We start from the raw sequence: 43,106 nt of genomic DNA on the forward strand, positions 1-43,106 counted from the left end.
CCAACTCCGCCGAACACCGCATCCCGAGCACCACAAGCGACTCCGGACCGACCCCCACCTCGATCAGCACCCGGGCAAGACGATTGACCTGCGACGACAGCTGCGCGTACGTGAAGGTGCGAGCACCGCGACGATCTCGGGCGTCCTGGGTACCTGGGCCTCGAACTCGACCAGCACCGTGTCCGCAACCAGCATGGCGTCCGCGTCCGATGCAGCGTCCGCGACCAACGCGGTGTCGGTGACCGCTACGGCGGCGTACGCAGCGCATGCCGTATCCGCGACGAGTACCGTGTCCGCGACGAACACGGGGGCCACAGCCGCGGCCCTCGCCACACGCGGGGCGTGGCCGAGCGCGATCGTCCGCCGCTGCCCAGCGGCGGCCGGTAATGGCAGGTCACCTACCGGCAGATCGGCGTCGGTCGTGATCGCTTGCCGCAGTCGCACCAGCCATCGCGCGTAGTCCGCGATGGTGGCTTCGTCGAAAAGATCGGTCGCGTACGTGAATTCCGCACGAACCCCCGTCGGTGCCGGACCTTCCTCGAGTCCGGCACCGACGAAGCTTTCGCGACCGCGAGCTGGAGATCGAACTTGGTCTCTCCGATGTCCAGAGTACTGGTGGCAACCGACAAGTCAGGCAGTTCCAGCTTGATTTCTCGCGCGTTGTCGAACGCGAGCATGACTTGGAACAGTGAATGGCGCGCACCACGAACGGCAAATTGCAACCCGCGCCGGAAGTCTCGAACCGGTTCAGGAACCAGATCCGCTGCTGCGCGGAAGAAAGTGGAACCAGCGGCGGCCGCTGCCGTGCCCGCAGCAGCACAACACCGGGCGCGCCGCCGGTCCCTTCCGCCCCGCTCGATCAGTTCGGCGAGCTCGGACACCGTGGTAGCGGTGAACAATTCGCGAACTCCGAGCAGGCAGCCCAAATCGGCGGCCAACCGGGTAGCCACCTGTGTGGCGACCCGAGGACCTCCAGCGCACCAGATCACCGGTGCGGTACATCCGGCCGCCCGGCGCGGACCGGCTCCGCGCCCCGCCGAACGGATCGGCGACGAACCGTCCCGCCGACAGCCCACGGCGATCGAGGTAACTCCGGGCGAGCTGTACCCCCGACGGATACAGCTCACCCGGTGCCCCGACCGGAACCGACCGTAGCCGCGAATCGAGCACATAGAGACGGGTATTGAATACCGGAGCGCCGATCGGCACCGAGAGGGGATCGGCGTCGGCCACCTCATGGAAGGTCACATCGACGGGCGTGCGTAACAAACCCCCAGCTGCGCGGGAGCGAGCGGAAACGGCACGGGCGGCACCGCCGCGGCATGGGCGGTCTCGTCCGGCCGTGCACCGAAATCACCCAACTCCGTACCGTGCACCAGAGCCTCCTCGTTTGTGAAACAGCAGCTGGCCGAATGCTTTTGGGCAGCACCAATAAGCCTGCGCACCGGGGCTTTCGACTCCGGCGCACGGCATAGACGCCAGCACTTGGGCGATTCGACGAAAGCGCGGGACGCGGCAGCGTCGCCAGCGCGGGGTCCGAACAGATTGCGTGAAACGGGATCGGTGATTCGGGGTCAACGCCGCGGCGAACGCAGATCGCCGCGATTGCGCCTAGCTCTTGATCGTTCCTCCAACTCCGTCGCCGCGACGCGGGCGAGCACCGCGGCAATGTCCGCTACAGCACATGGATGTGATCCATGTGCTGCGAACACTAGGCGCTTCATTAATAAAAAGAAACTTTTTCCCCTAAAAACTTCTGGACGATCGTTCAGCGGGGTTTGATGGTTGTCCGCCAGGGCACACCCGGTTCGGACCTCGCAATGACCTATCCATCTTTCACATCATCGAACGAGGTGGTCGGCGGCGCGTTCGGCGACCAGCACCGCGGTTGCCTGTGGACCGCGGCTCAACGGCACCGGGACAATCGACAGATCCACCACCGACAGTCCGGTTACTCCGTGCACGCTGCACAGCTCATCCACCACCGCGCGCTCGTCGGCCGCACGACCCATTCGACAGGTACCGGACAGGTGTTGCGAGGTAGCCAGATTCGCCCGCAGCCACATATCGGTGGCGGCGCCGGATGATTCCGGCATCGGGTTGGATACCCGCGCCGCCGATATCCCGCGCAATAATTCGGTCGCGATGACAACACCCTCCCGCAAGCGGTCGCGATCGTGCTCCGCGGACAGATAACGGTGCTCGATATGCGGCGTCGCGGCGAGATCGGTCGAGCGCAGCCGTAAGACGCCTTCGGCGTGTGGCCGCATCAACGCCACCCCGAGCCGTTGCACATGCGGCGTGAACGCGACGGTATAGGGACGGATTTCGATATCGTCGAGACTCAGCACATATTCCAGCGGAACCGTGTCCGGCGGCCGAAGCGTGTGATCGAGCCGGTATTCGACGCCGATCTCCGGATGATCACTGAATCCGATTCCGACCGGAGCGGGGTGCCGCACCGGAATATCCAGCGCTCGAAGCTGTTCGGCGGGGCCGATGCCCGAACGCAGTAACAATGCCGCCGATTCGATCGCCCCCGCGCACAGCACGATCCGATCGGCGGACACGGTATCGACGACACCGTCACGCAGGTACTCCACGCCGATGGCGCGCGTACCACCGAATCTGACGCGGGTCACCGATGTTCGACCGACCGCGGTCAGATTGGGCCGCGACAGCGCGGGTAGCAGATAGGCCGATCCGGTGCTGACACGTCGGCCGTCCTCGACACTGCACGGTACGAGGGCGACCCCTTCGGCGGGACCTGTTCCCTGCGGCGCGTTCAGATCGGCGATCGCGGGTATGCCCGCCGCCGCGCAGGCCGCGGCGAACTCGACACTGAGCGCAACCGGCGCGGCCGTCCTGCGCACCGGCATCGGCCCGGTCGCGCCGTGCCAGGGGCGGTCACCGAAATCGTGATCGTGCTCCAGTCGCCGATAGATCGGAAGTACCTCGTCGAAGGACCAGGCGCTCGACTTGCCGAGCCGTTCGCTCCATGCGGAGAAGTCAGCGGCGGTCGCGCGCGCGAAGTAGCTGCCGTTTATCGCTCCGGAACCACCGATCACCCTGCCGCGCACAATGGTTCCCGCGACCTCGCCACCTCGGCCATCCGAGGCGAGGGTGACAGGATAGGTCCACAGCCATGGCGATCCCGGCCCAACCGGCAGGTGAGTGGCATCCAGTAGGCCAACGGGGATTTCCGCCGCCGTGGCCCACACCGGGCCCGCCTCGAGCAGGAGCACGGTGTGATCCGGATTTTCGCTCAGCCTGGCCGCGAGTACGCAGCCTGCCGTGCCACCGCCGACGATCAGAGTGTCCACCATCTACATCAACATCACAGCATCAAGAGTCCGGATCAGCTGGATGGCGTAGTGGGTTTGAGGGCTTCCAGGCTGCGCGCGCGATAGGCGCCGAGCCACAGCCCGCTGCCGTAGGCGATGTCGTCCATCCGTTTATATGCCACGTAGCGAAACGGATCGAGCCCGCCCGAGTCGCGGTGGGTGAACCAGTCGGCGAGGCCATCGGCGACGGCCATGGTCACCGCGATGCGGCGAATGCGCCGCGACGCGATCATGGCCAGCATGGTGACCGGCCAATAGTGCCTGCACATCGCCGATGCCAAACGCCAAAGGCCCGCGAAGAATCCGCGCGCCAGGTAGATGGCGGAGATCCTGGTCGGGTTGTCCAGTTCCGCGAAGACCCTTCGTAGTCGCACCAGCGCGGTGACGAGGGTGATCAGTCCACCGAACAGGCCCCACCTCGACAGCGTGGCGAACAGCAGGGCGGCGACCACCGTCCAGGACGGCACCGACAGCGGCGACACCATGCCGGCATGCCGCGCGGCGAGCGGTGCGGCCCCGGTGCCGTAGAACATCTTTCGACCGAACCAGGCGCGGAAGGAAATCCGATGGTCGTGCGCCACGTGCGCGGCGGGCTCGTAACGCAGCCGCCAGCCTTCCTGCTCCAGCCGCCAACATAGGTCCACGTCCTCGGCCACCTGCATCGACTCGTCGAAACCGCCCTGGGCAAGCAGGGCCCTGCGGCGCACGAGCAGTGCCGCACTCGGAACGTAGGACACCAGCCCGTGCGACTGTACGGCCGACTCGCGGCGGCCGAGATCGAGCGAGGAACGGGTGTGTTCATAGCGGGCCAGTGTGTTGGACTCCGGATCGAGCGCGACTATCCGCGGCGCGACAAGCGCGACCTCCGGGTCACTGAAGTGCCCGAGCATGACCTCGAGCCAGCCGCTGCGCGGGACGACATCGGAGTCGAGGAAGGCGACGAAGTCGGTTGTCGCCGCCCGTAATCCGGCATTGCGTGCCGCGGCAGGCCCCTGCTTGTGGTCGTGACGTAGCACGGTCACCCGGCAGCGGGTGCCCCGGTTGCTCGGTATGCACACCGGTTGATCCGAGCCGTCGTCGACGACGATCACGTTGTGTCCGCGCAGCGCCGCGAGCAGCCGGAGGAGACCGTCGGCGTTGTTGTACAGCGGCACGATCACTGTCACGTCCTCCGGCGACGGCAACAGCCTCGGACGCGGGTTGCCGACACCGGAGTCGAGCAGCCGTCTGGCAACAATGGCGGACTTGGGGCCGGTGACCTCCAGGTACCCGTCGCCGATCATCTCGGCGGCCTCCGGGGCAAGCCGCAGCAACCGGGTGGGCGAACCCCCGATCAGTATGCGTCCCCCCGAGTATGCGCGTACCCGTGGATCGATCCGTACCCCGAACCCGTCGGGCAGGCGATCATTGCGCATTCTTGGCATGCTAGGCGGAGATTCGCGCGCAAGCATCATTCACTCGGAAAAAAGGAAAGAATTCCATGCGAATCCGCCCCAGCCGACCGTCAACCGCCATAGTCGAATGTTGCTGAAAGATCGCTGGCGACCGATCTCGACTCCCGGCAACGTGACGGCAATTCCGCCGGCGCCCGAGCGGCACCGACCTCCGAGTGACATGGCAGCGCACTTCTGGCTAACGACTCGGCGTCACCCCAGCGGACTCTCGTCGCAGGCGCGCGACGGGCGTCGTTCCGGCGTGACGACGGACCGAGATACCGACAGCGTGAGCGGAATCGGACCCGACTTGCGCGAACCCGGTTTGCGCGGCGCGCTGCGCCGCGAGTGGTCGACCGACGAGCGCGGGATCATCCGCCCCACGTCGGCGAGGGCCGCCTCGCCGTAGCCTTGCACACACTCCGGGTCGGGTCCGTCGGCGGGCAGGCCGGTGAAGAACTTCGCCGCCATGCAGCCGCCTCGGCAGGAGTCGTAGTGGGCGCAGCCGGAGCAGGCGCCACCGCCGCTCGGCTCGCGCAGCTCGGCGAAGAGCTCCGATTCCTGCCATACCGCGCGGAAACTGCCGTCCGCCACCACATTTCCCGCCATGAAGCGCTCGTGGATGGCGAAGGGGCAGGCGTACACATCGCCAAGCGGATCGACGAGGCAGACAACCCGGCCCGCGCCGCACATGTTCAGCCCCGGCAGGGCGTCGCCGAACGCGGAAAGGTGGAAGAACGAGTCGCCGGTGAGCACACCGTCGCCGTTGCGCACCAGCCAGTCATACAGCACCCGTTGCTGTTCCGGCAGTGGATGCAGTTCGTCCCAGACGTCGGCACCGCGACCCGATGGCCGCAGCCTGGTCAAACGCAGTGTGGCACCGTACTTGTCGGCGATCGCCTTGAACTCGTCGAGCTGAGCGATGTTGTGACGGGTCGCGACAACCGACAGTTTGGCGTCGGTGAATCCGGCCGCCGCCAGATTGTCCAGCGCCCTGATCGCCATGTCGTAGGATCCCGGTCCGCGCACGGCATCGTTGACCTCGGCGTCCGCGCCGTCCAACGAAATCTGAACGTCCACATAGTCACTGGCGGCAAGCCGCGCGGCGACCTCCGGCGTGATGCGAACTCCGTTGGTGGAGAACTTCACTCCGACATGGTGCGCGGTCGCGTAATCGACCAGCTCCCAGAAGTCCGGGCGCACAGTGGGTTCACCGCCGCCGATATTCACGTAGAAGATCTGCATGCGTTCGAACTCGTCGATCAGCGCCTTGCACTGCTCAGTGCTCAGCTCACGCGGATCGCGCCTGCCCGAGGAGGACAGGCAATGCACGCACGACAGGTTGCAGGCGTAGGTGAGTTCCCAGGTAAGGCAAATCGGCGCGGCGAGACCGGTTTCGAACCGATCGATCAAGCGCACCGCACCGGTCGAGGCCGGGGCCACCGCCGCATCCGAATCTACGACCTGCGCCACGGGTGCGGCGAGTGCGCTGTGCCGCAACACTTCCGGCGAGCTGCCGGGCGCTGACGGGGTGATCATGTCCGAGTCGGCCAGCTGCGCGAGCGCGCGCACATACGGGCCTGCCGGGTTGTCGGAGAGGCCCGCCGCCAGAAGCGCGGTGCGCGCCGAGGCGTGCGCGGGCAGCGAACGCACGATCTCGAGGATCTGTGGGTTCTTCAGGAAGGAAAGCTTGCGCGTGCCGAAGTGGTAGAGCAGCGCGCCGAACGACTCCGGACGCAGCGCTACCCTCGGGTGCAGTTCCCAACGAGTATCGAGATCGAGCATGGTCGCTCCGCCGTTCAGTAGACGCCGCACATACCGTCGATGGAAACCTCTTCGATGAGGGTCTCCTCCACCAACGGCGCTTCCTCGTTCGACCGCGCGTCGACCGTTGCGATCGGCCCAGTGGCATCGGTGTCGGCGCCGTTTCGAGCGACCCGCAAGCGATCGTCAGCGGTATGTCCGAGCGATCCGTATTCCGGCATAGCTACCTCCGAGATGACGATTCGGTGTTCGCGGCTACCCGATGTAGCCACGCTCACACGATAACGTCATGCACTGACAAAAAGAAACAAGTTCTAATGATCAATCAAGTCAGGCATACCTCCGCCTTCGCTGCGGCCCTGCGTGGGCTGGGGACAGACTTCGCCCGACAGCGCTCATCAGGCGCGCAACGTCCCACTCAGTGGACACTCCATCCCGGGCGGTGCGAAGTACGAGCCCAGTCACACGCAGGCGAACCCACCCGGAGTCCGGCGCTCTAGACTTTCGGTGGCAAGCAGCTGAACGGGACGTGACGGGTGATCGATGCCCGCGGTGGTAGAGGTGGCATGGGAGTCGGACGAATGCAGGCGAGCGGGGGCGGCAACACTCTGTCGGAGTCCGAGATCGTCGAGGCCGCGCTGCGGGTGGTGCGCGCGGACGGCGTAGAGAAGCTGTCGATGCGGCGACTCTCGCGCGAACTGGGTGTTTCACCGATGGCGCCGTACTATTACGTCGCCGACAAGCGGGAACTGCTCGATCTCGTCGCCACCGCGGCGCTGACCGGAGTGCGCAAGTCGCCGCCCGAATCCGGGCCGTGGCAGCAGCGGCTGCGCGATCTCATCGACCAGATCGATGAGAAGCTGCGCAAACATCCCGGGCTCGGCGATGTGCTGATCGAGCAGATGCTCGGCAAACAACTCGACCTGATCGCCGCGGTGATGGAGATCCTGTTCGAAGCGGGTTTCACCGACCGCAATGTGCTCGCCGCCTATGCGACGATCCACACCTACCTGTTCGGTCGCAGCCGGGTGAACCCGAGGGATCGCTCCCCGCTTTCGGATATGGCATTGCCCGATGTGGTCGAGCGCGCCACAAAATACATGGCGGACCTGCGTGGACGATATGCGTATGACTTCGGCATGGAGGTCTTGGTAGCCGGTCTGGAGGCCCAGCTTGTCCGGCAGCCGAACACCGACGTACGATGAAACTGCAACACGTTCTAGTTTTGTTCGAGAGGACGCCATGACCACCGTTGAGGTTCCGCACGGCTCGCGCTCGGTCGTGCTGCGGGTATCCGCGGTCATCACCGAGACCATCGACACCTGCTCGCTGGTCTTCGACGTGCCCGAAGAATTTCGCGAACGTTTCAGCTACCACCCCGGCCAGTTCCTCACACTGCGCATACCGAGTGACCTGACCGGCTCGGTGGCGCGCTGCTATTCACTGGCCAGCTCGCCCTACACCGACGACCGGCCGAAGGTCACCATCAAGAGGACCGTCGGCGGCTACGGGTCGAACTGGGTGTGCGACAACGTCAAAGCGGGCGACGAGCTCGAAGTACTGCCGCCCTCAGGTGTTTTCACACCCAAGAACCTCGACGATGACCTGCTGCTCTTCGGCGCGGGCAGTGGCATCACCCCGGTGATGTCCATCCTGAAATCGGCGCTGGCACGTGGCAACGGCAAGGTCGTTCTGATATACGCCAATCGCGACCACGAATCGGTCATCTTCGCCGCCGAACTACGCGAGCTGGCGGACAAACATCCACAGCGGCTCACCGTGATCCATTGGCTGGAATACCTACAGGGCCTGCCGACTCCGGACGCACTCGCCACACTGGTGTCCCCGTACGCCGGCTACAACGCCTTCATGTGCGGTCCGAAGCCGTTCATGGACCGCGTGCACGACGCGCTCGCACGGCTCGATGTGCCGCGCACGCGCACGCACGCCGAGACGTTCAATTCCCTTGCGGGAGATCCGTTCGCCGATCAGGTCCCGGCCGAGGTCAGCGATGAGGAAGCCGCGGACGCCGCCACCGTCGAGGTCGAACTCGACGGCGAGGTGCACGAGATGTCCTGGCCGCGTAAGCAGACCCTTGTCGACATCATGCTGGCCAAAGGGCTCGATGTGCCCTACTCCTGCCAGGAAGGCGAATGCGGTTCCTGCGCTTGCACGGTGCTGGAGGGCAAGGTCGAGATGGCGAACTCCGAAATCCTCGACCCCGAGGACATCGCCAACGGCTACATCCTCGGCTGCCAGGCTCGGCCGGTCACCGACCACCTGAAAATCCAGTTCTGAGCGGACACCGCTACTGCGCGCGGTAGTGGGCACGCACCGCGGGGTCGAGCCGTTCGATGGCGTAACCCAGCGCGGTGCGGCCCATTTCGGCCGCATGCTGGTCGAGGAATTCGGTCAGCAGCTGCTCATCGATCCGCTTGCCGATCTCGCGCAGCATCCAGCCGAGCGCCTTTTGAATGAGGTCGCGGCGGTCGGTGAGCAGTCGCCGGCTCAGCTCGAATGTGGTTGTGGCATCGCCCGCTTTGATGAAGGCGAAGCTCGACAGCAGGGCTACTCGACGCTCCCACAGCGATTGCGCGGCGGCTAGATCGAAGAGCAGGTCGCGTGGCTTGTCCAGCAGCCATGGGCCGATGATGTTCTCCGCCGACACATCGACGAGGTCCCAGTTGTTCACGCGGCCGCGGTGAACGGCGGCCAGGTACAGCTCCACCATGGCGGCGCGGGCCTCGTCGTCGAAGGCACGGGGCTTGGATGCCGCGGCGAACCTGGCGTTGAGAATGACAAGCGCCGCGAGGCGCTCCTCGTGCACCGGACTGTCGAGCAGCACGTCGATCTCGGTGAGCGGCAGTGTGGCAGTGTGGCAAAGCGTTTCGCGATCGAGCGGGTCGCGGGCACCCGAACGCCGATGAAGACGTCGCCCGCGCCGTACTCCCCCGGCGCGGTTTTGAAGAACCGTCGCAGATGGATCGCGTCGGCGGGGTCGGCGACCTCCGCCAGCGCCGCACGTACTCGAGCAGCGGTCTCGGCAACTGGCGTCATCAGCGAGCCTCTCGGGTAGGGCTTTTCGACTAGTCGAGTCGAATGGCGCTGTGTCGCAGATGTGCGCCGAGCACTCGGCCGGAATCGAAAGCAGCCGCGCTGGCGGGCAGATCACCGGGACGGCCACTGTTCAGCACGTGCACCGCACCATTTCCCGTACTCGGTCGCCCGAGCGCGTCCATCCGCCGGATCGTCTGGGCGGCAACGGCCTGCGCGCTGTCGAACAGGCGGACACCGTCGGGAAGCGCGGCCAGAATCGCATCGATCACCAGCGGGTAGTGCGTGCAGCCGAGGACTACGCCCTCGACGTCGGCGGGTGTCAGCTCGGCGGCCCGCGCGATCGATTCCTTGGCCGCGACGAGGTCGCCCGCGTCGATGGAGTCCGCCAATCCGTGACAGGCGACGCCGACGACATCGGCCTCCCCACCGAATTTCGCGATCAGGTCCGCCTGATAGCGGCTTGCCGTCGTCGCCGCGGTGGCCCATACCGCCACCGATGAGCAGACCGCGGCCGCCGGTTTGATCGCGGGCACGGTGCCGATCACCGGCACATCGGGGCCGACCTCGGCGCGCACCTGCTCCAGCGCGGTGACGCTGGCGGTATTGCACGGCAGTACGATCACCGACGCGCCGAACTCGATCGAGGTGCGGGCCGCACCGACCACCCGGTCGATCGTCCACTGCTCGGGCTTGGGACCCCACGGCGCGCCATCCGGATCCAGTTGCAGCAACAGGTCCACATCCGGCCGGAGCTTGCGCACCCAGGCAGCCGTGGTCAACAGCCCGAGGCCGGAATCGATGAGCGCGACGATCACAGGCGCCGATTTTATTAGCCGGTGCCGAGTAGCTCCGCCACCGGGGCACCCGCCGCGATTTTCGCGCGGACCTTCATCACCTGTGCGGTCATGCCCGCACCGACCACGCCGGTGAGGGTGCCGTCCTGGGTGTAGTAGGCCAGGAACTTGCGGCCGTCGTCGGAGACGATATGGACCTCGTCGTTGGCGCTCGGGGTACCGAGCGCCTGAATCTTCACCTCGTACTGGTCGCTCCAGAAGTACGGCACCCGCGCCGCGGTCGGCGGTTCGGCGCCGAGTAGTGCGCACGCCAGCAGTTTCGCCTGCTCGCCCGCATTGGTCCAATGCTCGACGCGTTTGCGATGTCCGGTCTCGTGCAGCCAGGCGGCGACATCGCCGACCGCCCACACATTCTCGACGGAGGTGCGGCCGACCTCATCGGCGAGGACGCCGCCGCCTGCCGCCGGCTCGGCCAAGGCGATGCCGGAATCGGCGAGCCATTCGGTGACCGGACGCGAGCCGACACCGATGACCACGAGGTCGGCGTGCACCTCACTGCCGTCCGACAGCTTCGCGCCACGCACCCGATCGGCGTCGTCGGCGAGAAAGGAGTCGAGACCGGTGCCGCAGCGCAGGTCGACGCCCTCGGCGCGATGCATCCTGGCGATCAGCGCGCCGACCTGCTCACCGAGCACCGAAGCCAGCGGCGTCGGCTGCGGCTCGATCAGCACCACCTCGACCCCGCCCGCCCGGAAACTGGCCGCGAGCTCGCAGCCGATGAACCCGGCACCGACCACGAGCGCTGTACCGGCACCGGACAATTCGGCCCGCAGCGCGGCGGCGTCTGCGAATCCACGCAGTACGTGCACGCCCTTCAGGACGGGAAGCCCCGGCAGGCGGCGCGGCTGTAAGCCGGTCGCGATGATCAACTCGGCGTAATCGAGCCTGCCGCCGTCGGCGAGCCGCACCTGCCGCGCCGCGGGATCTACCCCGATGGCCGCGGTGTTCAGTCGCAGATCGATCCGCTTCTCGACGAAGAATTCTTCGGGCCGCAGCGTGGTGTCGTCGGTCTCGCCGCGCACGAACTGCTTGGACAACGGCGGGCGGTCATAGGGCAGCCGCGACTCCTCGCCGACGAGGATCAGTTCACCCTCGTATCCCGCGCGGCGCAGTTCCTCGGCGGTGCGCAGGCCCGCGAGCCCCGCGCCGACAATCACGATCGGCCCGTTCATGCGGCCTCTCCTTCGGTGCTGCCTGGCATTCGCCCGGTCGGTTTGGCATCCGTAACTGAAGGTGACACGCAGCTCACCCTAACTGGTGCTACAGCAAGAACAAGAGACGATCGGTGCTCAATCGTATCCGTATCGATATTGATCGGGCGGTCAATCAGAGTTGAATCGGAGGTGGAGAACATTCCATACCTGAGGAGGCTCACCATGTTCACCGGAAGTCGCACACAGGACTACCTGGCCGTCATATTGGGAGTTTTTGCCGCGCTGTCACCGCTCTGGGTGGAGACGAACAACAACGGCCAGTGGTCGCTGATCATCTTGGGCGTGCTCATCGCTCTCACCGGACTCGTACAGATCTACCGACCCGCCATCGATGCCACGGACTACGCGATGGGGCTGTTCGGCGCGTTGCTGTTCATTTCCCCATGGGCAATGGATTTCACCGGGTTCCGCGGCGCGTCCTGGACCGCATGGGTAGTCGGGATCGTGACGGTAGTGGTCGCGGTCGCGGCGCTGCCGGCAATGTCGGCGCGTCTGCACGACATGGTTCCGCACCACTGATGCAGATGCCGAAACCGCATCGAGCTGGGCGTCGCCGTAGCGCCAAGGTGGACGGCGATGCCCGGAAACTCATCCTGGACGCGGCCGAAAAGCTCTTCGCGGCACAGGGATTCGATGCGACGGCGACCGCAGCTATCGCCGGAGCCGCGAGCGTCCCCAAGGGGCTCGTCTTCTATTACTTCCCGACAAAGAATTCGATCCTGTCCGCACTGATGGCCGAACGGGTGCCCCATCATCCGATCGACGACATCGGCGCGGTGGTCACACCGGGCGATCCGGCCGCGAGCCTGGTCAATCTCGACGCCGCGCTCAATTTGCGCGACAATCATTCCTCGGTACTGCGCGTCATCATGTGGCGCGAGGCCGATACCCATCCTGACGTCCGTCGCCAATTGCGCCACTTGCGTGACCAATTGCTCGATGTCACCGCCCGAGTTCTACAGGCGAGCGCACCGACGCCGGTTCAACAGGGCACCCTGCGGGCCTGCGCTGCCGCCTGGGTCTCGGCCATGTTCGCGATCGCGAGCACCGACCGTCTGCACGCACTGGACGGCCTGCCGCTGCCGACCGCCGACGAACTCTTCAATGTGGCACAGGTCGTCGCCGCGGGTATGACACAGCTCGGCTGACCCACGCTGAAGTCTGGTAGCGGCATGCCACCGCGTGGGCGGCCGCACTCGCCCGGCTCGGCCACGCTTCCTATATCAGGCGGCATCCAGGAAGGCGGCGATGTCGGAGGCGAAGCGCGGGTGCTTGATCGCGCCCATATGGCCAGTTCCTGGGTAGATGATCAGGCGAGAATTCGGGATTCCGTCGGCGGTGTGACGGAAAGTCGCTGTGCCATAAGCACTATCGCGGTCACCGCCGATAACCAGGGTCGGCGCCGAAATTTCCGCGAGGCGGCCGGTGAGATCGAAAGCGTCCTCAGCGAGGATGAAGGCGAGGGCATCCGCGGGATTCTTCGGGCGCGCCAACGGGTCGATCAGCCACATGGCCGCCACGGTAAGGCGTCCGAGGATCGGCGAGGACGCGGCGACCGGAGCCATGTGGTGCAGTGCGCGCTGCCCGTCGGCGGCCGCGATCGCATAGCGCAGCTGGGCTTCACGCGCATGGTCCTCCAGTCGGTAACCCGAGGAGGCGATCACCAGCCTGCGCACCGCTTCGGGATGGTCCACCGCCAGTTGTAGCGCAAGCGAACCACCCGATGACACACCGAGAACGTCTACCGGCCCACCGAATTCGGCCCGCAGCGCCTTCGCGTGCTGCGCGGCGATGTCGGCCATCGTGGTGCCCTCGGCCATGCCGGGCGCCCTGTTCACCGCGTAGACCCGGCGGCGCGCGGCCAGCGGCGTGAGCGTCCTGATCTCCGAGTCGCGCAGCCAGCCGCGTGGATTGGCGTGGTCCGGTGTGAACCAGCGCAGAAATACCAGCGGCCGCCCCGAGCCGAGCGCCAGGTAGGGCAGCCCGTGCTCGAGCGTGCCCTCGGTGACGTCCAGCTCGACCCGCTGTGCTTTCTTGGCCATGAATCCTCCGAATCGTCGCGGTCCAACGAAAACACAAGCGGCGCCGCCCCTTTCGGGACGGCGCCGCCTGTTTCAGCGATTCAGCGAATCACTTGATGATCTTCGTGACGCGACCGGCGCCGACGGTGCGGCCACCCTCACGAATCGCGAAGCGCAGGCCCTCGTCCATGGCGACCGGCTGGATCAGCTTGACGGTCATCTCGGTGTTGTCACCGGGCATAACCATCTCGGTGCCCTCGGGCAGGGTCACAACGCCCGTCACGTCAGTCGTACGGAAGTAGAACTGGGGACGGTAGTTGTTGAAGAACGGCGTGTGGCGGCCGCCTTCGTCCTTGGACAGGATGTACGCCTGGCCCTCGAACTCGGTGTGCGGGGTGGTGGTGCCCGGCTTCACGACAACCTGGCCACGCTCGACATCTTCACGCTTGATGCCACGAACCAGCAGACCGACGTTGTCGCCCGCCTGGCCGTTGTCGAGCAGCTTGCGGAACATCTCGATACCGGTGATGGTCGTCTTGGTGACCTTCTCGCGGATGCCGACGATCTCGACTTCCTCGTTCACGTTGACGATGCCACGCTCGATACGACCGGTGACGACGGTGCCACGACCGGTGATCGTGAACACATCCTCGACGGGCATAAGGAACGGCTTGTCGGTCTCACGAACCGGAGTCGGGATGGACTCGTCGACCGCGTTCATCAGCTCGATGATCGACTCGGTCCACTTCGGGTCGCCCTCGAGCGCCTTCAGACCGGAAACACGCACGACCGGCGCGTCCTCGTCGAATTCCTGGGCGGCCAGCAGTTCGCGGACCTCCATCTCGACGAGCTCGAGGATTTCCTCGTCGTCGACCATGTCGGACTTGTTCAGCGCGACCAGGATGTAAGGAACACCGACCTGACGGGCGAGCAGGACGTGCTCGCGAGTCTGCGGCATCGGGCCGTCGGTCGCCGCGACCACCAGGATGGCGCCGTCCATCTGGGCCGCGCCGGTGATCATGTTCTTGATGTAGTCAGCGTGACCCGGAGCGTCGACGTGCGCGTAGTGGCGCTTTTCCGTCTGGTACTCGACGTGGGAGATGTTGATCGTGATACCACGAGCCTTCTCCTCCGGAGCCTTGTCGATCTGATCGAACGCGAACGCCGCGTTCAGATCCGGGAACTTCTCCGCCAGCACCTTCGTGATCGCTGCAGTCAGCGTGGTCTTGCCGTGGTCGACGTGACCGATGGTGCCGATGTTGACGTGCGGCTTCGTCCGCTCGAACTTCGCCTTCGCCACTGTGGTGTCCTCCTGGACTTGTTGGTGCGTGCAGTTGCAGCAGTGCGGTTAAAAGGGGGTCGTACTGACTCCCGGCGGGGGCAATCGCTTGCCCCGTAGGACCTGATGGGGCAAGTCTTGCACTTGCCCCGATCGAGGTCTTACTCGCCGGTTGCCTTGGCGATGATCTCCTTCGACACGTTGGCCGGAACCTCCGCGTACGAGTCGAACACCATGGAGTAGTTCGCCCGGCCCTGGGTCCTCGACCGCAGGTCACCGATATAACCGAACATCTCCGAGAGCGGAACCAGCGCCTTGACGACACGGGCACCACTGCGTTCCTCCATAGCCTGAATCTGGCCACGGCGGGAATTCAGGTCGCCGATCACATCGCCCATGTAATCCTCGGGCGTGATCACCTCAACCGCCATCAGCGGTTCCAGGATGACCGGACCGGCTTTACGGGCCGCTTCCTTCAGGGCCTGCGAGCCCGCGATCTTGAAGGCCATTTCCGACGAGTCGACGTCATGGTAGGCGCCGTCGAGCAGGCTGAGCTTCAGGTTCACCAGCGGGTAGCCCGCGAGCACACCGTACTGCATGGCATCCTGCGCACCGGCGTCCACCGAAGGGATGTACTCGCGCGGAACGCGACCGCCGGAGACCTTGTTCTCGAACTCGTAGGTCGCGCCATCTTCGCCGACGAACGGCTCGATGGCGATGATGACCTTCGCGAACTGGCCGGAGCCACCGGTCTGCTTCTTGTGGGTGAACTCGAGCTTTTCGACCTTCTTGGTGATCGTCTCGCGGTAGGCCACCTGCGGCTTGCCGACGTTCGCCTCGACCTTGAACTCGCGCCGCATGCGGTCGACGAGGATGTCGAGGTGGAGCTCGCCCATGCCGCCGATGACGGTCTGGCCGGTCTCCTGGTCGAGCTTGACCGAGAACGTCGGATCTTCGCGCGCCAGCTTCTGGATCGCGGTGCCGAGCTTCTCCTGGTCGGACTTGGTCTTCGGCTCGATCGAGACCTCGATGACCGGGTCCGGGAAGGTCATGGACTCGAGCACGACCTGGTTCTGCGCATCACTGAGGGTGTCACCGGTGGTGGTGTCCTTCAGACCGATCACGGCGTAGATGTGACCGGCAGACGCGGTCGTGACCGGCATCTCCTTGTTGGAGTGCATCTGGAACAGCTTGCCCAGACGCTCCTTCTTGCCCTTGGTCGAGTTGACGATCTGGGCACCGGAGGCGACCTGCCCCGAGTACACGCGCACGTAGGTGAGCTCACCGAAGAACGGGTGCACCGCGATCTTGAACGCCAGCGCCGAGAACGGCTCGTCGACGCTCGGCTTGCGGGTCAGCAGTTCGTCTTCCTTGCCGGGAACATGGCCGGTGGTGGCCTCCACGTCAAGCGGCGAGGGCAGGTAGTCGATGACCGCGTCGAGCATGGGCTGAACGCCCTTGTTCTTGAACGCGGAACCACACAGCACCGGGTAGAGCTCGGAGTTGACCGTCATCTTGCGGATGGCGGCCTTGATCTCGTCGATCGTGAGCTCTTCGCCACCGAAGTGCTTCTCGAGCAGCGCCTCGTCGGACTCGGCGACAGTCTCGAGCAGCTCCTGGCGGTACAGCTCGGCCTGATCGGCGAGGTCGGCCGGGATCTCGACAACCTCGTACTCTTCGCCGAGCTTGGTCTCGCCCTTCCAGACCTTCGCGTTCATCTCGACGAGGTCGACGATGCCCTCGAAGGTGTCCTCGGCGCCGATCGGCAACTGAATGACCAACGGCTTGGCGCCGAGACGGTCCTTGATGGTCTGCACGGTGTAGTAGAAGTCCGCACCGAGCTTGTCCATCTTGTTGACGAAGCAGATACGCGGCACGTCGTACTTATCGGCCTGACGCCACACCTGCTCGGACTGCGGCTCGACGCCTTCCTTGCCGTCGAACACCGCAACGGCGCCGTCGAGCACGCGCAGCGACCGCTCCACCTCGACGGTGAAGTCGACGTGCCCGGGGGTGTCGATGATGTTGATCTGGTTGTCTTTCCAGAAGCAAGTGGTAGCCGCGGAGGTGATGGTGATGCCACGCTCCTGCTCCTGCTCCATCCAGTCCATGGTGGCTGCGCCATCGTGGACTTCACCGATCTTGTAGGTGATACCGGTGTAGAAGAGGATGCGTTCGGTAGTGGTCGTCTTGCCCGCATCAATGTGGGCCATGATGCCGATGTTGCGGACCTTGTTCAGGTCGGTGAGCACGTCCTGTGCCACGGAAATCTTCCCCGCTCGTAGCTAGATGGAATTTTCGGGGACGACCCTGTGGTCGTCTCTATGTCAACGCAGCAAGCGGCGGGTAAGTGCCGCATCCTGCTGTGCCTCCCGGCCCGATAACGACGGGCCGGGCAGACGTCACCAGCGGTAGTGCGCGAAGGCCCGGTTCGACTCGGCCATCTTGTGGGTGTCCTCACGACGCTTCACCGAAGCACCGAGGCCGTTGCTGGCATCGAGGAGCTCATTGGCCAGACGCTCGACCATGGTCTTCTCCCGGCGAGCCCGCGAGTAGCTGACAAGCCAGCGCAGCGCCAGGGTGTTGGAGCGGCCGGGCCGCACCTCGACCGGCACCTGGTAGGTGGCGCCACCGACGCGGCGGGGCTTCACCTCGAGGGCGGGCTTGACGTTGTCGAGCGCACGCTTGAGGGTGACGACCGGGTCCGTACCGGTCTTCTCGCGCGCCTGCTCCAGCGCGGCGTAAACGATGCGCTCGGCAGTGGACTTCTTGCCGTCCATGAGGATCTTGTTGACCAGCTGAGTGACCAGCGGCGACCCGTAAACCGGATCGTTGATCAGCGGACGCTTGGGTGCGGGGCCCTTGCGTGGCATATCAGCTCTTCTCCTTCTTGGCGCCGTAACGGCTGCGGGCCTGCTTGCGGTTCTTCACACCCTGGGTGTCGAGCGAGCCGCGAATGATCTTGTAGCGGACACCGGGAAGGTCCTTCACACGACCGCCGCGAACGAGCACCATCGAGTGCTCCTGCAGGTTGTGGCCCTCGCCCGGGATGTAGGCCGTGACCTCGACCGCGCTGGTCAGGCGAACACGCGCGACCTTACGCAGCGCGGAGTTCGGCTTCTTCGGGGTCGTGGTGTACACGCGAGTGCACACGCCACGGCGCTGCGGGCTCCCCTTGAGAGCCGCGGTCTTGGTCTTGGTGACCTTGTCGCGGCGACCCTTGCGGACCAGCTGGTTGATGGTTGGCATAGACCGGCTTTCCTTGAATTAGTTAACGCGGTGTCTGGCACTTAATGTCTTTGTCATCGAGCCTTCACCCGCAAGTTCAGCCGCGTTTTCACGCGTCCCGAGGTCGGGTGTGTCGCACGTGAAGCAGGACCGGTTTTCCGGGCACGCCGGGAAGGTCAGCCGCTTTCGCTGGCTTACATCCACGCACGAACTTGCCCGTATGCTTCCGGGCACAGCGATCCACGATACCCGTGGTCTCGACACAGGGTCAAAGTGGGGTGGGTAACCACCACGCCGAAGGAGTTCGGGGGCAAGCCTACCTGGCGAGGTTGAGGGTGAGCTCGACGAGTTTCTGCGCACCGACGCACGGATCGGGGTGACTGGAACCGGGGCGATAGTTGATCCACCAACCGATCACACCGGTATCGGCCGCGCTGGCGCTGACACCGCAGGAGTCGGGATCGTTGGGGCGGTGTGTCTGCAGCGCACGCTGCCCCTGCACGGTGATGTTGTTGGTGAGGTAGCCCAGCTTGTCGTTGTTGGTCTTCTCATTGTTCAGTGAGCCGACCTCGTACCAGTTCAGGGTCACCATGGCGCTACCGCCGGGCGCACTGATCACATCCCACATGCACACCGCGCCATAGAAAGACGGTGAGGCGAACGCGCCGTCACCGACCGCACTGCCGATCTGATCCATCGAGACGACATCGCACTCGCGCAGCAGTTTGTCGAAATTCGTGTTGACCGACGATCCCGTCCCCGAACCCGCCGGATGCGCCGAACCAGGCACAGTGGCGCCGCAGCCGGACACCGAAACGGCGACGCCGAGCGCCGCGAGCACGGCGACCAGGCCACGAGCTGTCGAACCAGCACGAAGTTTCATCGCGTTCTCCCTCACTGCAACCGCTGCACGGTCAGCTCCGCGAGCTTACGCATCCGGTCGCACGGATTGCCTGTCGCGGCGAACAGTCCGAACGACATCGACCACTCGAAGAAATCGTCGTCGAGCTGTACAGCCAGATCACACACCGAACTGTTCGGTTCGAGGGCCTGGAACCCGACACGGCCACCGACCTCGATCTTTTCCACACCACGCCCCTGGGTGGTCACCCACGCCTTTTCCCGGTCGATGGGGCTGCCCCGATACGAGGCGAAGGTGACGCTCGTCGAACCCTGCCCCGCGGACTCCCAATTGCAACCGACCGAGTTCTTGAACACCCGCGAGATCTGCGACAAGCCTGCGGCGTCACGGATCTCGTTGTCTGTGACGTGGCCGCACTCACCGGCATGCGGGCCCAATGTCGCGACCTTCGGCGGCGGACGAAGCGGCGTATCCGACGAATCGGAGTCGCCACTCGAACCGCATGCCGACAGTGCCAACGCCAAGGTTGTGCCGATGACGATTGCCGACGGAATCCGCATGCCGTGAACTCTACTGAATCTTTTGGCAGCGCCTGCGGCGCTGCGTGTTCGCGGCCCCGAAGGTTCGCTTCCGAGCAGTCGAGACTCGCGACTTCGGCGCATGCGCTTCGACTACTCGGAAGCGAACGTCGCTCGTAAGACTCGCTCCGTGGTGCGTGCGTTCTACAGGTTTCCTCGGGATTCCTGTTCGCGTTCGATCGCTTGGAACAGGGCTTTGAAGTTGCCCTTGCCGAAGCCGAGGGAGCCGTGTCGCTCGATCAGCTCGAAGAAGACGGTCGGGCGGTCGGTGATGGGCTTGCAGAAGATCTGTAGCAGGTAGCCGTCTTCGTCGCGGTCGACGAGGATGCCGCGGCGCTGTAGTTGGTCGACCGGCACGCGGACATGGCCGATGCGGGCGCGCAGTTCGGGGTCGGAGTAGTAGGTGTCCGGCGTCTCGAGGAATTCGACGCCCTCACGGCGCAGGGTGTCGACACAGGTGAGGATGTCACTGGTGGCCAGCGCGATGTGCTGCACGCCCGGCCCGCGATAGAACTCGAGGTATTCGTCTATCTGCGAACGCTTCTTGCCTGCGGCGGGCTCATTGAGCGGGAACTTCACTCGGTGATTGCCATTGGCTACGACCTTGCTCATCAGCGCCGAATATTCGGTCGCGATGTCGTCCCCGACGAATTCGGCCATGTTCGTGAAACCCATGACGCGGCGGTAGAAGTCGACCCACTGGTCCATCATGCCGAGCTCGACATTGCCGACGACATGGTCGATCGCCTGGAACAAACGGACCGGCGTGCCCGCGCGCGGCTGATAGTTGGAGCGGCGAGCGACGTAGCCGGGCAGGTAGGGCCCGTAGTACTTGGAACGATCGATGAGCGTGTGCCGCGTCTCGCCGTAGGTGGCCACCGCGGCCGAGCGGACCGTACCGAATTCGTCTGTCTCATCGTGTGGTTCGACCAGAATCGTCGCGCCGTGGGTGCGCGCCCATTCGGCGCATCGGTCCACATCCGGCACCTCGAGCGCGATATCGACGACGCCGTCACCGTGCCGGTGATGGTGGGCGACAAGCGCGCTGTCCGGGTCGACCGCGCCGGTGACCACGAACCGGGCGCCGCCGCTGCGCAGCACGAACGCCTTGTTGTCGCGGTTACCGGTCTCCGGTCCCGAATAAGCCTCCAGTCGCATACCGAAGGCGGACTCGAGAAAGTGCGCGGTCTGCGTCGCGTTGCCGACCACCCAGACCAGGGCATCCCAGCCGATGACGGGGAACGGGTCGACGCTGTCGTCGTGCTCCACCAGTCCGACGAGCCTGCGCAGCTCACCGTCGGTCGGCCGGGGCTCGTCGTTTCGAGCGACCCGCAAGCGGTCGCTAGCGGCCGGCCGGGACGGCAGGTTATCGATGGTCATGATCCAAGGAAATCGTCACCACCCCCGGTAGGCAATAGCGGCGGATTTCGATAGACACTCTGGCGAATTCGGCTAGCAAGTCACCCAAGATGCTGGACAATTTGAATAGCATCACCGAGCACAACAGCGCCACGAACGGAGGCCGACATGTCGCACACGCCGGCGAAACTCGACGAACTCGATCTCGCCATCCTGACCGCGATGCACGATTATCAGAAGGCGGGCATCCTCGAGCTGTCGCGCCGCACCAAGGTCGCGAGGGCCACCGTCCAGTCCCGGATCGGGCGGATGGAGGAATCCGGTGTCATCGCCTCCTATGACCCGCAAATCGACGTCACCGCAGCGGGTTTCGATGTCGAGGCTTTCGTCACGCTGGAGATCGCGCAGGGTGCGCTCGACACCGTGGCCGCGGAACTCGAGGCGATTCCCGGTGTGCTCGAGGCATACGCGACCACGGGATCCGGTGATGTGCTGTGCCGGATCGGCGCCGACTCGCACGCTGGCCTGCAATCGGTCTTGCTGAGCATCGACCGGACCAGCTCGGTAGTGCGCTCACACAGCGTCATCGTGCTGTCGACGGTGATCCCGCGCCGCGCGCTGCCGCTGCTGCGCACCTTGACCCCCACCGGCACCGCCAAGGCGCCCGCCTACCGCTACGCCGGCGAGCGGTAGGCGGGGCTGCCTCGCCTACCGCTCGACCCGGCGTGAGCGGCTGCCTACGCTGAAGCATCTGCCGATGACCTGGCTCGATGATTCGGATTATGGCCGCAGGTCGACGCCCATATCGAGAATCTCGACGCGTGGCTCCCTGTCGGCCTCCAGGAACGCGAGCAGCGCGTGCGCCTCGGCCTCGACCGATGCCCGCTCCGACGCCGACCACGGCCGGGTCGGGCTGATGCGCAACCTGGCCAGCCCTTTCTCCAGGAAGACCTTGTAGAGACCGGAGAGGAAGCCGTCGATCAGGACCGATGACACCTGGGTCGCGAATGCCTGCAGCGGCATCGCCCCGCCATCGGGCACGATCCTGGTCCGATCCTGGTGCGAGAGAACGACATTGTCGTACCAGCCCAGCAAGCGAACCGGCGCGGGCAGATCCGGATCGGCAAGCTCACCGTCGGCTACGTCGTAGAGGGTGCGGCCGCGCTCGTCGGTGTAGGTGCGCAACCGGTCGCCGAGTTGCTCGACCGCTTTCTTCATACCGGTCAACTTCGACCAGGTCTGCATGTCCATGGTGCTGGCGGGACCGAACGCCCGCAGGTACCGGAAGACCAACTCCGCCAATGGATACGTCGGATCCAGCGGCGCACCGAGCCACGGCTCGACCCGGGACCAGACCGGCCTGCTGTTGTCCTTCCACTTCCCGCGCGGCGGGGTCTGCAACACCGGCAACTGATACAGCCAGGTCTGCACGACCGCGCCCGCGTCCCGATCCGGCCACAGCACGGCCGCTTGCGCGCGCATGTCCGCTGTCGCCATCGGTTCGTCGCCGAGCACAGCCTCGCCACGCTCGCGGACTTCCTCGGGATCGAGCCCGACCATCGCGCCGAAGTTGAAACCCTTACGGAACGGGACCTTTTCGAGCTCGGGCTGCACATGCGGTGCGATACGCAGCGCATCGGGTGGCGTGACCAGATGAATCGTGCCGCGCATCAGCGTGATGCGGACCAGCGAGTGGTCGTCGAGGCCCGCCGACACCGTCATCGGATCGAAATCCGTGATACGGCTCCATAATCCGATGAACGGCGGCGTCGAGTCTTGCGCCTGTAGCCCGATGAGATGGTCACACATCTCGGGCACGGTCAGTGCCGAGCGCTCCAGCAGATGTTGACGGGAGAGCAGGGTTCGGTTCAGTACCCGAGTAGACAGCATCGCGCAGCGTTTCTATGAGGGGTGGCGGTCGGGCGACGGGCGGGCCAGCATCGCGCAGCGTTTCTATGAGGGGTGGCGGTCGGGCGACGGGCGGGCCAGCATCGCGCAGCGTTTCTATGAGGGGTGGCGGTCGGGCGACGGGTGGGCCGGAATCAGCGGATGGTGACTACGACTTTGCCTGTGGCGGTGCGGTTATCCAGTGAACCGACCGCCGCCGCGGCCTGCTCCAACGGATAGAGCACCGGGTTCGGCGGCGCGATCTTGCCCGAGGCGAGCAGCGGCTCGACCTCATCCCACTGCTCGGTCAGGTAACCGGGGTGCGTCATCACCCATTCGCCCCAGGCGGCGCCGGTCACCTCGACATTCTTGAGCAGCAGCCGGTTCACCTTGACCGTGGGGATCTCGCCCGCCGTGAAACCGACGACCAGCAGTCGGCCCGCCGAGGCCAGCGACCGGATGCTGTCGGTGAAGCGATCGCCGCCCACCGGGTCGATCACGATGTCCACACCGCGGCCACCGGTCAGTTCCTTGACCGCGGCGAGCCAGCCATCGGTCAGAACCACATCGGTCGCGCCGTTGGCGCGAGCCACCGCCGCCTTCTCCTCGGTGCTGACCACCGCGATCACCCGGCCGGCGCCGAGCGCGGCCGCCATCCGCAGCGTCGAGGTGCCGATGCCGCCCGCACCGCCGTGCACGAGCACGGTCTCGCCCTCGGCGAGCCTGCCGCGGTTACGCAGGCAGAAATGCACGGTCAGGTCGTTGAACAGGATGCCAGCCCCGGCCTCCAGCGAAACGTTGTCCGGCAAGCGGAACACCATCTGCGCGGGCGCGACGGCGACTTCGGCCATGGCATTGCCGAGCAGCGTCAGCGCGACCACCCGGTCGCCCGCCTTGACGTGCGCGCCGTCGGGCGCCTCCCGAACAATGCCCGCCACCTCGCCGCCGACGACGAAAGGCAACTCGGGCTTCATCTGGTAGAGCCCGCGCGTCATCAGCACATCGGGAAATGCCACCCCGGCCGCGTGCACGTCGATGACAACGCCCCCCGGATAGCCAGCGGGCTCCGGGATCTCCACGATCTCGACCGCTTCGGGCCCTTCCAACTTGCTGACCTGGGCTGCGCGCATGTGCCGACCTCTCTGTCCAGTCGCCGACGCGGGAACTCGCCGGCGACGCTGTTATCCAACCTAATGTGCCACCACAGCACGGCGCTTCGGGGCACCTTTCCCGACGCTCCCGTTTTGCTATGCTGGCCCCGACTTATGGTCGGGCGGGAAGGGGGATTTCCTATGCAGGTCAATCCGGAGACGCTGAAAACGTTCGCGACGAATCTGAGCACCGAAGCGGGCAGCGTTCAGAAGTTCAATGAGGGGGAAGGCTTCGGCGTCGCGAGCAACGCGCTGCCCGGCACCGAATTCGGTGGTGCCGTCCAGCAAACGACCGACGTGGTCAACCGTTGCCTACAGCGGATCGGCGAGCGCCTGACGACCGTCGCCGACAATATGCACAATGCGGCGGGCGCGTACGAGCTGACCGAAGACGATTTCGCCGCGAAGCTCCGCGCGATCGGACTGCAGGTGTCATGACCCTCACCATTTCTGATGTAGCGAGCTGGGAGCCCGACCAGCTGACCACCGCGGGCAACCACGCGGCGGGGATGGCGACGAAGCTGGACGGCGCGATCAGGGACGGTTCCGACAAGACCCGCGCACTTGCCTGGTCCGGCGCCGCCGCCACCGCGGCGAATGCCCGAATGGACACCGAGAAGACCCGGTCGGGCACGGTCAGCGCCGCCTTGCAGGCTTTGCAGACCGCGTTCACCTCACAGGTGGACAACTTGAAGAACGCGAAAACGAAGGTATTGCAGCTGCGCGACCTGGCAACCACTTCGACTCCGGCCGCGGACGGCGGTGCAGCGGTACCGGGCTTCAAGGTCGAGCCCAATGGCACCGTCACCGCCGAGGACCGCATCGCCAAGGTCACTGCCCTGATGAACGGCCAGCAGCGCGTGGACGAGTCCCTGCGAATTCAACGGGATGCCGCGACGTGGCAGGTGGACATCACCAACGCGTTGCAGCAGGCGGAAAGTGTTGCCCAACAGGCGAAAACGCAGGTCACCCAAGCGGTCGCCACGCTCCAGACCGCCTATGACGGCCTCGGCGAACCGAAATCCGGCAGCACGCCCGCGGCGGCGCCGACCACACCGGCCGCGACCAATAGCGCAACGCCTGTCGCCTCGAACAAACCCCACTATGTGTCGAGCGGCAATCACAGCAACAGCGGCAACTCGAATTCGTCTTCGGGGGCGTATTCCGGCAGCCCGAGTTCGGGCTCCCCCACCAGTTCCGGCTCTCCGACCGGGCCGATGCCGAGCGGCGATGTGGCGGAATGGATCGCGAAGGCCAAAGAGAAGCTGATCGCGATGGGTTACAGCCCAGATCAAATCGATGAGCGAGCGCTCGCGATGATGATCGAGCACGAATCCGGCGGGAATCCGTTGATCGTCAACGAATGGGACAGCAACGCCGCGGCCGGTCACCCCTCGAAGGGGCTGATGCAGTGCATCGACAGCACGTTCAACGCATACAAGGCGCCCGGCCACGACGATATCTACGATCCGGTCGACAACATCATCGCAGGCACGCGGTACGCGATCGACCGTTACGGCTCGCTCTCCAACGTTCCCGGCGTGGCCGCGGTCAATACCGGTGGGGCGTACCAGGGGTACTGACCTGACGCGCGGTGTCGTGGGCGCGGCCCGATAGCGTCAGGCGAAGCTCTGGTTGCGGGCCGCGAGCGCCGCGCGGAGTTTGGCGACGGCGGTTGGGCCGACGCCGTGCAGAGCGGCGAGGTCGCGTTCGGCCCAGGTGGTGAGGTCGGAAAGACACTGGATTCCGGCGTTGGCGAGGGCTCGTTCGGCGGGTTTTCCGAGTTTATCGGGGAGGTCCGAGTCGGGCATGGGTCTATTTTGCCTGGTTGGGCGGCGTGTGCGGGAGTACGGGCGGCTCGACGCGAGGGTGTGATGTACGACCCGTAAAGTCATCTCAGAACAAGCACCGCACGAGAACGCGGCACAACGTGCAGCGCGAGGAGCACCAGTGTCACTCGAACAGCCACTCGCCCCGCTTCCCCAGGAGGGCATGGGGTTCGCTTCGACGTGGCCCATCCGGGCTGGCGATGTAGACCCGTATAACCGACTGCGTTTCGACGCGATCGCGCGGTATCTGCAGGATATCGCCGCGGAACAGCTGGAGCAGACGTTTCTCAACCGGACCGATCCGAACTGGATCGTCCGACGCACTGTGATCGACGTGATCAGGCCGATCCTCATGCCCGACCGGGTGCGGTTGCTGCGGTGGTGTTCGAGCATGTCGACCAGGTGGACGAACATGCGGGTGCGGGTGACCAGCGCAAACGGCGGGCTGATCGAGACAGAGGGCTTCTGGATCAATATCAGCGATTCGAACAATATGCCGGCGCGAATCAGCGACGAGGGCTTGGCGTACCTCGCGCAGACCACCACCGAGCACCGGTTGCGCTGGCGGGCATATCTCACCGACAGCACACCGGCGGAGTCCGATACCGACATGCCGTTTCCGGTCCGTGCCACCGATATCGACCAGTACAACCACGTCAACAACGCCTGCTACTGGCAAGCGGTGGAGCAGTTCCTCGCCGAATACCCCAAGATCCTCGCCGCACCGCACCGCGCGGTGATCGAGTATGTGGCGCCGGTGCTCGCGCGCCAGCATGTGACGGTCCGCAGTCGTTATGAGGCGGGCGACCGGTCCGGCCAACCGGTACTGCGACTGTGGTTCGTCGTCGGCGGCACCACTACCACCGTCGTTCGGATCATGCCGCTGGCTTGACCGCGGGAGAAGACAACGCCGGTCGGATCATTCGAATCCGACCGACGTTTGGTTCACTCAGCCGCGTGCGGCCTTCAGCAGGTCCTCGAGGGTGGTGAATTTGACCCTCGGGCGGCCTGCGACCTTGCCCGCGGTCTTCTCCGCCACATCGATTGCCTTCCAGCCTTCCCTGCCGACGAGGTCGGCCTGCCGCTCGCCGAGCAGCGCCTTCAGCGCGGACCGATCGGACTGCGGCGCAGCGAGTTTGCCTGCGGTGAAGTCGGCGATCAGCTGCTCGACGGTTTCCTCGGAGTCGACGCGGTTGGAGCCGATGACACCGCGCGGACCGCGCTTGATCCAGCCACTGACGTACACGCCGGGGATCGGGGTACCGTCGGCGCCGATGACGCGGCCGTGCTCATTGGGCACCACACCCTTGCGCTCGTCGAAGGGCAGCTCGCCGACCGGTTGGCCGCGGTAGCCGATGGACCGCAGCACCAGCGAAGCGTCCACGCTCTCAGTACGGTCGGTCGCCCGCGCCACCAATTGGCCGCCCTCGCTGACCAATTCGTTGTGTACGAATTCAACCGATTCGACATGGTCGGCACCGGTGAGCGCGGTGGGAGAGACCAGATACCGGAAGATGATCCGCTTGTTGGCCGGATCGCGCCGGCCCGTCGCGTACTCCTCGGCGAGGGTGTACTTGAGCCGTAACGACGGCTCGACCTTCGGATCGTCGAGCAGCGCTTGGCTGCCCGCGTCGAGGGTCAGATCGGCGTCGTCGACGATGACGTCGATGCCCTTCAGGTGGGTGAGCGCCATGAACTCCGACGAGGTGTAGGCCGCCTGGAGCGGGCCGCGCCTGCCGAGAATTACCACTTCACGAATATTGCTGTGGCGCAGCGCGTCCAGGGCGTGGTCGGCGATATCGGTCTTGGCGAGCTCATCGGGGTTCACCGTCAGCACGCGCGCGACGTCGAGCGCTACATTGCCGTTGCCGACGATCACCGCGCGCTCACCGGACAGATCGAACTGCCGATCCGCGTAGTCGGGGTGGCCGTTGTACCAGGCGACGAACTCGGTCGCCGAATGGCTGCCCGGCAGGTCCTCACCCGGTACACCCATGCGGCGGTCGGTGGACGCGCCGACCGCGTACACCACGGCGTGGTGATGGGCCAGCAGTTCCTCATGGCTGATGTGCGTACCGACCTCGACGTTGAGGTAGTACTGCAACGTCTCCCGCCGGAACGCGGACTCGAACAGGCTCGAGACGGTCTTGGTGCCAGGATGGTCCGGGGCCACACCCGCGCGTACCAGGCCCCACGGCGTCGGCAGCCGGTCGAACATCTCGACCTCCACGTCGGCTCGGCGCAGCAGCTCGTCGGCCGCGTAGCAGGCCGCGGGTCCCGCACCGACGATCGCGACGCGCAGAGTGCCGAGATCCTTCGGCGGTCGCGCCGGCGCCACGATCGGATCGAAGTTCGATTCGAGCGGGTGCCGTTCGAAGTACGCGGCATTGACGTCTCGATACCTGGCCAGCGACGCGGTGAGGTCGTCCTCGGAGAAGATGGCCTCCACCGGGCACGCGTCGACACAGGCACCGCAGTCGATACAGGTGTCGGGGTCGATGTAGAGCATTTCGGTCGTCGCGAACTCCGGCTGATCCGGTGTAGGACGAATGCAATCGACCGGGCACTCGGAGACGCAGCTGGCGTCGTTGCAACAACGCTGCGTAATTACGTAGGCCATAGTGTGCAGATCCTCGAAAATGTGCGTGGGCTGTAGGCCGCCGGTGTGGTTGAAGATGGGGGCATCAGCGTCACGACAGCGGACCCGCGGGGGTGTCCCGCAGGGCGCCGCGTTGTGACGCCGCTTTCAGTTTGCCTCGAGTGTGGTTCAAGCCTCTCGGCCGGAGGCCCTACGGTATCCCTATGGTGCGGACTCTGATCCTCATGCGGCACGGTAAATCGTCCTATCCGGACGGAGTCGCCGACCACGAACGCCCCCTCGCTCCGCGCGGACAACGTGAAGCGAGGCTGGCAGGGCAGTGGTTGCGCGATACGCAGCCGCGGATCGATGCGGTGCGGTGTTCGACGGCGACACGCACCAGGGAAACGCTGGCCGCGACCGGAATCGACGCGCCGGTGGTCTACGAGTCCGGTATCTACGAGGCATCGCCGCGAAACCTTATCGAATTGGTTCAGCTCAGCGACGACGACGTCACGACATTGCTTGTGGTCGGGCACGCGCCAGGGATGCCGTGGACGGCATGGGAGCTGGCGGCCAACCGCGACTCGACGCAGGCGGTCGAGCTCAGCACGAAGTTTCCCACCTCGGCACTCGCGGTGCTCGAATTCGACCGACCGTGGGCGGAGGTCCACCCCGGCACCGGTGAACTGGTGCGCTTCCATATTCCGCGCTGACCAGCCTTTCGCCCGGGTCGCCGACGTCGATGTCAGTTCAGCAATTTGCCACCGACCACAACGACAGCGCCGAGCACGACAAGCAGCACGAAGGCGGCGAACCCACCGACCAGCCACCAGACGAGACCGAGCGCGACGACGAATGGCGCCACCGCCACAGCGGTGATCACCGGGCTTTCCTTGACCGTGGCCCAGGCCGAACGCGCCCTGACCCGATCGATGTCCTTACCTGGCATGCCCCAAGCGTAGGCGCGAAACCCGGACTTTGTCGGTGCTCAGTGGGATGCTCTGGATATGGATTGGAAAATCGAACTCGTCGCCATTCCGGTCACCGACGTGGACCGGGCCAAAGACTTCTACACGAAGATCGGGTTCAACGCCGACTTCGATGAAAGCCCCACCGAGGGAATCCGTTTCGTCCAGCTGACCCCGCCGGGTTCCGCCTGTTCGATCTGTATCGGCACCGGCATCACCGAGGCCGCGCCCGGCAGTGTCGAAGGCATGCAGGTCGTCGTCGCGAGCGCGGAAGCCGTCTACGAACAGCTGGTCGCGGCCGGTGTGGAAGCTACGCCGGTCAAGGACATGGGCTGGGGTCTTTTCACCTTCTTCGCCGATCCCGACGGCAATAAATGGGCCGTCCAGGAACTGCCGAACCGCGGCTGACCGCTCGCCCCTTCGCGCCCCGCCGGTTCGACGATGTTCGGGCCCATCAGGAGAATGGGTCTTGCTTGGAGTGCACTCCAGGTGGGTAGCGTCGTCGGTGTTCAACGAGAAGGGCGAGTGCAGTGAGTGAAACCGCACGTCAGGATGGTGGGAGCGGCGATAGAGAGCAGCCGCGCTACTCGATCGGTGATGCCGCCGAACGGTCCGGGCTGAGCCGCGACACGCTGCGCTGGTACGAGCGGATCGGGCTGATGGATTACATCGGGCGCGACCACACCGGGAAGCGGCGGTTCAGCGAACGCGACCTGGATTGGCTCGCGCTGATCGGCAGGCTGCGCACGACCGGCATGTCGGTGGCGGACATGGTCCACTACGCGGAATTGGTACGGGCGGGCGAATCGACGTTCCCCGAACGGCTCGAGATGTTCCGCAATACCCGCGCCGAGGTACTCGCCAAGATCGATGAACTTCGACAGACCGTGGCCGTGCTGGATTACAAGATCGACGTTTACGAGGGCAAGACCTCGGCGATCCGTCCGGCATTTCTCGCCACGCACACAGGCGAAGGGATAAACGCATGACCGACACGCTCCCCACCACCGCACTCGGACGCAGCGGCATCGAGGTGGGCGCGCAGGGGCTCGGCTGTATGGGCATGAGCGAGTTCTACGGACCCGCCGACCTCACCGAATCCCGCGCGACCCTGGATCGCGCGCTGGAACTCGGCGTCACGCTGTTCGACACCGCCGACATGTACGGCTCCGGCCACAATGAGGAATTCCTCAGCGAATTCGTCAAGGCCAATCGAGACCGGGTAGTGCTCGCCACCAAGTTCGCCATGGTCCGCAAGGCCGACGACCCCACCTACCGCGGCATCGATAACTCCCCCGCCTATATCCGCAGCGCGGTGGACGCCAGCCTGCGCAGGCTCGGCATCGACACCATCGACCTGTACTACATGCACCGCCGTAATCTCGAGGTGCCGATCGAGGAATCGGTCGGTGCGATGGCGGAACTGGTTACGCAGGGCAAGGTTCGGGCGCTCGGCCTGTCCGAGGTGACCGGCGACGAGCTGCGTGCGGCCGATGCCGTGCACCCGATCGCGGCCGTACAGTCCGAATGGTCGCTGTTCTCCAGGGATGTCGAGCGCACCGTGGTGCCCGCCGCCGCGGAACTAGGCGTGACGTTCGTGCCGTACTCGCCGCTGGGCCGAGGGTTCCTCACCGGATCTTTCGCCAGCGCTGGCGAATTGACGGACGCGAAGGACTTCCGGCACTCCATGCCGCGGTTCTCCGGCGACAACGCGGTGCACAACGCCGAACTGCTCGCCCCGCTGCGCGCCATCGCGGACGCGCGAGGTAGCACGCTCGCGCAGGTCGCGCTCGCCTGGGTGCACGCACAGGCCGCGGTGCGTGGGCTGTCGGTGGTTCCGATCCCTGGCACTCGTAGCCGCACCAGGCTGACCGAGAACGCGGCGGCCGCCACGATCACACTGACCGCCGACGAGCTCGCCATACTGGAGCCGATCACGGCTCAGGTAGCCGGAAATCGCTACGTGGACATGTCTTTCACCTCGGCGGGCCGGGAATAACATCCGGCGGCAGGTTCAGCGAGAACTCGTGAACCGAACACCACGCAGCACGGCGATCCGGACCGCAGTCCAAACGGGTCGCCGTGTTGCTCGGGCAACGATGGAGCGTGAGTACGCTTTCCCACAAAGCATCCATCGGATGATCAGTGTGCGGAAGGAGAAGGCGAACATGACCGAATCGGCTCCGGAGAGCAAGGTCGTCCGCAACGACGAGAAGAACCGCTACGAGGTCTTCCACGGCGGCGAGCTCGCCGGTTTCAGCGAGTACGAGGAGCGCGACAACGAGACGGTGTTCATCCACACCGAGATCGACGACGCCTTCTCCGGCAGGGGCCTCGGCGGCATCCTCGCGAAACAGGCCGTCGAGGACGTCATCGCGCGTGGTCGCGTGATCCGGCCGCTGTGCCCGTTCATCAAGGCCTACCTCGACAAGCATCCGCAGTACGACGAGCATGTGGTCGACGAGGGCATCGCGCAGTGAGCGATCTCGATCCGCATCCCGAGGAAGCGTTGTGTGAGGCGGGTCCGTGTCCGGGTCCGGTGACCGAGTTCTTCCCGGCGCGCGAGGTTCCGCTGGGCGGCGTGCGCGGCGTTTTCGTGGAACGGGTACTGCCGCAACGCGATCTGCCGACCGTCGGGGCCTGGTGCTTCCTCGATCATTTCGGATCGCCCACCGTTACCAAGACGGGCGCGTCACCCGATATCGACCCGCACCCGCACATCGGCCTACAGACCGTGACGTGGCCGTTCGACGGCCGAATCAGGCACCGTGACTCGGTCGGGTCCGATGTGGAGATCCAGCCGGGTCAGCTGAACCTGATGACCTCCGGGCGCGGTATCGCACATTCCGAATACAAGGTCGACGGCGCGCACTCCGGGCACGGGTTGCAGCTGTGGATCGCATTGCCCGGCACCGAGACCGAGATCGCACCGCACTTCGAGCAGCATCGCGAACTGCCGGTCTACCAGACGCCGGGAGTTCGTGCCATCGTGCTGATCGGGTCGCTCGGTGGTCTGACTTCACCGGCGACTGCCTACACGCCCATCGTCGGCTCGGACGTGCGGATCGAGCCCGGCGTCGAGGCCGCTATTCCGCTCGACCCCGACTTCGAATACGCGGTGATGGTGATCGAAGGCGGCGTCACCGTCGCGGGCGCGGATGTCGGCGCGGGCCCGCTGCTGTACCTGGGCTCCGGACGCACCGAACTGCCGCTCAGCAGCCCAACCGGCGCGCATTTCGCGCTGATCGGCGGCGAGCCGTTCGGTGAGGATCTGGTGATGTGGTGGAACTTCGTCGGCCGCAGTCACGAGGACATCGTCGCAGCGCGAAATGACTGGGAGAACCGGAATGTCGAGCGGTTCGCGGATATCGTCGGCCACCCACCCGAGCAGCGGATCCCCGCGCCGCCCCTGCCAGGGCTGCACCTGAAGCCGCGCAAGCGCCGAATCGGCCATTCTCACAACTGATTTCGGTGGTCGACAAGCCATAATTCAGCTGCGATCGGCGCGGTCACGGCGAGCAGTGTGACCGGCTCGGGTGCCGCCGAAGTAGCGTGAGTGAATGTCGTTCGACGAGAATGAGCCTGATCACTGTTTCTGATAGCCCGCATTGAGCGAAGATCCCCTGCCGGACTGCAACATTCCGTCGCCTGCGGGGTGCGGCTCGAATCAGACAGCGGTACCGCGGAATGTCCTGCGGTAGGCGTTCGGCGAGGTGCCGAGCACCGAACGCATGTGCTGGCGTAGCGAATTGGCGGTGCCGAAGCCGGAGCGGTTGGCAACCAGATCGATGCTGAGGTCGCTGTTTTCGAGCAGGTCGCGGGCCCGCTCCAAGCGCTGTGCCGTCAGCCATCGCCCCGGCGTGGAACCGGCTTCGTCGCGGAACTTCCTGGTGAAGGTGCGTACGCTCATCCTGGCGTGAGTTGCCATCTCCTCCAGCGAGATCTGGTCCGCGAGCCGATCGAGCAGCCAGGCGCGGGTGCCCGTCGTCGAGGCGACCGTCGGTGGCGGCACCGGGCGTTCGATGAACTGAGCCTGACCACCGTCGCGCCACGGCGGAACCACGCAACGACGCGCGACGCGGTTGGCGACGGCCGCCCCGTGATCACGGCGTACCAGGTGCAGACACAGATCGATGCCCGAGGCGACCCCCGCAGAGGTGAGCACGTCGCCGTCGTCGACGAAAAGCACGTCTTGATCGACCCGCACCCGGGGATAAGCGCGCCGGAACTCCTCGGCCCGCTGCCAGTGGGTGGTCGCCGGGCGGCCGTCGAGCAGACCGGCGGCGGCGAGCACGTAGCTGCCGGTGCAGATCGACACCATCCTGGTGCCGGCGCGGACCAGGGCCAGCGCGGAGGCCAACGGCTGCGAGAGCGTGCCGCCGAGGTGTAACTCGCTGAGATCGTGGATCGGCGGCACGATCACCGTGTCGGCGGTTGCCAGCGCCTGCGGACCGTGCGCCACGGCAATCGTGAAACCCGCGTCGCTGTCGACCGGCTGCCCGTCCGCCGTGCACACCACCACCTCGTAGAGCGCCCGGCCTTCGTCGTCGAAAGCGTTCCCGAATACCCGCGACGGAATACCCAGCTCGAACGGTGGCACGCCCGCGAGCGCTAGCACGACGACTCGATGCGGTGTCTTTTCGAGCGACCTGCAAGCAGTCGCAAGCGGTGCCGTTTCGACCGACCTGCAAGCAGTCGCAAGCGGTGCCGTTTCGACCAACCTGCAAGCAGTCGCAAGCGGTGCCGTTTCGACCGATGTGGCGGTGGGTGTGGTGTCGACGACCATGTGGCCGGATTCTGTCAGATATTGGCCATCCAGCCAATACCGTGCTCGGGCGCTTCGATGCACGCTGGTCTCGGCTCGCACACTGCCGAGCCCTAGGAAAGGACACACACCATGAGCACTAGCACCACGATGCGCGCGATCGGCGTCCGTGAGTGGGGCGGCCCGGAGGTCCTGACGACCGTGGAGATCGAGCGCCCCGAACCCGGGGTGAGCGAGATCCTGGTGCGGGTGCACGCGGCCGGAGTGAACGCGGTCGACTGGAAGACGCGCGCCAGCGGTGGTCTGATCGCGTGGGGCTCGCCACCCATCGTCGGCTGGGATGTTTCCGGCACGGTCGAGGCGCTCGGCCCCGGCGTGACGCTGTTCCAGCCGGGCGACCAGGTATTCGGCATGCCGCACTTCCCACGCCAGGCGGGCGGTTACGCCGAATTCGTCGCCGCACCGGCCCGGCAGTTCGTCCGCAAACCCGACACGATCACCCACATCGAGGCGGCCGCCCTGCCGCTCGCGGCGCTGACCGCCTGGCAGGGGCTGATCGATACGGCCGAACTCCGTGCCGGACAACGTGTTCTGATCCACGCCGCCGCGGGCGGGGTCGGACATCTGGCAGTGCAGATCGCCAAGGCGCGTGGGGCGTACGTCATCGGAACGGCTCGCGCGGATAAGCACGAATTCCTGCGCGCACTCGGTTCGGACGAAGTAATCGACTACACGACGGTCGATTACGCCGAGGCGGTACGAGATGTCGATGTCGTACTCGACGCCGTCGGCGGCGACTACGGCACCCGCTCATTGCGGACGCTACGACCCGGCGGCCACCTGGTGACCTTGCCGGGCCCGGACGATGTACCACCGGCTGACGAGGCTGCGGCCCTCGGCGCGCGGACCGGCTGGACCATGGTCGAACTGGACTCGGCTGGATTACGCGCAATCGCCGATCTCGTCGCCGCGGGCCGACTTCGGCCCGAGATCGACACCGTGCTTCCGCTCGCGGAGGCCGGTAAGGCGCACGCGTACGGCGAGACGGGACGCGCGCGCGGAAAAATCGTTCTACAAGTGGTGTAGTCCGTTCCTATGATGTCGCCAGCGGGTTTGCGCAAACCCGCAGGATGCGGACCGTGGCAGAGCGGCCCAATGCAGACCGGCGCCCGAAGGAACCTCGGGCGCCGGTGTGATGGAGACGAGCGGCCCTGCTCCGATCCGTCCGCGGGTTCGAATCCCGCCGGTCGCCGCATCCGCCGAGAAACGTCTCATCCGAGTCGGGCTACCTCGAGTTGGGTTGAGCTAGTTCCACCGGCACGGTGCGACCATCGCTCGCGACTGTTGCCCGACACCCGTAGCGCCCCGCCGATGACGGGTGGCACCGCGCCGACTGCGCCAACGATGGCGGTGCGCTCGAACAGCGTGAGTCATCTGCGGATCTCGTCGGTGGGCGCCAGGGTCTGGGTTCCGATGACGCGCAACAGATCCAGCTTGTCCGCGGCATCCGTGCCCGGACGCGGCAAGTAGACCAGCAGGCGTTGGGCCGAGTTCGGCGTCAGCAGGGTTTCACAGACGATGTCGATCAGGCCGACCTGAGGATGCATGATCCGTTTGGTGTCGGTGACCCGCACCGCCACTTCGTGTTCGTTCCACAGCCGCTCGAATTCCGGACTCGCGGAACGCAATGCGCTCACATACTCGGTAACGTCGGCGTCACCGGACCGACGCGCGGCGGTGGCTCGCAAGTCGGCGACATGACTGCGACCCAACCGATCCCAGTCGTCCGCGGGGAAGATGGACCTGGACTGCGGGTCGGTGAACCAGCGCCATGCGTAGTAGCGCTCCATGCCGCGGCGAATTCCGTGGTCACCGACCAGCAGCGTGTGCATCCGGTTCTGCACGAGCACCTCGCCGAGGTCGGTGACCACCGTGGCCGCGGTGTCGTCGAGCTTGGCGAGCACGTGCAGCAGCCCGGGGCCGACGTGCTTGTCGCCGAGCTCACCGCCGGGGGCCGCGTGGTCGCAGAGGTGATACAGGTGATCGCGCTCGTCACTGGTGAAGCGCAATGCTCGAGCCAGCGACGCCAGCACCTGGGTCGAGGGCCGCGGACCCCGCGACTGCTCCAGCCGGGTGTAGTAGTCGGTGGACATGCCCGCGAGCAGCGCGACCTCGTCCCTGCGCAATCCAGGGGTGCGACGGCGGACGCCCGGTAGCAGGCCGACGTCGGCCGGCGTCAAAAGCTCGCGGCGGCGACGGAGGAAATCGGCCAGCTCGGATCGGTCCATACCTCCACTGTCCACGAAGCCTCGATGGCAAGCCAGGGATCGTCACTCCCCCGATAGACGATCTCTGCCGCGACCCGCGTCCGAGCGCCAAACTTGTCCCATGACGACATCGAAGATCTCCACCAGCAGGCTCGGCAGCACGGGACCGACGATCGGCCGTATCGGCCTCGGCGCGATGGGCATGTCGGGTATGTACGGCGCCGCGGACGACGCCGAATCGACCGCGACCATCCACGCCGCCCTCGACTCCGGCGCCAACCTCATCGACACCGGCGACTTCTACGGTGCGGGCCATAACGAGATGCTGATCGGCAAGGCCATCGCCGAGCTGCCACGCGAGGATGTGGTGCTCAGCGTGAAGTTCGGCGCGCTGCGCGGCCCAGACGGCAGCTGGGACGGCTTCGACAGCCGCCCTGCCGCGGTCCGCAACTCCCTCGGCTACAGCTTGCGACGCCTCGGTGTCGACTACATCGACATCTACCGCCCCGCCCGCCTCGACCCGAACGTGCCGATCGAGGACACCATCGGCGCGATCGGCGAACTCATCGAGGCAGGGTATGTCCGCCACATCGGGTTGTCCGAGGTCGGCGCGGATACGATTCGCCGGGCCGCCGCCGTACATCCGATCGCCGACCTACAGATCGAGTACTCGCTCATCTCCCGCGGTATCGAGGCCGAAATCCTGCCCGTCGCACGTGAACTCGGCATCGGCATCACCGCCTACGGCGTACTGTCGCGTGGCCTGCTCAGCGACACCGTGCGCCCCGAAACAACATTCGCCGCCAATGACTTCCGGGCCCACAGCCCGCGCTTCCAGGGTGAAAACCTCACCAAGAACCTGAAACTGGTCGACGCGCTCGCGAAAATCGCCGCGCAGAAGGGTGCCTCGGTGGCCCAGCTCGCCATCGCCTGGGTACTTACTCGCGGCGAGGACATCGTCCCGATCATCGGCTCCCGCAGTCGCGGGCGCTGGACGGAAACCCTCGGCGCGCTGGATGTGCGGCTGAGCGCCGAGGATCTGGCTGTCATCGAGGCAGCGGTACCCGCCGATCAGATCGCGGGCGACCGCTACGCCACCGCGCAAATGGCACTGCTGGACAGCGAGCGGTCACCTAGGCCCGTTTCGGGCGAATAACAGCGGTGAATGCCGCTGCGGCAACAACCTTTCCTGTGCTGTCGGCGATGCTCACCGGCACCTTCAATTCGATCGCGACGCGGGCCGCGATCTCAGCGCGAACCTTCTCTAGGGTCTCGGCCGAAACCTCCGACGTTGCCAGAAACGGCCCCGCCGCTCCCTTCGCCCGCGCCAGATATTCGATCCGCCCATCCCTGGCGACGATGAACGTCTCACCCATCAGATCGACGATTCCCGAGATGGACGCACCCATCGCCGCCGTCTCCGCCAGCCCGAACAACACCGCGGCATGCAGATCGCCGTTGTGGTTGAGATGCTCTGCACGCGGCGCGATCGCCACGACATTGCGGCCGGGCCCGAACTCCACCCCTTCGATACCGGCGTACTGGATGAAACCCAGCTTCTGAAAACCGGCCATCACCAGATCGCCCATGGTCGCGTTGTCCATCGAATCTCCCACCAGGCACAAAACTGAAACGTGTTCTACTTTCATACCTGGGGTTTCCACCGTTGTCTACGCTGACATGCTGGGCGACAACGCCGGAAAACGACAATCGCCCCGCTCCAACAGGAGCGGGGCGATTGTTCGACTACAGGGTTAGCGGTAGTCGCTGAAACCGTAATCGTCGAGCGGGACCGCGGCACCGGTGGAGGCGCCGAAGCTGTCCGGGCTGTAGTAGGTGTCGTCGTAGGACGGCACCGCGTACGCCGCGGCACGGGCTTCTTCGGTCGGCTGCACCGTGATGTTGCGGTAGCGGTTGATGCCGGTACCTGCTGGGATCAGCTTGCCGATGATCACGTTTTCCTTGAGGCCGATGAGCTTGTCCGAGCGGCAGTTGATCGCCGCGTCGGTCAGGACTCGAGTGGTCTCCTGGAAGGATGCCGCCGACAGCCACGAATCGGTCGCGAGCGACGCCTTCGTGATACCCATCAGCACCGGGCGACCCGCCGCGGGCTCATTGCCCTCGGCGACGACGCGACGGTTGGAGTTCTCGAACTCGGAACGCTCGGTGAGCGAGCCGGGCAGGAACTCCGTCGCACCCGAGTCGATGATCGTCACGCGACGCAGCATCTGGCGCACGATCACCTCGATGTGCTTGTCGTGGATCGACACACCCTGCGAGCGGTAGACCTCCTGGACCTCGTGGACCAGGTGGATCTGCACCTGACGGGGGCCCATCACGCGCAGCACCTCGTGCGGATCCGCCGCGCCTTCCAGCAACTGCTGGCCGACCTCGACATGGTCACCGTCCGAAAGCAGACGCTCGGAGCCGTCGTCGTGCTTGAAGACACGCAGACGCTGACGCTTCGAGAGCTTGTCGTAGACAACCTCTTCGCCACCGTCATCCGGGATGATGGTGATCTTGTAGAAGCGGTCGTCATCTTCCATCCGCACGCGGCCGGAGACCTCGGCGATCGGAGCCTTGCCCTTCGGCACGCGGGCCTCGAACAGCTCCTGCACACGCGGCAGACCACCGGTGATGTCCGCACCCGCGACACCACCCTGGTGGAAGGTACGCATCGTCAGCTGGGTACCGGGCTCACCGATCGACTGCGCGGCGACGATACCGACAGCCTCACCGATGTCGACCAGCTTGCCGGTCGCCATGGAGCGGCCGTAGCAGGTCGCACAGACTCCGGTACCGGTGGTGCAGGTCAGCACGGAGCGGACCTTCACCTCGGTGATACCGGCTTCCAGCAGCGCATCGATGGCCGGGTCGCCGAGGTCGGCGCCCTTTGCGATGACGAGGTTGCCCTTGGCGTCCACGGCATCCGATGCCAGGGTGCGTGCGTACGCGGAGGTCTCCACGTGCGCGTCCCTGATCAACTCGCCCGCCGCCTGCTTATCGGCGATCGTCACAACGATGCCGCGCTCGGTCGCACAGTCGTGCTCACGCACGATGACGTCCTGCGAGACGTCCACCAGACGACGGGTCAGGTAACCCGAGTCAGCGGTACGAAGCGCGGTGTCGGCCAGACCCTTACGGGCACCGTGGGTGTTGATGAAGTACTCCAGAACCGTCAGACCCTCACGGAAGGAGGACTTGATCGGCCGCGGGATGAACTCACCCTTCGGGTTGGTAACCAGGCCCTTCATACCGGCGAGGGTACGAGTCTGGGTGAAGTTACCTGTCGCGCCCGACTCGACGATCGTGATGATCGGGTTGTCCGGCGGGTAGTGCGCACGCAGTGCCGTACCGACCTCTTCGGTCGCTTCCTGCCAGATCTTGACCAATGCGCTGTTGCGCTCGGTGTGATCCAAAGCACCACGCTGGTACTTCTTCTCGATCTGATCGGCGAGCACCTCGTAGCGCTCCATGATCTCGGGCTTCTCCGGCGGCACGAGCACGTCGGTCATCGAGACCGTCACACCCGAACGCGTGGCCCAGTGGAAGCCGGCGTCCTTGAGCTTGTCGACGGTCTGCGCGACCACGATCATCGGGTAGCGCTCGGCGAGATCGTTGATGATCGTCGCCTGACGCTTCTTCGGCATCTGCTCGTTGATGAACGCGTAATCCGCGGGCAGCAACTCGTTGAACAGCACGCGACCCAGAGTGGTCTCGGCCAGCCACGCGTCGCCGCGGTTCCAGCCGTCCGGGAACAGCTCCGCCTCGATCTCCCTCGGCGGGCGCTGCTCGTTGAGCCGCACCTTGATCTGCGAACGCACGGTCAGCTCGCCACGGTCGACCGCCATCTGTGCCTCGGCAGGCGAGGAGTACACGCCGTGCTCGTTGGCATTCTTGGTGGCCGCCTTGTACTGGCCGATCTCGTTCTCCACCTGACGGGTCAGGTAGTAGAGACCCGTCACCATGTCCAGACGCGGCATGGCAAGCGGTCGACCCGACGCGGGCGACAGGATGTTGTTCGAGGACAGCATCAGGATGCGGGCCTCGGCCTGCGCCTCCGCGGACAGCGGAAGGTGCACGGCCATCTGGTCACCATCGAAGTCGGCGTTGAACGCCTCACAGACCAGCGGGTGCAGCTGGATGGCCTTGCCTTCGACCAGCTGCGGCTCGAAGGCCTGGATACCCAGGCGGTGCAGGGTGGGCGCACGGTTGAGCAGCACCGGGTGCTCGGCGATGACCTCTTCGAGGACATCCCACACCTGGGAGCGCTGACGCTCGACCATCCGCTTGGCGGACTTGATGTTCTGCGCGTGATTCAGGTCGACAAGACGCTTCATCACGAACGGCTTGAACAGCTCCAGCGCCATCAGCTTGGGCAGACCACACTGATGCAGCTTCAGCTGCGGGCCGACGACGATGACCGAACGGCCGGAGTAGTCGACGCGCTTGCCGAGCAGGTTCTGACGGAAACGACCCTGCTTGCCCTTGAGCAGATCGCTCAGGGACTTCAGCGGGCGGTTACCCGGTCCGGTGACCGGACGTCCACGGCGGCCGTTGTCGAACAGCGCGTCCACGGACTCCTGCAGCATCCGCTTCTCGTTATTGACGATGATCTCGGGCGCGCCGAGGTCGATCAGTCGCTTGAGGCGGTTGTTGCGGTTGATCACGCGGCGGTACAGGTCGTTCAGGTCGGAGGTGGCGAAACGGCCACCGTCGAGCTGAACCATCGGACGCAGCTCCGGCGGGATCACCGGGACAGCGTCGAGCACCATGCCCATCGGAGAGTTGCCGTTCATCTGGAACGCCGCGACGACCTTGAGTCGCTTGAGCGCGCGCAGCTTCTTCTGGCCCTTACCGCTGCGGATGGTCTCCCGCAGATTCTCGGCCTCGGCATGGATGTCGAAGTTCTCCATCAGCTTCTGGATGGACTCCGCACCCATGGCGCCGGTGAAGTACTCGCCGTAGCGGTCGACCAGCTCGCGGTAGAGAATCTCGTCCACGATGAGCTGCTTGATCGACAGCTTGGTGAAGGTGGTCCAGATCTCGTCGAGCCGGTCCAGCTCGCGCTGTGAGCGGTCACGGAGCTGGCGCATCTCGCGCTCGCCGCCGTCCTTGACCTTGCGGCGAACGTCGGACTTGGCACCCTCGGCCTCGAGCTCGGCCAGGTCGGCCTCGAGCTTCTGGGCGCGGGCCTCGAGATCGGCGTCGCGCTGATCGCCGACGGCCTTCTTCTCGACCTCCATCTCGGCTTCGAGTGTGGAGAGCTCGTTGTGACGCAACTCCTCGTCGACGCCGACGATGACGTAGGCGGCGAAGTAGATGATCTTTTCCAGATCCTTCGGCGCCAGGTCGAGCAGGTAACCGAGGCGCGAAGGCACGCCCTTGAAGTACCAGATATGAGTAACAGGAGCGGCCAGCTCGATGTGGCCCATCCGCTCACGACGCACCTTGGCGCGAGTTACCTCGACGCCACAGCGCTCACAGATGATGCCCTTGAAGCGGACACGCTTGTACTTGCCGCAGTAGCACTCCCAGTCCCGGGTGGGACCGAAGATCTTCTCACAGAAGAGCCCGTCCTTCTCCGGCTTGAGCGTGCGGTAGTTGATGGTCTCCGGCTTCTTCACCTCGCCGAAGGACCACTGCCGAATGTCGTCGGCGGAGGCAAGGCCGATCCGGAGTTCATCGAAGAAGTTGACGTCTAGCACGTAACTTCCTTTCCCCTATTCGGGTCGAATTCGAGCAAAAAGTTCACTAGTCACTGAAACGCGGAGCCGAATGCCGTTCTGACCAAGCAATCGCTACGGATGAACGGCATTCGGCCTACCGCCTAGTTCGCCAGATCGTCGATGGTTGCTGCTTCGTTCCTGGACAAGTTGATGCCCAAGTTCGCCGCAGCGCGCTCCAGATCCTCGTCCTCGCCGCCGCCCATCTCGATCGCGGCGCCGTCCGAAGACAGCACCTCGACGTTGAGGCACAGTGACTGGAGTTCCTTGAGGAGCACCTTGAACGACTCCGGGATGCCCGGCTCCGGAATGTTCTCGCCCTTGACGATCGCCTCGTAGACCTTCACGCGGCCGACAACGTCATCGGACTTGATGGTGAGCAGTTCCTGCAGCGTGTAGGCAGCGCCGTAGGCCTGCATGGCCCAGCACTCCATCTCGCCGAATCGCTGACCACCGAACTGCGCCTTACCACCCAGCGGCTGCTGGGTGATCATCGAGTACGGGCCGGTCGAACGAGCGTGGATCTTGTCGTCGACCAAGTGGTGCAGCTTCAGGATGTACATGTAGCCCACCGCAACCGGGTACGGGAACGGCTCGCCGGAACGACCGTCGAGCAGAGTTGCCTTGCCCTCGGCGTCGACCATGCGCTCGCCGTCGCGGTTGGGCAGCGTCGACCCGAGCAGACCGGTCAACTCCTCATCGCGGGCACCGTCGAATACCGGAGTCGCGATATTGGAGTCGGCCGGGGCCGCCAGCATCTCTTCCGGCAGGGTCTTGGCCCAGTCCGGACGGATCGCATCCGCACCGACGCCGATATCCCAGCCGGTCTTGCCGATCCACCCCAGGTGGGTCTCCAAGATCTGACCGATATTCATACGACGCGGCACACCATGCGTATTCAAAATAATGTCGACCGGAGTGCCATCCGGCATGAACGGC

Annotated in this window: 42 protein-coding genes, 1 tRNA gene and 3 pseudogenes (1 of these 46 cut by a window edge); 17 read left to right on the forward strand and 29 right to left on the reverse strand. The window is 65.3% G+C overall.

The window, feature by feature from the left end; all coding sequences use genetic code 11:
- From ACLMAJ_RS03390 to mftA, 8 genes and pseudogenes are all read right to left on the reverse strand, one after another.
- Positions 1-70: pseudogene (locus ACLMAJ_RS03390) on the reverse strand (AMP-binding protein) (its annotated part extends 86 nt beyond the left edge of the window); the annotation flags it as partial.
- Positions 64-444 carry a hypothetical protein gene (locus ACLMAJ_RS03395; RefSeq protein WP_412011950.1) on the reverse strand — a complete coding sequence of 127 codons (381 nt, stop codon included), beginning with the start codon at positions 442-444 and terminating at the stop codon, positions 64-66. The gene ACLMAJ_RS03395 and the pseudogene ACLMAJ_RS03390, both read right to left, overlap by 7 nt.
- Before the next feature lie 516 nt (positions 445-960).
- A pseudogene (locus ACLMAJ_RS03400) lies at positions 961-1,272 on the reverse strand (AMP-binding protein); the annotation flags it as partial.
- Positions 1,245-1,376 carry a hypothetical protein gene (locus ACLMAJ_RS03405; RefSeq protein ID WP_412011951.1) on the reverse strand — a complete coding sequence of 44 codons (132 nt, stop codon included), beginning with the start codon at positions 1,374-1,376 and terminating at the stop codon, positions 1,245-1,247. The pseudogene ACLMAJ_RS03400 and the gene ACLMAJ_RS03405, both read right to left, overlap by 28 nt.
- Before the next feature lie 465 nt (positions 1,377-1,841).
- Positions 1,842-3,326 (reverse strand): mycofactocin dehydrogenase MftG, encoded by a 1,485-nt coding sequence (mftG, locus tag ACLMAJ_RS03410; protein ID WP_412011952.1) that lies wholly within the window; start codon positions 3,324-3,326, stop codon positions 1,842-1,844.
- 32 nt (positions 3,327-3,358) lie between these two features.
- Complete coding sequence (mftF, locus tag ACLMAJ_RS03415) at positions 3,359-4,759, reverse strand: mycofactocin biosynthesis glycosyltransferase MftF (protein ID WP_412011953.1); 1,401 nt, start codon at positions 4,757-4,759, stop codon at positions 3,359-3,361.
- A gap of 231 nt (positions 4,760-4,990) precedes the next feature.
- Entirely contained in the window at positions 4,991-6,562 is a 1,572-nt protein-coding gene (gene mftC, locus ACLMAJ_RS03420; protein ID WP_412011954.1) for a mycofactocin radical SAM maturase, read from the reverse strand.
- Between the two features lie 14 nt (positions 6,563-6,576).
- On the reverse strand, positions 6,577-6,675 hold the full coding sequence (mftA, locus tag ACLMAJ_RS03425; RefSeq protein WP_412012033.1) for a mycofactocin precursor MftA: 99 nt from the start codon (positions 6,673-6,675) through the stop codon (positions 6,577-6,579).
- Between the two features lie 432 nt (positions 6,676-7,107).
- Here mftA and mftR2 point away from each other — a divergent pair, with 432 nt between their 5' ends.
- Positions 7,108-7,746: a mycofactocin system transcriptional regulator MftR2 gene (gene mftR2, locus ACLMAJ_RS03430; protein WP_412011955.1), complete on the forward strand. Its 639-nt coding sequence runs from the start codon at positions 7,108-7,110 to the stop codon at positions 7,744-7,746.
- A 37-nt stretch (positions 7,747-7,783) separates the two neighbouring features.
- On the forward strand, positions 7,784-8,839 hold the full coding sequence (locus ACLMAJ_RS03435) for a 2Fe-2S iron-sulfur cluster-binding protein (RefSeq protein ID WP_412011956.1): 1,056 nt from the start codon (positions 7,784-7,786) through the stop codon (positions 8,837-8,839).
- A gap of 10 nt (positions 8,840-8,849) precedes the next feature.
- Here ACLMAJ_RS03435 and ACLMAJ_RS03440 read toward each other — a convergent pair.
- From ACLMAJ_RS03440 to ACLMAJ_RS03450, 3 genes and pseudogenes are all read right to left on the reverse strand, one after another.
- Positions 8,850-9,598: pseudogene (locus tag ACLMAJ_RS03440) on the reverse strand (DNA alkylation repair protein).
- Positions 9,599-9,627: 29 nt separating this feature from the next.
- The gene (locus ACLMAJ_RS03445; RefSeq protein ID WP_412011957.1) at positions 9,628-10,413 is read right to left on the reverse strand and encodes a glutamate racemase; all 786 of its coding nucleotides are present in this window, start codon (positions 10,411-10,413) and stop codon (positions 9,628-9,630) included.
- 14 nt (positions 10,414-10,427) lie between these two features.
- Positions 10,428-11,624: an NAD(P)/FAD-dependent oxidoreductase gene (locus ACLMAJ_RS03450; RefSeq protein ID WP_412011958.1), complete on the reverse strand. Its 1,197-nt coding sequence runs from the start codon at positions 11,622-11,624 to the stop codon at positions 10,428-10,430.
- A 204-nt stretch (positions 11,625-11,828) separates the two neighbouring features.
- Here ACLMAJ_RS03450 and ACLMAJ_RS03455 point away from each other — a divergent pair, with 204 nt between their 5' ends.
- Both ACLMAJ_RS03455 and ACLMAJ_RS03460 read left to right on the forward strand, forming a co-directional pair.
- Positions 11,829-12,185 carry an SPW repeat domain-containing protein gene (locus ACLMAJ_RS03455; RefSeq protein ID WP_412011959.1) on the forward strand — a complete coding sequence of 119 codons (357 nt, stop codon included), beginning with the start codon at positions 11,829-11,831 and terminating at the stop codon, positions 12,183-12,185.
- Positions 12,186-12,190: 5 nt separating this feature from the next.
- Complete coding sequence (locus ACLMAJ_RS03460; RefSeq protein ID WP_412011960.1) at positions 12,191-12,814, forward strand: TetR/AcrR family transcriptional regulator; 624 nt, start codon at positions 12,191-12,193, stop codon at positions 12,812-12,814.
- Positions 12,815-12,889: 75 nt separating this feature from the next.
- Here ACLMAJ_RS03460 and ACLMAJ_RS03465 read toward each other — a convergent pair whose 3' ends face one another.
- From ACLMAJ_RS03465 to hppD, 8 genes are all read right to left on the reverse strand, one after another.
- Positions 12,890-13,708 carry an alpha/beta fold hydrolase gene (locus ACLMAJ_RS03465; protein ID WP_412011961.1) on the reverse strand — a complete coding sequence of 273 codons (819 nt, stop codon included), beginning with the start codon at positions 13,706-13,708 and terminating at the stop codon, positions 12,890-12,892.
- Between the two features lie 88 nt (positions 13,709-13,796).
- On the reverse strand, positions 13,797-14,987 hold the full coding sequence (tuf, locus tag ACLMAJ_RS03470) for an elongation factor Tu (RefSeq protein WP_412011962.1): 1,191 nt from the start codon (positions 14,985-14,987) through the stop codon (positions 13,797-13,799).
- 140 nt (positions 14,988-15,127) lie between these two features.
- Positions 15,128-17,230: an elongation factor G gene (gene fusA, locus ACLMAJ_RS03475; protein ID WP_412011963.1), complete on the reverse strand. Its 2,103-nt coding sequence runs from the start codon at positions 17,228-17,230 to the stop codon at positions 15,128-15,130.
- Positions 17,231-17,368: 138 nt separating this feature from the next.
- Positions 17,369-17,839 (reverse strand): 30S ribosomal protein S7, encoded by a 471-nt coding sequence (gene rpsG / locus ACLMAJ_RS03480; RefSeq protein ID WP_330250547.1) that lies wholly within the window; start codon positions 17,837-17,839, stop codon positions 17,369-17,371.
- A 1-nt stretch (position 17,840) separates the two neighbouring features.
- A complete protein-coding gene (rpsL, locus tag ACLMAJ_RS03485) occupies positions 17,841-18,215 on the reverse strand; it encodes a 30S ribosomal protein S12 (protein ID WP_067527016.1) in 375 nt (124 codons plus the stop codon).
- Between the two features lie 295 nt (positions 18,216-18,510).
- Complete coding sequence (locus tag ACLMAJ_RS03490) at positions 18,511-19,077, reverse strand: DUF3558 domain-containing protein (protein ID WP_412011964.1); 567 nt, start codon at positions 19,075-19,077, stop codon at positions 18,511-18,513.
- Positions 19,078-19,088: 11 nt separating this feature from the next.
- Positions 19,089-19,616 carry a DUF3558 domain-containing protein gene (locus tag ACLMAJ_RS03495; protein WP_412011965.1) on the reverse strand — a complete coding sequence of 176 codons (528 nt, stop codon included), beginning with the start codon at positions 19,614-19,616 and terminating at the stop codon, positions 19,089-19,091.
- 162 nt (positions 19,617-19,778) lie between these two features.
- Complete coding sequence (gene hppD / locus ACLMAJ_RS03500; RefSeq protein WP_412011966.1) at positions 19,779-21,014, reverse strand: 4-hydroxyphenylpyruvate dioxygenase; 1,236 nt, start codon at positions 21,012-21,014, stop codon at positions 19,779-19,781.
- 147 nt (positions 21,015-21,161) lie between these two features.
- Here hppD and ACLMAJ_RS03505 point away from each other — a divergent pair, with 147 nt between their 5' ends.
- Entirely contained in the window at positions 21,162-21,686 is a 525-nt protein-coding gene (locus tag ACLMAJ_RS03505) for an Lrp/AsnC family transcriptional regulator (RefSeq protein ID WP_412011967.1), read from the forward strand.
- 87 nt (positions 21,687-21,773) lie between these two features.
- On the opposite strand, the gene ACLMAJ_RS03510 is transcribed toward ACLMAJ_RS03505, so the two are convergent.
- Together ACLMAJ_RS03510 and ACLMAJ_RS03515 are read right to left on the reverse strand one after the other, a co-directional pair.
- Positions 21,774-22,883, reverse strand: coding sequence for a winged helix DNA-binding domain-containing protein (locus ACLMAJ_RS03510; protein WP_412011968.1), 1,110 nt, complete (start codon positions 22,881-22,883; stop codon positions 21,774-21,776).
- Between the two features lie 152 nt (positions 22,884-23,035).
- Complete coding sequence (locus tag ACLMAJ_RS03515; protein ID WP_412011969.1) at positions 23,036-24,010, reverse strand: NADPH:quinone oxidoreductase family protein; 975 nt, start codon at positions 24,008-24,010, stop codon at positions 23,036-23,038.
- 162 nt (positions 24,011-24,172) lie between these two features.
- On the opposite strand from ACLMAJ_RS03515, the gene ACLMAJ_RS03520 reads away from it, so the two are divergent.
- Together ACLMAJ_RS03520 and ACLMAJ_RS03525 are read left to right on the forward strand one after the other, a co-directional pair.
- Positions 24,173-24,469 carry a type VII secretion target gene (locus ACLMAJ_RS03520; protein WP_412011970.1) on the forward strand — a complete coding sequence of 99 codons (297 nt, stop codon included), beginning with the start codon at positions 24,173-24,175 and terminating at the stop codon, positions 24,467-24,469.
- The gene (locus ACLMAJ_RS03525) at positions 24,466-25,614 is read left to right on the forward strand and encodes a transglycosylase SLT domain-containing protein (protein ID WP_412011971.1); all 1,149 of its coding nucleotides are present in this window, start codon (positions 24,466-24,468) and stop codon (positions 25,612-25,614) included. The genes ACLMAJ_RS03520 and ACLMAJ_RS03525 overlap by 4 nt, the downstream gene beginning before the upstream one ends.
- A gap of 36 nt (positions 25,615-25,650) precedes the next feature.
- Here ACLMAJ_RS03525 and ACLMAJ_RS03530 read toward each other — a convergent pair whose 3' ends face one another.
- Entirely contained in the window at positions 25,651-25,842 is a 192-nt protein-coding gene (locus ACLMAJ_RS03530; protein WP_412011972.1) for a helix-hairpin-helix domain-containing protein, read from the reverse strand.
- 139 nt (positions 25,843-25,981) lie between these two features.
- Here ACLMAJ_RS03530 and ACLMAJ_RS03535 point away from each other — a divergent pair, with 139 nt between their 5' ends.
- Complete coding sequence (locus ACLMAJ_RS03535; protein ID WP_412011973.1) at positions 25,982-26,752, forward strand: acyl-[acyl-carrier-protein] thioesterase; 771 nt, start codon at positions 25,982-25,984, stop codon at positions 26,750-26,752.
- 57 nt (positions 26,753-26,809) lie between these two features.
- On the opposite strand, the gene ACLMAJ_RS03540 is transcribed toward ACLMAJ_RS03535, so the two are convergent.
- The gene (locus ACLMAJ_RS03540) at positions 26,810-28,480 is read right to left on the reverse strand and encodes an FAD-dependent oxidoreductase (protein ID WP_412011974.1); all 1,671 of its coding nucleotides are present in this window, start codon (positions 28,478-28,480) and stop codon (positions 26,810-26,812) included.
- 182 nt (positions 28,481-28,662) lie between these two features.
- Here ACLMAJ_RS03540 and ACLMAJ_RS03545 point away from each other — a divergent pair, with 182 nt between their 5' ends.
- Positions 28,663-29,154 carry a SixA phosphatase family protein gene (locus ACLMAJ_RS03545; RefSeq protein ID WP_412011975.1) on the forward strand — a complete coding sequence of 164 codons (492 nt, stop codon included), beginning with the start codon at positions 28,663-28,665 and terminating at the stop codon, positions 29,152-29,154.
- 32 nt (positions 29,155-29,186) lie between these two features.
- On the opposite strand, the gene ACLMAJ_RS03550 is transcribed toward ACLMAJ_RS03545, so the two are convergent.
- On the reverse strand, positions 29,187-29,390 hold the full coding sequence (locus ACLMAJ_RS03550) for a hypothetical protein (protein WP_412011976.1): 204 nt from the start codon (positions 29,388-29,390) through the stop codon (positions 29,187-29,189).
- Positions 29,391-29,448: 58 nt separating this feature from the next.
- On the opposite strand from ACLMAJ_RS03550, the gene ACLMAJ_RS03555 reads away from it, so the two are divergent.
- The 5 genes from ACLMAJ_RS03555 to ACLMAJ_RS03575 all read left to right on the forward strand — a co-directional run bounded on the left by ACLMAJ_RS03555 (position 29,449) and on the right by ACLMAJ_RS03575 (position 32,875).
- On the forward strand, positions 29,449-29,817 hold the full coding sequence (locus ACLMAJ_RS03555) for a VOC family protein (RefSeq protein ID WP_412011977.1): 369 nt from the start codon (positions 29,449-29,451) through the stop codon (positions 29,815-29,817).
- Between the two features lie 122 nt (positions 29,818-29,939).
- Positions 29,940-30,398: a MerR family transcriptional regulator gene (locus ACLMAJ_RS03560; protein ID WP_412011978.1), complete on the forward strand. Its 459-nt coding sequence runs from the start codon at positions 29,940-29,942 to the stop codon at positions 30,396-30,398.
- The gene (locus tag ACLMAJ_RS03565; protein ID WP_412011979.1) at positions 30,395-31,408 is read left to right on the forward strand and encodes an aldo/keto reductase; all 1,014 of its coding nucleotides are present in this window, start codon (positions 30,395-30,397) and stop codon (positions 31,406-31,408) included. The genes ACLMAJ_RS03560 and ACLMAJ_RS03565 overlap by 4 nt, the downstream gene beginning before the upstream one ends.
- 169 nt (positions 31,409-31,577) lie before the next feature.
- Positions 31,578-31,889, forward strand: coding sequence for a GNAT family N-acetyltransferase (locus ACLMAJ_RS03570; RefSeq protein ID WP_412011980.1), 312 nt, complete (start codon positions 31,578-31,580; stop codon positions 31,887-31,889).
- Complete coding sequence (locus tag ACLMAJ_RS03575; protein WP_412011981.1) at positions 31,886-32,875, forward strand: pirin family protein; 990 nt, start codon at positions 31,886-31,888, stop codon at positions 32,873-32,875. The genes ACLMAJ_RS03570 and ACLMAJ_RS03575 overlap by 4 nt, the downstream gene beginning before the upstream one ends.
- Before the next feature lie 201 nt (positions 32,876-33,076).
- Here the strand turns inward: ACLMAJ_RS03575 and ACLMAJ_RS03580 are convergent, their stop codons facing one another.
- Entirely contained in the window at positions 33,077-34,027 is a 951-nt protein-coding gene (locus ACLMAJ_RS03580) for a GlxA family transcriptional regulator (RefSeq protein WP_412011982.1), read from the reverse strand.
- A 279-nt stretch (positions 34,028-34,306) separates the two neighbouring features.
- Here ACLMAJ_RS03580 and ACLMAJ_RS03585 point away from each other — a divergent pair, with 279 nt between their 5' ends.
- Positions 34,307-35,260: an NADP-dependent oxidoreductase gene (locus ACLMAJ_RS03585; RefSeq protein ID WP_412011983.1), complete on the forward strand. Its 954-nt coding sequence runs from the start codon at positions 34,307-34,309 to the stop codon at positions 35,258-35,260.
- A 46-nt stretch (positions 35,261-35,306) separates the two neighbouring features.
- Positions 35,307-35,425, forward strand: a tRNA-OTHER gene (locus ACLMAJ_RS03590).
- A 179-nt stretch (positions 35,426-35,604) separates the two neighbouring features.
- On the opposite strand, the gene ACLMAJ_RS03595 is transcribed toward ACLMAJ_RS03590, so the two are convergent.
- The gene (locus ACLMAJ_RS03595; RefSeq protein ID WP_412011984.1) at positions 35,605-36,462 is read right to left on the reverse strand and encodes a helix-turn-helix transcriptional regulator; all 858 of its coding nucleotides are present in this window, start codon (positions 36,460-36,462) and stop codon (positions 35,605-35,607) included.
- Positions 36,463-36,562: 100 nt separating this feature from the next.
- Between ACLMAJ_RS03595 and ACLMAJ_RS03600 the strand changes: the two genes are divergently transcribed.
- Entirely contained in the window at positions 36,563-37,597 is a 1,035-nt protein-coding gene (locus ACLMAJ_RS03600) for an aldo/keto reductase (RefSeq protein ID WP_412011985.1), read from the forward strand.
- Here ACLMAJ_RS03600 and ACLMAJ_RS03605 read toward each other — a convergent pair.
- From ACLMAJ_RS03605 to ACLMAJ_RS03615, 3 genes are all read right to left on the reverse strand, one after another.
- Complete coding sequence (locus ACLMAJ_RS03605) at positions 37,575-38,045, reverse strand: PaaI family thioesterase (protein WP_412011986.1); 471 nt, start codon at positions 38,043-38,045, stop codon at positions 37,575-37,577. The two genes, ACLMAJ_RS03600 and ACLMAJ_RS03605, sit on opposite strands and share 23 nt — an antisense overlap.
- Positions 38,046-38,195: 150 nt before the next feature.
- Complete coding sequence (locus tag ACLMAJ_RS03610; protein WP_412011987.1) at positions 38,196-42,149, reverse strand: DNA-directed RNA polymerase subunit beta'; 3,954 nt, start codon at positions 42,147-42,149, stop codon at positions 38,196-38,198.
- 122 nt (positions 42,150-42,271) lie between these two features.
- A partial coding sequence (locus tag ACLMAJ_RS03615) for a DNA-directed RNA polymerase subunit beta (RefSeq protein ID WP_479725021.1) occupies positions 42,272-43,106 on the reverse strand: 835 nt, incomplete at its 5' end.

It is taken from the genome of Nocardia arseniciresistens (assembly GCF_046764875.1).
Taxonomy (GTDB): Bacteria; Actinomycetota; Actinomycetes; order Mycobacteriales; family Mycobacteriaceae; genus Nocardia; species Nocardia arseniciresistens.

Coding starts and splice junctions, on each gene's coding strand:
- mftG (WP_412011952.1), bottom strand. CDS start 3,326: ATGGTGGACACTCTGATCGTCGGCGGTGGCACGGCAGGCTGCGTACTC.
- mftF (WP_412011953.1), bottom strand. CDS start 4,759: ATGCGCAATGATCGCCTGCCCGACGGGTTCGGGGTACGGATCGATCCA.
- mftC (WP_412011954.1), bottom strand. CDS start 6,562: ATGCTCGATCTCGATACTCGTTGGGAACTGCACCCGAGGGTAGCGCTG.
- mftR2 (WP_412011955.1), top strand. CDS start 7,108: ATGGGAGTCGGACGAATGCAGGCGAGCGGGGGCGGCAACACTCTGTCG.
- ACLMAJ_RS03435 (WP_412011956.1), top strand. CDS start 7,784: ATGACCACCGTTGAGGTTCCGCACGGCTCGCGCTCGGTCGTGCTGCGG.
- ACLMAJ_RS03450 (WP_412011958.1), bottom strand. CDS start 11,624: ATGAACGGGCCGATCGTGATTGTCGGCGCGGGGCTCGCGGGCCTGCGC.
- ACLMAJ_RS03455 (WP_412011959.1), top strand. CDS start 11,829: ATGTTCACCGGAAGTCGCACACAGGACTACCTGGCCGTCATATTGGGA.
- ACLMAJ_RS03460 (WP_412011960.1), top strand. CDS start 12,191: ATGCCGAAACCGCATCGAGCTGGGCGTCGCCGTAGCGCCAAGGTGGAC.
- ACLMAJ_RS03465 (WP_412011961.1), bottom strand. CDS start 13,708: ATGGCCAAGAAAGCACAGCGGGTCGAGCTGGACGTCACCGAGGGCACG.
- rpsG (WP_330250547.1), bottom strand. CDS start 17,839: ATGCCACGCAAGGGCCCCGCACCCAAGCGTCCGCTGATCAACGATCCG.
- rpsL (WP_067527016.1), bottom strand. CDS start 18,215: ATGCCAACCATCAACCAGCTGGTCCGCAAGGGTCGCCGCGACAAGGTC.
- ACLMAJ_RS03490 (WP_412011964.1), bottom strand. CDS start 19,077: ATGAAACTTCGTGCTGGTTCGACAGCTCGTGGCCTGGTCGCCGTGCTC.
- ACLMAJ_RS03495 (WP_412011965.1), bottom strand. CDS start 19,616: ATGCGGATTCCGTCGGCAATCGTCATCGGCACAACCTTGGCGTTGGCA.
- hppD (WP_412011966.1), bottom strand. CDS start 21,014: ATGACCATCGATAACCTGCCGTCCCGGCCGGCCGCTAGCGACCGCTTG.
- ACLMAJ_RS03505 (WP_412011967.1), top strand. CDS start 21,162: ATGTCGCACACGCCGGCGAAACTCGACGAACTCGATCTCGCCATCCTG.
- ACLMAJ_RS03510 (WP_412011968.1), bottom strand. CDS start 22,883: ATGCTGTCTACTCGGGTACTGAACCGAACCCTGCTCTCCCGTCAACAT.
- ACLMAJ_RS03515 (WP_412011969.1), bottom strand. CDS start 24,010: ATGCGCGCAGCCCAGGTCAGCAAGTTGGAAGGGCCCGAAGCGGTCGAG.
- ACLMAJ_RS03520 (WP_412011970.1), top strand. CDS start 24,173: ATGCAGGTCAATCCGGAGACGCTGAAAACGTTCGCGACGAATCTGAGC.
- ACLMAJ_RS03525 (WP_412011971.1), top strand. CDS start 24,466: ATGACCCTCACCATTTCTGATGTAGCGAGCTGGGAGCCCGACCAGCTG.
- ACLMAJ_RS03530 (WP_412011972.1), bottom strand. CDS start 25,842: ATGCCCGACTCGGACCTCCCCGATAAACTCGGAAAACCCGCCGAACGA.
- ACLMAJ_RS03540 (WP_412011974.1), bottom strand. CDS start 28,480: ATGGCCTACGTAATTACGCAGCGTTGTTGCAACGACGCCAGCTGCGTC.
- ACLMAJ_RS03545 (WP_412011975.1), top strand. CDS start 28,663: ATGGTGCGGACTCTGATCCTCATGCGGCACGGTAAATCGTCCTATCCG.
- ACLMAJ_RS03550 (WP_412011976.1), bottom strand. CDS start 29,390: ATGCCAGGTAAGGACATCGATCGGGTCAGGGCGCGTTCGGCCTGGGCC.
- ACLMAJ_RS03555 (WP_412011977.1), top strand. CDS start 29,449: ATGGATTGGAAAATCGAACTCGTCGCCATTCCGGTCACCGACGTGGAC.
- ACLMAJ_RS03565 (WP_412011979.1), top strand. CDS start 30,395: ATGACCGACACGCTCCCCACCACCGCACTCGGACGCAGCGGCATCGAG.
- ACLMAJ_RS03570 (WP_412011980.1), top strand. CDS start 31,578: ATGACCGAATCGGCTCCGGAGAGCAAGGTCGTCCGCAACGACGAGAAG.
- ACLMAJ_RS03585 (WP_412011983.1), top strand. CDS start 34,307: ATGAGCACTAGCACCACGATGCGCGCGATCGGCGTCCGTGAGTGGGGC.
- ACLMAJ_RS03595 (WP_412011984.1), bottom strand. CDS start 36,462: ATGGACCGATCCGAGCTGGCCGATTTCCTCCGTCGCCGCCGCGAGCTT.
- ACLMAJ_RS03600 (WP_412011985.1), top strand. CDS start 36,563: ATGACGACATCGAAGATCTCCACCAGCAGGCTCGGCAGCACGGGACCG.
- ACLMAJ_RS03605 (WP_412011986.1), bottom strand. CDS start 38,045: ATGGACAACGCGACCATGGGCGATCTGGTGATGGCCGGTTTTCAGAAG.